Genomic DNA, 55,195 nt, shown 5'->3' on the forward strand with positions numbered 1-55,195 from the left:
ACCAGCACTTCCTCAGGTGAGGACGCAGTTCCGTTTTTTTAACACCCGCCCGATGGTGGAGTGGTCCAGATCCGGGATGTCCTCGATGAGCGCGACGTGTTTTTCCAGCAGCCGCAACGACCACCGCCCGTATCCCGGCGGAGGGGCCGAGCAGGCCAGCGCGATCAACCGGGCCTCGACCTCACCGGTCACCGGGGACGGCACCGGCGGCAGTGCGCGCTTTTTACGCGAGATCGTGGCGTGCACATCGCCGCCGGTGTCGGCGAACCGCTTGGCGACCAGCCGCAGCGTCTCGCCCGAGACCCCCAGTCGGGCCGCGATCACCTCCTTCGCATCGACCTCACCCGCCGAGGTGTCCAACGCCAGCAATACCCGCGCACGCATGATCATCGAAGCCGGGTGCACACCCGTCTTGGTCAACCGGACCAACCCGGCACGATCCGCCTCGGTCAGCACGACCGGACGCTTCTTCTGCGAAGGCACCACAACCATCCTCGTCCGGCAGGTGCACGGACCTGCCGGATGCCACTCTCCCACCCGAATATGCCAGAACTAAGCAGCGACACACTACTAGGTGAGTCACGGTGTGGTTGTCCTCGGTGACCGCGTCTGCGGCTACTACTCGCGCGGCGCGTCGGCCGAACCGCGGCCCCGGCGCGGCCGATCATCGACACATGACCCTGGAGCAGGCCGAACCGCGTTGTGCCACTTCGCCCCGCCGTGCTGAGGCCGAGCCGTCGACCGGCGTCGTGGAGGTGTTGGCGGCGGTGACCGGCGTCCGCGACGACATGGGCGACGTGATCACGCCGGGCGCGTTCGCGCGCACGTTGCGGGAGCGGCGGCCGAAGGTGGTGTTGGGGCACGACTGGAACCGGCCGATCGGGCGGGTGCTCGACGTGAAGGAGCTGCTGCCCGGCGACCCCCGGCTGCCCGCCACGACCTACGACGGCAGGCCGTGGCCGAAGCAGGCCGGGGCGTTGTGGGCGCGGGCGCTGATCAACACCGAGACTCCGGACGGCCGGGCGGCGCTGCTCAACGCGAAGTTCTACGGGCCGTCGGAGTCGACGTGGTCGATCGGCTACAACGCCCGCCGGGCGCGGCAGGCCGGGGGCACCCGGCACATCGACGAGGTGGACCTGTTCGAGTTCGGCCCGGTGCTGCACCCGGCGAACCGCCACGCGCGCTTGATCGCGGTGAAGGGCGGCCCGCGGAGCCTGCTGGAGGTCAAGGTCGTGGGCCTGCGGGCCATGGTGCCGTCAACACGGCCGGGGCGGGCCCGGCTCACACGCGCCGAGCTGGCGGAGGCGCGGGAGCTGCGCGAGTCGGTGGAGGACGTGTTCGCCGAGGCGCTGGAGCGGGACGTGGTGCACGTGATGGAAGCGAACGGCCGCGTGCGCCCGGCGGCGTGCGCGGTGTGCGGCGGGCGGGTGCTGGCGCGCGACGGCGGCCGGGCCGGGGGCTCGATGTACTGCGGCGCGCACGGGTGGGGGCGGGCGACGTGAGCGGGGACGTGCGGGGAGCTGGCGGCAGGGACGCTGCGGTGGACGCGTAACGGCGGCGGTGTGGCCTGCGACGAGCGGTTATGGACGATGCGCAAGCGGCGGACGGGGTAGCGCCGGCGGACGAGGGGAACGTGCAGGACGGCCCTGAGCGGTCGGCTTGGCGTAACCGCGTCCCGGTGGTGGTAGCGGTCGTGGCCGCGTTGGTCGCGGGCGGCGCGTTGGGCTGGTTGATCAGCTCTGTCCCTGGGGAGTCGGCCTCCGTCGGAGGGGCGTCGGCTCCGGTTCCGACGAGCACGACCAGCTCCCGCGTGTTCAGTGAGAGCGAACTCCGGGCGGCCTACGACATCGGGTACGACCGAGGGTTTGAGGACGGTCGCGCCGAGGGGGAAGCGGAGGCCGAGGCGAACGCGCCCCACGAGCCCGACCCCTGCCTGACGAATCCGCGTGCACGCGACAACGGGCCGGGTGCGCCGTGCTTCTGGTGGTTGAGCGTGAAGCGGAACCCGACGCCGACTCCAACGCGATGACGACGGGCGGCGGACTGCGGCGCGGCCTGGACCATGCGCGCGGACGTGGCAGGGTCTCCCCATGACGACGGACGACGCGCAGGGGTGGGGCTACCAACTCGACCAGCCGTGGCCGCCACCGGACACGCCCGGAATCGTCACCGTCGGCGGCCGGACCTTTCACCGTGACGAGGGGTGCTCCGGCTACCAACGGGGTGTGCGCAACTCGATCAAGTACGGCCGCAAGCTCAACCCGGTGGAGCAGGTGACCGCCCGGCAGGCCAAGGAGCGCGGCAAGGGGCGGTGCAGCGTGTGCTGGCGCGAGTACCTGTAGCGGGTCGGCGTGCGCCGACGTCGGAGGATCAGCGCCGCCAGAGGTGCCGCAGGATCTCCTCCTTGAGCCGCACCTTCAGCTTGTTCGCGTCGCGCACGTCCTCGACCGCGATGCGGACCACCTGCACGCGGCACCGCGACCACTGGAGGTCCCGGTTGCGGTCGTCCACGTAACGCCGACCGGCGCGGTGGTGCGGCCCGTCGATCTCGAAGATCAGGGCACGGCCGTTGCCGATCACCACGCAGTCGGGTGACCAGGTGTGCCCGGCCCGAAGTCGGGCTGCGGGGAGCGGCATGATCGCGATCGTGTTGTCCTCCTGTGCCTCCTGCTGGAGCGTCTTCAACACGTGGTAGACCGCAAGTTCCTCGCGGCTGCTGAAGGTCAGGCCGTCCTCGGTCGGGTGCTGTGGTGCATTGCGTTCGCGGCGGGCATGGTTGGAGGACCGGTCGGACTCGCTTCTACCCTTGACAAGAGCGCGCCAATCGGGACCGACTTGAGGCAGAGCAGGTTCGGCCCGTACCTCATCGACACCATGTTCACCGTGACGTCCGGCGACGTACTCCAACGTCGTGGCGATCCGCTGCCGGATCTCGTCGGTGAAGCGAGCGACCATGTGGTCTTCCACTTCGAGAACGGCGGCGCGAGTCTCCACACGCCAGGACTCGTAGTAGTAGCTCTCGCCCGTGTACTCGAACGAGATGTCCTGCACGTCGGCAAGGAGTTGCACCGCTTCGGTGTCGCCGCGGGACTCCAACAGCAAGGCCGTCTGCGCAAGGATTCGCTCTTTGGTGCTCATGTCGTTCACGGCTTCGGCGTCCGTCACATTGGCAGCATCGCAAGATGGTCCGACAGTGTTCCAGCGGGTGCCCCATATCGTCCTGACTCACGATAAGGTCTCATATCGTGACTCAGAATCCGGCCCCGGCGACTCCCTCCGCCACCCTCCCCGCCGTGCCCGCCGTGCGGTTGAAGGTGCTCGACGCGATGGCTGAGGAGTACGTCCGCGACCAGCGCCCGGCGAACACGACGCGCGCCTACGCGGCGGACTGGAAGGTGTGGGTCCGGTACGTCACCGACTTGGGTATCCCGGAGGACTCTGCGACCGCCGGCGCGCTTGTCGGGTTCGTGGTGTGGCTGGAGAAGCAGGACGCCGCCCCGTCGACCATCGACCGCAGGCTCACCGGGGCCGTGGTCGGGCTGCGGCAGCGCGGCGCGGAGCCGGCCAAGGCCGTGACCTCCGCCGCCCGCGCCGCGCTCAACGGGTACCGGCGTCGGCTCGCGGAGGCAGGGGAGAAGCGTGGCCGGGGCGAGGCCGCCGCGATGACGATCAAGGACCTGCGCGCGATGTCCGCCGCCTGCCCGGACACCCTGTCCGGCGTCCGCGACCGGGCCGTGATGCTGCTGGCGTTCTCGATCGCGGGCCGCCGCTCGGAGGTCGCCGCGCTGTTGGTGTCCGACATCGTGGAGGCACCGGAGGGCTTGGTGGTCACCGTGCGGACAGGCAAGACCGGCGGCCGGACCGTCGCCGTCCCCTACGGCTCCCACGAGGGCACGTGCCCGGTGCGGGCGTGGCGCGCGTGGCTGGCCGCGTCCGGGATCACCGGCGGCCCGGCGCTGCGGCGGATCGACCGGCACGGCCGCGTGCTCGGCGGACTCACGGGGCAGTCGGTCGGCACGATCATCACGAAGGCTGGCGAGCGGGCCGGGGTCGCGGCGCACCTCACCGGGCACTCGGCGCGTGCCGGGTTGGCGACCGAGGCACGGCGGGCCGGGCACGACGTGAAGACGATCAGCGCCCATACGGGGCACGCGCCGAACTCGGCGGTGCTGTTCAGGTACATGCGCACCGTGGACCAGTGGAGCGACAACGCGGCGGCTGGGATCGGCCTGTAGCTGCGGGCGGTGGCTGGAAGCCACTCGATCGCGCGGCGGACGCACCGGATCAGGGGATGTCCGCGAACGGTGGGCCGGGCCACGGTCGATACATGCTCGATGTGGCGCGGTACGACGACCAAGACGACCAGCACGATGCGCAGTACGTGAACGACGCCTTGGACGAGGCGATGGAAGCGCGGTTGCACGTCCAGACGCTGATCCGTGAGGAGCGGGAGGTTGGGCAGGCGGCGGAGCGGATTGTGGAGCAGGGGGCGGCGACGATGCACGCGGCCCTCGCCACAGCGGTGCAGGTGAGCCTCAACGGTAGGCGGCAGGAGCGCCTGTCCGAGGAGCAGCGCGCCGCGATGGACCTCCTGACGGAGAAGCTGAACCGGCACGCCGGCTCCCTCGACAGGTACGCGGGCGCGTTGGACCGGCACGCCGCCGTGATGGGCCGCCTTGTCGAGGCGCTTGACCACCATGCCTCCGAGTTGAAGGCGGCACGGCTGGCCACTCTCGGCGAGCTGTAAGCCGCCCCGTCGCCCGACTGATGCGCCGACTTGACCCGGCTACCCTTGTGGGTGACCGGGGAGGTGCGCGTGGACGTCGACGACAACCACATCGGCCGCCGCCTGCGGGAGGTCCGCTCGTGGCGGCGTCTCCCGCTGACCGCCGTCGCCGGGCTCGCCGGGATCACCCCGGCCTACCTCAGCATGATCGAACGGGGTCTGCGGCCGGTCACCAAGCGTGCCGTGCTCGAAGCCCTCGCGAACGCCCTCCAGGTCGCACCCACCGAGCTGACCGGCTCCCCGTTCCCGCCGACCGACGCGAACGGGGCGGAAGCGCACGCCGCGATCCGCGAGGTGGAGACCGTGCTGTCCGCCGTCGACCTGGGCGTGGACCCGGGCGTCAAGCCCGCACCGTGGCCGGAGCTGCGCGACCGGGTCATCCACCTGAACACCGTGCTGCGACCGGAGGCCGACTACGCCGCGCAGGGACGTGTGGTGCCGGGCCTGCTGCTCGGACTCCACGCCGCCTACGTGCATCACCCCTCGCACCGCCGTGACGTGCTGGTCGGCCTGCTGCACGCCTACCACGCCGCCGCTGTGCTCACGAAGAACCTGGGGGTGCGTGGGCTGCCCGTGGTCGCGGCCCGCCTGGCGCAGCAGTGCGCGGAGGAGTTGGGCGAGGCGGAGTGGCTGGCGTTCGCCGTGTGGCTGCGCGGGCACGCCGCCGGGTCGCAGGGCCGCGCCCACCAGCTCGCCGCGTCCGTTCGTGGCATCGACCGCCTGACCGGCGCCGACGGGCCGAACGTCCTCCAGGCGCGCGGGATGCTGCACCTCAACGCCGCCCTGGCCGCCGCGTCGATGCGCGACGGCGACACCGCCCGCACGCACCTGGACGAGGCCGCCGCCCTCGCGGAGCGTCTGCCGGACGAGCGGGAGAACTTCGCCTTCCTGCACTTCGGCCGGCCCAACGTCGGTGTGTGGCGGGTGTCCCTGGCGACCGAGCTGGGCGAGGGAGGGAAGGTCGTCGAGCTGGCCCGCCACGTCGACCCCGCCGAGCTTCCGGCGAAGGCCCGGCGCGCGATGTACTGGACCGACCTGGGGCGGTCGCTGCTCACCGAACGCGCCACCGTCGACAAGGGCGTCCAGGCGTTGGTCACCGCGGAATCCATCGCGCCGCAACGCGTCCGCAACAACGTGTTCGTCCGTGAGGCCGTCGCCGACCTGCTGCGCCGCGCGCAGCGCGACGCGGCCGACCGGGAGCTGCGCGGCCTCGCGTGGCGCATGGGCGTCGCGCCGACCGGGTGAACCTCGCGGCCCGTTAACAGGCAGTTAACCGCTAGCTGTTGATCACTCCTACCGTTCCGGACCACCAGTGCTGGTCGGGTGAACGGCAGGGAGTCGGTCATGGTGTGGGTGCTCGCCGTGGTGGGAGCCGTAGCGGTCGGGGTCGTGTGGTGGCTCGCCCTCCACGTCCGCCGTGAAGTCCTGCGCCGCCGCCAGGTCGCCCGCATGCGCGCCACCCTCGAAGCCCGCACGACCGTGGCCGAGCTGCGCGAGCGCTGCGGCGCGGACAAGCTGCCGCGCTACCCGACTCCGACCGTGGCGGCCGGTGGCCCCGGCCCGGCCGTCACGGTCGGCCCGACCGCGCACGGTACGGGGGCGTGATGACGGGCCTGATCATCCCCGGTGCGGCCGAGGCGGCGATCGTCGCGCTGTACCCGCCGCTGCGCCACCTGCTCGACCTGGTGGACGGCGGGTGGCGCTTCCTGCCCCTCCAGCCGGGCCGGGACGAGATCGACGGGTTCCGCATGTGGCAGGGCGGGTGGCGCGACGGCATCCGGTTCCGCGACGCGGGCGACGCGTTGGGCCTGCGCCTTGACCGTGACCACGCGATCACGTGGGAGTACACGGGCTCGCTCGCCGAGGTCGTGCAGGAGCTGCTGTTGCTGCCGCACCCCAGTTCCCGGCTCGCGCCGCGCTTGGCGAAGGGCCACGGCCCGGCACAGCGGTGATGGTCACAGCGGTGGCGGGTCCGTCCGCCCGCGCGGTGGGGCGTTCCGTCGACTCGCGCATCCGTCGATGCCGACGCCCGCACGCTCGACTTCCGGAGCGCGCGGCTGCACGCGGCGCGATGTGCGCGGTGGTCCGCGTCCCGGTCCCGGCGCGACCGGTTCGCCCGACCGGGTGGTGTTCCGACTGCACTTCTGCCCCGCCGGGACGGGGCGCGGGGCAGCCGTAGACGTCGGCGCGTCGCGACCACCCCAGGCCGGAGCCGCTCCACCCTGTCCCGCGCCCCGCGTGATCAACGGGCTACCGGGATAATCGCCGTCCGACAAGGGCTCGCGCGGTCGTCGGTTCGCGGGGCACGCTGTGTGCGTGCCTGCTCGACGACTGGAAGTACTGCTACCCGACGACGTCACCACCCGTGAGTACGCGGCCGTTGCGTGCGGAATCTGGGCGCTGCTGAACGCAGCCGGAATGGGGGCGGACAGCTCGCTGCGCACCGACGACGGAATCGACGACGCGGAGCTGAACGCTGCGTTCGACGAGGATGTGCAGGGCTACCCGTGGGGACCATGAGCCGCTACTTGATCAAGTCATAGACGAAATTGACTAGTAGTCCAAGTGGGATACTGGCGAGGAGTCCGGCTAGGAAGAATAGCCACTGCTGCCACCGGTTTCTTTTTGCGTTCAAGCGACTGGCTAATTCCTGTCTTTCGGTAATCTCCCCTTGAACTCTGCGAACCGTCGTCTCCACGAGCTTGTCCATTGCTTCGGCAGCTTCTTCATGGGCTGCTGCGAGACTTTTGTGGTGCTCGGCTTCGGCCCTTGCTTCCGCTATCTTTGCTGCCTGTGCAGTAAGTTCGATCGAGATTTCATCCATCAGAGAACGAGATTCTTGCAGGTTCTCGCTCAAAATCTTGATACGTTCCTCAAGCGGTAGATGGTTGGCGGGGCGGCTTGTCGTGCTGGGTTTTTCTTCGGTTGAGTCCGCCGCTCCTCCCTTTCGGGAGTTTATGGGACGGACTCTGCCTTGCGCATCGGTGAAGAAGGGTGTACCCTTTTTGGGTCCGCGTCGAGTGATTCTGGCTCCGATTTGCGCCAAAATCAATGAGCCGGCGCTGGCAAGTACGCCTATTAGTGTCGGGAGGAATTCGAGCAGGGGCAACTCTATTCGCTCCTTTGGGGGTATTCGGAATTTGCGCAGTTTTACCGGTGTTGCTCGGGGAATCTCTAGTCGGTGCGCAGACTGTGCCAGACAGGCAGTCGCGAGGCACCGTTGACATCACGCCACGCGGGTACGAGGCAGCGCAGGCACGACAGTTCCGTCATGCGGCCGGACGAGCCCCCCAGCGGGGCCGCCACAGTTCGCCGGAGTCCATGCGCTGCGCCGACTGATGGGTGATGCCCTTCACGCCGAACCACGAAGGTTGGCAGTCGGCTTGCTCAACCTTCTCCAGGATGTGCGGCATCGCGGCGGTGATGCTCGCGACCCAAGCCGTCACGAGTTGGAGGCCGCGCGCGGAGGGCTCTTTCACGCCGATCCAGTGGATACCGCGTTCGTGCAAGGCGCGGCGCTCGTCGTCGTTGCGCCCCACCTGTCCGGTGTCTTTCGTGATGATCGCCCCGAACTCTCGGGTGCGCAGGATTTCGAACAAGGGGATGTCGAGCGTGCCACTCAGGCCCTCATGGAGGCACGACCGGAACTCGTGGCCCCGGAAGATCACGTCCAAGGGGTCCGTCAGGCGCGGGGGGAGGTTCTCGTCGATGAAGAACTTCACGCGGCGGCGCTCCTGGCGAGTACCACGTCCTCGGCGAAGCTGACGGCGTCGGCCACCGCCTCCACTGCCACGGACGGGTAGTAGTAGTGCACGTCGTCGGCGGTCAGCGAGCCATCCTCCATCAAGTTGGCGACCGTGTCGAAGCCGACCCGTGTGCCCTCGATCGTCGGCCAACCGCCCATGCGCTCACTGTCGACCTGTAGGCGCTTGCGAGGGCGCATGAAGTCGACGACCTTCCGGCCACTCTGTGTGGTGAACGGAGCGAAGACTTCCGCGAGGGTGAACAGGTGCGGTTGCCCAGGTTGCCGCACCAGGTCGGTCCACTGCCGGTCGTCCAGGTCCATCACAGCGATGGTGTCGCCGTCGGTGCCGAACCGGTACTCGCCTGGGTGGTGGGTGAAGTTATATGCGGGGAGGTTGCCGAACGCCTTGCGAACCTTCTGGAGACTGAGATCCGTGCGAAGTTTCATCACGATCCGCAACGCCACGAGGTCGCGGAAGGAGTAGCGCACCGGATGCGTCGAATACTCGGGGACCAACAGTTCGGTCCTGCGCCAGTGATCCAACTGCCGCACGGAAGCGCCACTGAGCACCGACGCAACGTCAACGGGGAACAACGTCCACCTCCCTTCCCGTGTTCGCCACGCTCACGCCGTCAGCATGGCAGAACAATGCCCTGGTCACAGCCTCATCGGTTCGTTGATCAGTGGCGTTACCCCGTTCGGTGACGTGTCACGCGAACGGGCTAGGCGACGGTGCGGGTGTAGCGACCTTCGGTATGCCGACCCGGCGGCCGTGCCGACCCGGTCGGAACAAGGCCCGGAATCGGGCCTGTGAGCGTCTGTGAGGGCGATCCGCGGTGAGCCTGCGGTGACCTCGGAACAGGACCGTCCGTGCAGCTCACGGGCCTGTGGGGTGGTTGTGCGGGGTCGGAACAGTGGCGTCGGTGGTCGGAACGGGTGTGCCGACCCGTTCCGACTCTCGTTCCGGCCCTCTCAGCCGCCAAGCGCGGCCCGGATCGCGTCCACGTCGACCACCGCGACCGGGTTGGGGTGGCCTTCCACGCGGCGCTTGCCCGCCGACGGCACCCCGGCCGCGCGCAGCTCCTCGCCGAGCCGCTTCGGCGTCCACTCGATGCGCGCCGCCAGCTCGGCGACGGGCACCAGGCCGTGCTCGTCGTCGCCGAGGACGTCGGCCAGCAGCTCCAGGACCTCCGGCAGCAGCTCGGCGTCCACCGGCTCCGGCCCGGTCGCGGTAGCGGTGACCTCGCCGGCCAGGCGCGCGGCCACGGTCGGGTCCAGGTCGGCCAGGTCGTTCTGTCCGGCCGCGTCCCCGGTGAGCGTCCCGGCCTGCTCACGCAGCACCCGGCCGCGCTCGCACGCCGCGCGGATCGCGGCGATGTGCAGCAGGTGCGTGCGCACCGTGACCGCGTCCCCGGCGGACAGCTCGGTCTCGCCGTCCGCGCCGAGCAGCAAGCCCACGCCCTTGTGGGAGGTGAGCAGCTTGCTCGCGTCCATCCCGGCCCGGTACGTGCCCGCGCCGAGGATGGTCTCCGACGCCTGGTAGGTCATGACCTTGAGCGCGAACCGGGTGCCGAGCTGCCCGCGCAACCCGTCGGGGATGACCTGGGCGTCCGGCTTCTGCGTGGCCAGGACCAGCGAGTACCCGGCCGCCGGGCCGGTCTTGGCGATGAACGTCAGCAGCTCACAGATCCGCTGCCCGACCTTCTTGCCCTTCGGGTTGTCCTCGTCCAACGGCACGTCCATCCCGAGGAAGTTCTGCACCTCGTCGATGCCGATCACGGTCAGCGGCATCCCGTGGGCCGGGTCGCGGGTGATCTCCGGCGTCACCTTCGACTCGGGGCACAGCTCGTCGTCCATCTCCGACAGCCGGTCGAACCGGTCGGCGACGTCCGCCGCGCACTCCTCCAGCACGCGGATCAGGCGGCGCGCGTCGGCCTCGCGCGATCCCCGGATGGACCGGTGCGCCACCTGTTCGAACGGGCGGAAGTCCTTGCCGCCCTTGCCGTCGGCGATGATCAGCCGCACGTGCGGGTCCAGGGCGGCGGCCGTCAGCGGGAGCCTGGCGACGAACGTCTTTCCCTGGCGCGGGATCGCGCCGATCAGCAGCGACGTCCACACCACGGGCAGGCTCACGTCCGCGCCCCGTGCGGTGGCGCCGAACGGCACCGGCCGCCACAGGTCCCACGACGCGGCCGACGCCAGCGGGCTGGGCACCGGGTCTGCGGCGTACGGGTCGGAGTGGCCGATCCACAGCGCCACCCTGCCCGCGTGGCCCCTGTCGCCCCGGACGCGTTCCAAGATCAGCCGGACCTCGTCCACCGCCAGCGCGGAGGCCAGCGCCTCGCGCTTGGCGATCACGTCGGAGGCGCGGCGGCTGGGCGGCAGGTCCAGCACCATCGACCAGCCGGTGCTGTCCTGTCGGGGCCGCTCCACGAAGTACAGCGGGTCACCCTTGCCGATCGCGCCGGCCGCCCGGAACGCCTCGATCAAGTTGTCGCCGTCCAGCAGCATCGCCAGCGACCGGGAGCCGCCCAGCACCGCCTGACGGCCCGGGGAGCCGTCCTTGCGGCGACCGGCGGCGGCCAGCACCAGGGACACCGCGCCCCCGGCGACCAGCAGCGGCACGGACCCGACGGTCAGCTCGGTGACCAGCCCGGCCAACCCGGTGGTGCCTGCGCCCGCCACCGTGACCACGCCCCGGCGGCGGCGCACCACGGCGATCTCCTGCCACCGCGAGGCCAGGCTGTCGCTCGACTTCGCCGCGTCGTAGAAGTCCGCGACCCGCACCCACGACCACCAGGCGCGGGCCGACACGACCGCGCCGCGCCCGACGGCGGCCGGGTAGCGGAACGGCAATGCGGCGGCGCGGCCCGCCAGCGCCGCTCCGGCCTGCTTCGCGCTCTCGGCGCTCTGCCACTTCGCCGGGAGCTTGGAGACGGCCTGCTCCGCGAGCTTCCGCGCCTTGCTCCGCTGGTACTCGGCGTCGGTGATCAGCTCCCCGGTCAACACCTCCGGCGCGGGCTGCACCGGCCCGGCGGCCGGGGGCGGCGTGACCGGCCCCGGCTCGTCGGCGGGCGCGGCAGCCGCGCCGGGGAACACGACCAGCTCGCCCATCTCGTCCAGCTCCTCCCGCTGCTTGTGTGCACGTTCAGCCACGGCTCGCCACCTCCCCGGCGACGGCCGCCAGGCGCGGCCTGGTGGCGTCGGCGAGCACCCGGCGGGCCTGGTGCTCGGTGATCCCCAACTCCTTCGCCAACCGGGTGCGGCCGACCTGGCGGCCCTCCTGGCGGGCGGTCGCCAGCACGGCGCGGGCGCGCTCCACCAGGTCCGCCGGGTCGACCTCCGCCGGCCGGCGCGTGGCCTGGCGCGGCACGCTCACCGGGTGCTCGCCAACCTGGCGAACCGGCTCGGCGCTCACCTGGTGGGCCTGATGAACGGGCTCCTGGTGGACCTGGTGGGCGTCGTCGCCGGGCTCCACCAGGTGGGCCGGTTCGGGCTGGTCACCAGCCTGGTGGGCGGTCTCACCGGGTGACTGGTGCGGCGTGCCCACCAGGTTCTCGGCGGCCTGGTGCGCCGGGTGCTCCAGCTGGTGAACCGGGTCGCCCGCCGGGTGGATCGGGGCCGGCGTCGCCAGGTCGGCGGGTGCCTCACCAGGTGCGCCAGCCTCCTCTCCGGCATGGCGCGCCAGGTCCGCCGCCAGCCCGGCGAACGCCCGCTGGTACGCGCCGGCCGCCTCGGTGGCGACCCACAGCAGCACCGGGCCGACCGCGTGCAGCGCGATGCCCACGCCGTCGCCCTTCAAGGCGCTGGGCGCGACGTTCAGGCCCAGGGTCACCAGGCCGGTGACGGCACGCAGCGTGACGCCCCACCCGGTGGCGCGGCCGTGCTGGGCGAGCACCCGGTCACCGACCAGTGCCAGCACCAGGGCGGCGTCCACGGCCGGAGGCAGCATCCAGGCGGAAAACGCCGGGATGCCCTGCGCGATCAGCCACGGCGTCACCGTCAACACGCCGTAGACCATCACCACACCCGCGATCACCCACGTGGCCCCGGCGATGACGCGACCTGTGCGCTCCAGGCGCTGTGCGTCCGCGTTCACCGAGCAACCCCGCTCCGGGCCGGGGCACAACGCGGACACGGCGTCGACCGGGTGCGGTCCTCGTCCAGCCACACCAGCCGAGCGGAGACCGGGTCGGAGTCGCGGGCGTCGCAGTGCCCGCAGACCGGCGTCCCCGCCGAGCGCCCGTCGGGCGCGCTCGGCGCGGGACGGTTCTTTGGATGGTTAAAGGACGGTTCGGGTGCAAGCTCTGCACCCCGTCGCGTCGCTGCTTGCACCCCGTGGGGCCTTGTTTGCACCCCGTGCCGGTCAGCGGGGCGCAAACTCTGCACCCCATCCGCCGAGTTGTCCACAGCCTCCTCGGAGCGGTGCACCGCGAGATCCCAGCCGCGCGGCCGGCGGTCGGAGCGCTTCACGTAGGCGGCGACGATCGTCGGGTCGGACGGGCCGATCAGCGCCAACTCCTCCAGCGCCCGCAGCGCGTACTGGACGGAGCGCTCGGACAGGCGGGTGTACCTGACCAGCGTGGAGACGGCGGGGAAGGCGTTGCGCCCGAACGGATCGGCGTGGTTCGCGAGACCGAGCAGCACGACGGTCAGGGAGGACGCGTCGCGGCGGTCGCGAGGGATCGGCGCGTGGTTGAGCACCCACGAGACGGACTCGATGCTCACGGCGTCACCGCCGCGTGATGTGCACGCCACCCGACAGCGGGTGCGCTGATGGTGCGAGAATCCGTGATCACGGCCTCATGCCTCCTGGCAGGTGAGAGGTCACAGGCCCCGTTCACTGCGTCCACAGTGGACGGGGCTGCCTTCATCTGCCACGAGAACTACGGGCACAACGTTCGGCAGCGACGTGCGCGAACGACCCGCCTTACAGCGCCTACCTGGCGGAGAACCAGTAGTTCTCCTCGGCGATCCCGGGCACGGTGCGCTCACCGGTGAGGGGCAGCGGCTCGACGGTCACCCGGCCAGCGTAGTTGCTCGTTACTCGCGGGTAGGCATCGCCCGTCCGTTAGAGCGTCACTTTTTCGTGTGAACTTCCCGGCACTCGTTCGCGGGCAATTTGTTGCTGTGCGCATTGTCAATGCACCGTTTGATTCCAGTGGAATGACTCTATCGGGTGACCTATGCCTGATTTGCGGCGATCTTCCCTGATGGTGTTTCGCCTGCAAGCGGGGTGCTTCGATCGCGTCGTACCAGGGTAGTCGTGGGTGGTCATGTGCCGGTTGGGTGCCTTACGCTCGGTACCCTCGGCCAATCTTCGAACGAGCGGGGCCGCCATGGGTGCGAAAGAGCCGGACATTGTTCCGCTGCACGCGGGTTTCGACGTGGTCTACCGGGGTTTCCACCGCCGTCAGGTGATCGAGCACCTCGAGAACCTGGACGAACAGCTCAAGTACACGACCCTGGACCGGGCCGAGGCCTTGGCGCAGGCGGCCGATCTGCGCAAGCTGCTCGAAATGACCCGGAGCGACCTGGACGCGGCCCGCGCCCGCATCGAACGGCTGGAGATGTCGCCGAACACGACCTCCGGCGCGTCCGAGCGCCTGCACCGGATGTTGACGCTCGCCGAGGACGAGGCGAACGACCTGCGGGTGCGCGCCGAGCACGACGTCGCGGCGCTGCGCGAGCGCACCGAGGCCGAGGTGGCCGAGCGGCGGCGCCAGGTCGAGGAGGAGTTGGCCGCGCAACGGGCCGAGGCCGACGCGCACGCGCGCGACCAGCGTGAGGCGGCCAACCAGCGCGCCGCCGAGTTGGACCAGCGCGAGGTCGACCTGGAACGCCGTCAGGCCGAGGTCGAGGCGCACCTCAGGGCCCGTGCCGAGCAGGTGGAAGCCGAGTGCGCCGCCGCGATGGCCAAGGCCGAGCAGGACGGCGACCAGTTGCTGCGCGAGGCCGCCGAGCGGTGCGCGCAGCTGGAGGCCGAGTCGGACGCCAAGCGCGCCAAGGCGCAGAACTTCTTCGAGCTGACCGTGAACCGGCGGCGCAAGGAGGCCGAGCAGCACTTCGCCGAGCAGGAGGAGCTGGCGAAGGCGCGGGCCGCGTTCCTGATCAAGCTCGCGGCGCGGGAGGCGCACCGGCGGATCGACGAGATCCAGCGGCAGGCGGACGACCTCCGCGAACTGCGCCACACGGTGGCCGCGCAGCTGGCGGCGGCGCGCGTCGCGCTGGACGAGGCGTCCGACCGCGTGCCCAACCTGATCCCGGAGCAGACGACCGTCGAGCAGGCGAGTGCCGAGGAGGCGAACGCCGAGCCCATCAGCGCCGGACCTGTCGACGCGGGAGCTGTCGACGCGGAGCCGGTCGGTGTCGGACCGGTCAAGGCGGGACCGACGATGGCGGGGGCGACGAAGGCGGGGCCGATCAGCGCCGGCCAGGCGGGCGACGGACAGGCGGACACCGACGACCAGCGGGTCGGTGCTTGATGGCGGTGCGACCGGCGGCCCGTCGGTCGAGTGAGGATGCGTGATGTCCGGGGTGGCGTTCGTGTTCGGGTTGTGCGCCTTGTCGTTCGCGGCGGGCTGCGTGCTGACGGCGGTCATGCTGCGCCGGGAACAACCACCCGAACCGGTCCCGGAACCCGTGCCCGCCGCGCCGGTGCCCGTGTTCGAACCGCGGTTCCCGCCGGGTGACTACGCGACCAGGCCGATCCACCGCAACCCGGTGATGGGCATCCCGACCGCGCTGCCCGCGCCGGACCGCCCGAACCCGCGGCCGAACCTGGTCGTCGTGCCGGATCCCGTGCCCGGCACGGAGAAACCCGCGCGGCAGGACGAGGTGCGCCGGATGCACGTGGTCCGGACCGAGCCGGACACCGAGCCCGAGTCCAAGCCTGAAGCTGAACCCGAGCGAGAGTCGGAAGCCGCGCCCGTGTCGGGAGCCGCGCCGAAGCCCGAGCCCAAGTTGGAAGTTGAGCTCAAGCCGGAGTCGGAAGCTGAGCCCATGTCCGAGCCCGAGTCGGAAGCCGAGCCCAAGCCCAAGTCCGGGGCGGAAACCGAGCCGGTCGCGCCGGTCGCCGAGAGCGCGGAAGCGTCCGGACCGGCCGCCGGGTCCGGCGACACGGGCGAGGCCGCCGAGGCTGGTGTCGAGGCCGCGGTCATCCAGGTGGTGGCGCAGCCCGAGCCCGTCCGGCGCGCGTTCGAAGCGGCCCGCCGCGAGTCCAACCGGTAGCGGGCCGCTCGAACGTCAGCGCGCGGTCAGCGCTTGCGGAGCTTGCGCAGCAGTTGCTGTGCCTTGGCCTTGTTGCGGGGGTCGCGCGCCACGTGCTTGACCTGCTCGGTGACCCGGCGGCCCTGCGGACTGCGGGCGAACGCGGCGAGTTTGCTGAACAGAGATGCCATGTCCACCTCCTTCCCTGCCCGTACAACGCTCAAACCCCGCAGGGAGTTCCTAAACCGGCGAAACGGTCACGCCCACCGCGCCCGGCCCGACGTGCGCGCCGATCGCCGAGCTGACCTGGGTCACCAGGAACCGCCGCACGTTCGGCAGCTTCGCGCGCAGCTGGTCGAGCACGGTCTTGGCGCGGTCGGCCGCGTCGAAGTGCTCGACCGCGATGTCGACGGCTTCCTTGCCCGCCCGCTTGACCGCGATGTCGATCAGCTTGCGCAGCGCCCGCTCAGCGCCGAGCACCTTGTCCAGCGGTGCGATCTGCCCGTCGATCACGGTCAGCAGGGGCTTCATCGACAGCGCCGAGCCGAGCAGGGCGGCGGCCTTGCCGATCCGCCCACCCCGTTGCAGGTACTCCAGCGTGTCGACGTAGATCAGCTCGGTGCTCCGCCGGACGCTGTGCTGGGCGGCGGACAGCACGCGGTTCGCGTCACCGCCCGCGGCGGCCACGGTGGCGGCGGCCACCACCGCGTACCCGAGGCTCATGCCGCACGTCTGCGTGTCCACGACGTGCACCGGCACCTGCACCTGCGCGGCGGCCTGCCGGGCCGCCTCGACGGTCCGCGAGAGGCCGGTCGACACGTGCAGCGACACGATCGCCTCGGCGCCGGAGGCCGCCGCGTCGGCGTAGGACCAGAAGAACGCGCCGGGGTCGGGTGGCGAGGTGGCCACGTCGAGCTGACCGCGCAGGGCGTCCACGAGCTTCGGCACGGGGACGCGGGCCTCGTCGTCCACCCAGTCCCCGATGCGCACCTGGATCTGCGCGACGGTCACGCCGAGCTTCTCGGTCAACTGAGGCGGCAGGCAGGCGGTGGAGTCGGTGACTATCGCTACTCGCCGGGACATGCGTTCGAACCTAGCCGAGTAGGGGGAGGGTCTGTAACGCCGTCGTGCGGAGTGACGACATTGTCCGAATGGCCCGGAACGGGCCAGTGAGCATCATCACCCGCCGTGGGTGCTTGCTGCCGTTTGCACCTCTGCTACCGGTGGGTAACATCCAGGTGGCCGACACCACCATGCCAATGCGGCGTTGACATGGCAGGGTCACGAACATTCCCGGCGGCCGCAGGCAACTACCGTCGCCGACCCACGTCGCCGCCCGTCCGCAGGAGGTCGAAGAGGACCCATGAACATTGTCGTCCTGGTCAAGCAGGTGCCCGACACCTGGTCCGAGCGCAAGCTCGCCGACGCCGACCACACCCTCGACCGCGAGTCCGCGGACGCTGTGCTCGACGAGATCAACGAGCGCGCCGTGGAAGAGGCGCTGCTGCTCCAGGAGGCGCACGGCGGCGAGGTGACCGTCGTCGCGATGGGTCCCGACCGCGCGACCGACGCGATCCGCAAGGCGCTCTCCATGGGCGCGGACAAGGCCGTGCACGTCTCCGACGAGGCCCTGCACGGTTCCGACGCGCTCACCACCGCCAAGGTGCTGGCCAAGGCCATCGGCACGATCGAGGGCTTCGACCTGGTCATCGCGGGCAACGAGGCCACCGACGGCCGCGCGGGCGCGGTGCCCGCGATGCTGGCGGAGCTGCTGGGCGTGCCGCAGGTCACGCAGGTGCGCAAGCTCACCGTCGAAGGCGGCACGGTCAAGGCCGAGCGGGAGACCGACGAGGGCGTCGCGCACCTCGAAGCGAGCCTGCCCGCCGTGGTCAGCGTGAACGAGAAGATCAACGAGCCGCGGTACCCGTCGTTCAAGGGCATCATGGCGGCGAAGAAGAAGCCGGTCAGCACGCTCACGGTCGCCGACCTGGGGCTGGACGCGGGCGAGGTGGGCCTCGGCGCCGCCTGGTCGCAGGTGCTGGAGTCGGCCCCGAAGCCGCCGCGCGGCGCCGGTCAGCGTGTCGAGGACTCGGGTGACGGCGGCGCGAAGATCGCCGCGTACCTGGTCGACCAGAAGCTCATCTGAAGGCGAGGAATCCAATGTCTGAGGTACTCGTCCTCGTCGACCACGTCGACGGCGAGGTCAAGAAGGTCACCTATGAGCTTCTATCCGCCGCGCGCCGTCTCGGCGAGCCGGCCGCGGTGGTGGTCGGATCGCCCGGGACCGCGGGCAAGGTGAGGGAGTCGCTGGGCCGCTACGGCGCGGTGAAGGTGTACGCGGTGGAGTCCGACGACGCCGCGAACCACCTGGTCACGCCGAAGGTGGACGCGCTCGCCGCGATCGCGGCCACCGCGTCGCCCGCCGCCGTGCTGGTGTCGGCGACGCTGGAGGGCAAGGAGGTCGCGGGCCGGCTGGCCGTGCGCCTCGACTCCGGCCTGCTCTACGACGCCGTCGACCTCGACGGCGAGGGCGTCGCCACGCAGTCGATCTTCGGTGGCGCGTACGTGGTGAAGTCCAAGGTCACCAAGGGCGTGCCGGTCATCGCGGTGCGCCCCGGCGGCGTCGAGGCGTCCGAGTCGCCCGCCGACGCGGTCGAGCAGGCCGTCGAGGCGCCCGCCGCGAACCCGGCGCTGGTCACCAGGGTGACCGGGCGCGAGCCCGTCGCCGGCGGTGACCGGCCCGAGCTGACCGAGGCGTCGGTCGTCGTGTCCGGTGGACGTGGCGTGGGCAGCGCGGAGAGCTTCGCGGTCGTGGAGAAGCTGGCCGACAGCCTCGGCGCGGCGGTCGGCGCGTCCCGGGCCGCGGTGGACTCCGGCTACTACCCGCACCAGTTCCAGGTGGGCCAGACCGGCAAGACGGTCTCGCCGCAGCTGTACATCGCGCTGGGCATCTCCGGCGCGATCCAGCACCGGGCGGGCATGCAGACGTCCAAGACGATCGTCGCGGTCAACAAGGACCCGGAGGCGCCGATCTTCGAGATCGCCGACTTCGGCGTGGTCGGCGACCTGTTCGCGGTCGCACCGCAGCTGACCGACGAGGTCGGCAAGCGCAAGGGCTGACCTGCCCGTTCGTCCACCAGGGCCGTCCCGCCGCACGCGGGGCGGCCCTGGTGCCGTTCCGAGCCTCACCGTGCCTTAACCGACCTGCCACTGAGGCGTCATCGGAACGACCTGCTCCCGGTCGCCAACCGGTCGGTAGACCAGACCCATGACGCAGCCGCAACTGCTTGTCAGCACCGGTGACGCCGCTTCCGACGCGCCGCGCTACTCCCTGTTGGTCGCGCGCGACAGCGACGAGGTCGTCGCCGCGCAGCGGCTGCGGCACCAGGTGTTCGCCACCGAGATGGGCGCCGTGCTGCACAGCTCTGTGCCGGGGCACGACGTCGACTACTTCGACCAGTACTGCGACCACCTCGTGGTGCGCGACGACCGGACCGGCGACATCGTCGGCACCTACCGGATGCTGCCGCCCGAGCGCGCCGCCGAGGCGGGCCGGCTGTACTCCGACGGCGAGTTCGACCTGTCCGCCCTCGACGCCCTGCGGCCGTCGCTGGTGGAGACCGGCCGCTCGTGCGTGCACCCCGACCACCGCAACGGCGCCGTGGTGTCGCTGGTGTGGGCCGGCATCGCCCGCTACATGCTGCTGTCCGGGCACTCGTGGCTGATCGGCTGCGCGTCCGTGCCGCTGCACGACGGCGGCTCGTTCGCGGCGGGCGTGTGGGACATCGTGCGGGCGAAGCACCACGCGCCCGAGGAGTACCGGGTCGAGCCGCTGACGCCGTGGGACGTCGACTCGGTGGCGCGGCCGGACAAGACCGTGCTGCCGCCGTTGCTGAAGGGGTACCTGCGGCTGGGCGCGTGGGTGTGCGGGCGGCCCGCGCTGGACGCCGACTTCGGCGTGGTCGACCTGCCCGTGCTGCTCGGCATGGACCGGGTGGACCAGCGCTACCTGAAGTTCTTCCTCGGGGAGACGGCGTGAACAAGCACGCGTGGATGCCCGTGTCGCCGTGCGGCGACGGGTGCGTCGACCACTCGACGGCCTCCGTCGGCCGGGTGCGGGTGGCGTGGCGGGTGGCGGCGGCGTCGGCCGTGATGCTGTCCGGGGTGCTCGTGGTCCTCGCCGTCCTGTGCGTGCGCGGGCAGGCGCGTTCGGCGTTGCTGCGGCGCTGGTTCCGGGCCCTGCTCGGCGCGTTCGGCGTGCGGCTGCGGGTGATCGGGCCGGTGTTCCAGGACAACCCGGGCCGTGGCGTGCTGGTCGTGTCGAACCACGTGTCGTGGCTGGACGAGCTGGCGATCGACGCCGTGCAGCCCATCCGGATGGTGGCCAAGCGGGACATCCGGGACTGGCCGGTGCTCGGCAGGCTGATCACCGCCGCGCGCACCGTGTACCTGGACCGGGAGCGGCTGTCGCTGCTGCCGGGGACGGTGGCCGAGCTGGCGGCGGCGCTGAGGGACGGCGCGGCGGTCGGCATCCACGCGGAGGGCACGACGTGGTGCGGCGTGGCGTCCGGTCGTTACCGGCCGGCGCTGTTCCAGGCCGCGCTGGACGCCGGTGTGCCCGTGCGGCCGGTGGTGCTGCGGTACTCGCAGGACTCGGCGACGTCCACCCAGGCCGCGTTCGTCGGCTCCGACACGTTGGTCGACTCGATGCGGCGGGTGCTGCGGTCGCGCGGGCTGGTCGTGGAGGTGCACGTGCTGGACGAGGTCGCGCCCGGCCGTGCGGCGACGCGGCGTGAGCTGGCGGCGCTCGTGCAGCAGGAAGCCGAACGGGTCGCGCACGGGTCGGTGGAGGTGCCCGCGCAGCGGGTGCACGCCCCCGCGACGATCGCTCGGGCGGCCTGAGGGGCGGTCAGCCCCGGCGGATCAGCACGATCACCGCGACGGCCACCGCGATCGCGACCGCGGCCTGGGGGAAGCCGGTGAGCACGCTGATCAGCGACCCCACGCAGCCCGCCACCTCCACGGCCACGCCCAGCGTCCGCGCCCACGGGCGGGTGAGCAGGAACGCCGCGGCGACGGCGGCGAGCACGGCGATCACCGGGTTGACGACCGCCACCAGCCACACCGACCCCGGCACGACCTGGTTGTGGTCGAGCCGGCCGGCGATCGTGAGCACCTGCACGACCCAGATCCCGAGCGAGGCCACCGCCTGCGCGAACATGACCGCCCGGGCGATCCGGAGCCCGCTCTTCAGCCGCACGTCCACCGCACATCCCCCTGCCACCGCCCATCCCGACGACGGCAACGTAAGGCGGCAGCGGCCTCGCCGACCCGCGCCGGCCGCAACCGGCCAAGCCGCTCCGTTCGGCGTGCGCCGTCGCGAGGATGAGGGCGACAGCGGAGGGGGAGACGTGGACGTGGATGCGGTTCGGCACGGTGCGGGTGGGGTGACCGGGAAGGTCTCCCGGTGGCGACTGGCCGTCGTTATCGCCTTGGTGGCCACCGGGTGCTCCAGCCCTCCGCCGACGGTGTGCCAGGACGGTCTCTGCACCGGTCCCGCCTACGCGCCGTCCACGGGACAGCGGATCGAGAACGGCGTGGTGGCCGTGTTCACCACGATCGGCCTGGTTCCCGTCGTGCCCCGCAGCGCGGGCGGACCGGCACGCCGGACCGTGGGCCGGTAGCCGCCGAGACCGCGCCGCGGGGTCGGGCCGCCGTCGAGGGGTGCGGCCCGCCGACCGGTGTCAGCAGGCCTTGACCGCGACGCTGTGCACCCGGCCGGAGATGTTGTAGATGGTCACGGTGTCCCAGCCGCCGTTCGCGGTCACGTTGTACTTGTAGCCCGACTGGACCCGCTGGCTGCGCTTCGCCCCGGCCGCGACGTTGCTCTGCTGCACGACCAGGGTGCCCGACTTCGTCCCGCTGGCGTAGATGATCGAGTAGAGCTTGGGGCCGGAGCAGTTGTTGGTCCAGTTGATGTAGCCGTAGCTGGCGGCCGACGCCGGACCGGCCGTGACGGCGAGTCCGCCGAGGGCCAGGCCGAGGGAAGCGAGCAGGACGGTCAAGCGCTGACGCACGGGTTCTCCTTCGGGCACGAATGGATCACGTGCAGCCAACACCACACCGCCGACCACGCTGCCGGTCGTTCGCACCACAAACCGGCCCTGATCCGCCGCGGACCGGTTCGGGCAGGGCCCGTTCGACCCGGGCGCCCGCGCTGCGCCCGCAACGCGCCTGAACTGCGTCATATTGCCTTGACCTCCACCCCGGTAGAGGTTGAACCATTGACCCGTGACGACGACGACCGACACCCCCGCCAAGAGCAACCTGTGGACACCTGAACGGCGGGGCCCGACGCTCGGGATCATCCTGCTCGTCACCCTGCTCGCGTTCGAGAACATGGGCGTCAGCACGGCGATGCCGCGCATGGTCGCCGACCTCGACGGCAACGACCTGTACGCGTGGCCGTTCCTGGCGTTCCTCGCCGCGAGCGTCGTCGCCACCGTCCTGTCCGGGCGGCTCAGCGACCTGCGCGGACCGCGGCCGTCGCTGCTGATCGGCCCCGCGCTGTTCCTCGTCGGCCTGATCGTCGCCGGACTCGCCCAGGACATGCCGGTGCTGCTCCTCGGCCGCGTGCTGCAGGGCATCGGCGGCGGCGCGCAGGTGGTCGCGGTCTACGTGCTGATCGGCCTGGTCTACCCGGAACGGGACCGGCCCGCCGTGTTCGGGATGCTCGCGTCGGCGTGGGTCGTGCCGTCGCTGGTCGGACCGGCCCTGTCCGGGTGGCTGACCGAGACGCTGAGCTGGCGGTGGGTGTTCCTCGGGCTGGCGCCGTTCGTGCTGCTCGGCGTGCTGCTGCTGGTGCCCGTGCTGCGGAACCTGCCCCCGCACACCCCCGACCAGAACACCCGCCGCGGGCTTCCCCTGGCCGCGCTCGGCGCCGGTTTCGGCGTCGCGGCGCTGAGCTGGGCCGCCCAGCACCCGACCGGTCTCAACCTGGTGATCGGCCTGGCCGGGCTGGCCGTGCTGGCGCCCGCGCTGCGCGTGCTGCTGCCCAAGGGCACGCTCACCGCGCGTCGCGGCCTGCCGGTGACGATCCTGGCCCGCGCGCTCCTGGCGGGCTCGTTCTTCGCCGCCGAGGCGTTCATCCCGCTGACGCTCACCGCCGTGCACGGCTACTCGGCCATCGCCGCCGGCATCCCGCTCACGCTGAGTGCCCTGGGCTGGTCCAGCGCCGCCTGGTGGCAGTCCCGCAAGCCCGACATCCCGCGCGAGAAGCTCGTGCGTTGGGGATTCGTGCTCAATGCGACGGGTATCTCGGGAGTGACGCTCATCGCACCGACGTGGGGCCCGGCGTGGGCCACCCCGGTGCTGTGGGCGATCGCCGGAGCGGGGATGGGGTTGGCCATGTCGAGCCTGAGCGTGCTCACGCTGGGCGCGTCGTCCGAGGTCGACCGGGGGTTCAACTCCTCGGCCCTGCAGATCAGCGACATGCTCGGCTCGGCGCTGCTGGTCGGCCTCGGCGGTGTGCTCGTCACCACCTTCGCCTCGGCCGCCGCGCCGACGGCCGCCGTGGTGCCGTTCGACCTGCTGATGGTGGGCGTGGCCGTGCTCGGTGCGGTGCTCGCGGGCCGTCTGGGCCGGGCTACCCTGGAAAGCTGATGGCCTACTTCGACCACGCCGCCACGACCCCCATGCTCCCCGAGGCGATCGAGGCGATGACTCGGGCGTTGTCCACGACGGGCAACGCCTCGTCGTTGCACACCTCGGGACGGCGGGCGCGACGGCTGGTCGAGGAAGCGCGGGAGGACATCGCGGACGCCCTGGGCGCGCGGCCCTCCGAGGTGATCTTCACCAGCGGCGGCACGGAGAGCGACAACCTCGCGGTCAAGGGCGTCTACTGGTCCCGCCGCACGTCCCGCCGCCGTCGCGTGGTCGCGACGTCGGTCGAGCACCACGCCGTGCTGGACGCCGTGCAGTGGCTGGTCGAGCACGAAGGCGCCGAGGTCACCTGGCTGGAGCCCGACGGCCTCGGCCGGATCAGGCCCGAGGCGCTGCGCGACGCGTTGGACGACGACGTCGCCCTCGTCACCGCGATGTGGGCGAACAACGAGGTCGGCACGATCAACCCGGTGCGCGAACTGGCCGCCCTGGCCGCCGAACGCGCGGTGCCGTTCCACACCGACGCCGTGCAGGCCGTCGGCGCGGTGCCCGTCGACTTCACCGACTCGGGCGCCTCCGCGCTGACCCTCACCGGGCACAAGCTCGGCGGCCCGTACGGCGTCGGCGTGCTGCTGCTGGGACGTGACGTGGCGACGACGCCCGTGCTGCACGGCGGCGGGCAGGAGCGGGAAGTCCGGTCCGGCACACTGGACGTGCCGTCGATCGTGGCCCTCGCCGCGGCGGTGCGGCACGCGGTGTCCCACCAGGCCGAGACCGCCGCCGAGCTCGCCGCCCTGCGCGACGAGCTGGTGGCGTCGGTGCGGCGCGTGGTCCCCGATGTCGGCGTGAACGGCGACCCGGTGCACCGGCTGCCCGGCAACGCCCACCTGACGTTCCCCGGCTGCGAGGGCGACAGCCTGCTCATGCTGCTGGACGCCAAGGGCATCGAGTGCTCCACCGGCTCCGCCTGCACGGCCGGAGTGGCGCAACCCAGCCACGTGCTGCTGGCCATGGGCGTCGACCCGGTGCTGGCCCGCGGCTCGCTGCGGTTCTCGCTCGGCCACACGTCCACGGCGGCCGACGTGCGCGAACTGGCCGAGGTGATCGGCCCGGTGGTCGAACGCGCCCGCACGGCGGGCATCGCGGGGTTGAAGAGGCTTGCGGGCAAGGCGACGGCGGAGGTGTGACGGGCATGCGGGTGCTGGCGGCGATGAGCGGCGGGGTGGATTCCGCCGTGGCTGCGGCGCGGGCGGTGGCGGCGGGACACGAGGTGACCGGCGTGCACCTGGCGTTGTCGGCGAAGCCCGGCACGCTGCGCACCGGCGCGCGCGGCTGCTGCACCATCGAGGACGCCCGGGACGCGCGGCGCGCGGCGGACGTGCTCGGCATCCCGTTCTACGTCTGGGACTTCGCGGAGCGGTTCACCGAGGAAGTCGTCGACGAGTTCGTGGCCGAGTACGCGGCCGGCCGCACGCCCAACCCGTGCCTGCGGTGCAACGAGAAGATCAAGTTCGAGGCGTTGCTGGACAAGGCCATCGCGCTCGGCTTCGACGCCGTCGCCACCGGGCACTACGCCCGACTGGCCACTGTGGATGGTGTGCTGGAACTGCGCCGTTCGGCCGACGACGGCAAGGACCAGTCGTACGTGCTGGCGTCGTTGACGCACGAGCAGTTGGCCCACGCGATGTTCCCGCTCGGCGACTCGACCAAGGCGCAGGTGCGCGTCGAAGCCGCCGAACGCGGGCTCCAGGTCGCCGACAAGCCCGACAGCCACGACATCTGCTTCATCCCCGACGGCGACACGCAGGCGTTCCTGACCCGGCGATTGGGCGAGCAGCCCGGCGTCCTGGTGGACGACGAGACCGGCGCGGTGCTCGGGCGGCACGTGGGCGTGCACGAGTTCACCGTCGGCCAGCGGAAGGGCCTCGGGATCGACGCGCCCGCGCCCGACGGGCGGCCCCGGTACGTGCTGTCCCTGGAGCCCGTGACCGGCACCGTGCGGGTCGGCGCGGCCGAGAAGCTCCAGGTCACCGAGATCACCGCGCGGCGGCCCGTGACGCGGATCACGTTCGACGGTCCGGTGGAGTGCGTGGCGCAGGTGCGGGCGCACGGCGGTCTCGCCCCTGCGGTGGCCGAAGTTGTCGACGGAGAGTTGCTGGTGCGGCTGCGCGAGCCGTTGAGCGGCGTCGCCCCAGGTCAGGCGGTCGCGGTGTACCGGGAAGACGCGGCGGCGGGCGACTTGGTGCTCGCCAGCGCCACCATCAGTTCGACGCGTTGAGGTGCGGCTTGTTGTTTTGTCGGTGTCGCCTGCGACACTGCGTGCGTGCCGTATGACAACGCACGACGCCGGAGGTCGCTGGTGGACATCGGGATCCGGGTGAGGGTGCTCTCGAGCAAGCTCGATCACCCGTCCGCGCAACGTCTCGACGCGGAGCAGTACGAACGGCTGCGCGCGGAAGTGCGTACGCTGCGCTGGGTGGTCCGGGAGCGCCTGCACCGGCCTGAGTGGGCCGACCTGATCGCCGAGGTGGAGGGCATGGTGGAGCGGGTGGAACGGCTCGACCCGGCGCTCTCGGTGGAGGTCGAGGTGCCGCCGCAGGCCGGTGTTTCGCAGGGGGGCGTGGGGCAGGGGCGTGTTGCGGCGGACGTCGGGTCGGTGGAGCGGGTGACCGAGTGCCGTTGAGTGGTTGGGCTGGGGGTTGTAGGCGCTGACTCGGTGGTTGCCGGTTGGGGTCCGGTGCGGGTCGGTGGTTGAGTCCGGCTCGATTTGACATGGGGCCCTTACGGGTACCCCAGGCAGGCCAAAGCCGGGCAGGCCTGGCGGGAAGAGCGTCCGCCAAGGCGTCCGCCAAGCCTGCCCGGCTTCGACCAGCCTAAGGCACCCGAACCCATGTCAAATCGGGCCTCTGCGGGGGTGTGGCGGGTCCGATGTGCGGCGGCTGGGGCGGGTGACCTCGGTGCGCCGGTTTCGGGTCCGTTGTGCGGCCGTTGGGTGCCTCAGCGGGCGGGTTCGTTGGGCCGTTGTGAGGCCGTTTGGCGAGGGCCCGGTGGAGTGGTTGCGGATCCGGCGTTGTGCGGCGGTGGGGCCGGTGGCCGTGCTTGGTCGGTGGCCGGTCCGTTGAGGGGCGGTATCCGGTTGGGCGTCACACGGCTGGGCGAAGAGTGCAACCTGGGACAACCCGAATCGCATTACTCACGTTAGCCGGATAAAACGGCCGGCCCCGGCGGCGGGTGCGGTGTGCGGCGGGTTCGGTGGCTGTGTGGGCGGTGGTGTCAGGGCGTCCAGTCGGTGTTCGCGCCGCACAGCACGACGCAGGCCAGTTCACCTGGCACCTGCCCGGCCAGCCACGCGGCGAACGGCACGGCGGCGGCAGGTTCCACGGCCAGCCGGAACTCCTCCCACAGCCGGTCGCGTGCGGACAGGGTCTCGGGGTCCGGCACCAGCACCGAGGCGACCGGGTGGGTGCTCAGGATCTCGAACGGGACCTCGCCGACCCTCGTGGCGCCCAGTGCCGAGGAGGCGACCGAGACCACCTCGGAGTCCACCGGTTTGCCCGCGGCCAGCGCGTGGTGGAGGGCGCAGCACCGGTCCGGTTCCACGGCGACCGTGAGGCGGCCCGAGGAGGCCAGTGCGGTGCCGGCGGCCAGCCCGCCGCCGCCGACGGCGACCGCGATCGCGTCCACGTCCGGCGCGTCCTCGACCACCTCGGCGGCCACGGTGCCCTGGCCCGCGACGACGGTCGGGTCGTTGTAGGCCTCGACGTAGAAGCCCGGGGTCTCGCGGGCCGCCAAGACGGCCTCGGCGTACGTGTCGCCGTGCCGGATCAGCTTGGCGCCGGCGGCCTCGATTCGGCGCACCTTGCCCTCCGGCGCGCTCACCGGCACGAAGACGGTGGCGTGCAGGCCGAGCAGTTGCGCGGCCTTCGTCACGCCGAGGCCGTGGTTGCCGCCCGAGGCCGTGACCACACGATCCGGTGAACCGGAGGCGATGAGGGTGTTGAGCGCGCCGCGCAGCTTGAACGAGCCGGTGAGCTGGAGGTGTTCGAGCTTGAACACGATCGGCCTGCCGTCGACCTCGGTGCGCCACAACGGGGTGCGGCGGGCGTGTGGGCGGATGCGGTCAGCGGCGGCGGCGACGTCGGGGGTCATGACTCCAATATGCGCTCATCCGGCGAACCACCTGTAGGCCCACATGACCAGCGTCACCGCGCCGACCACGAAGCACAGCAGCACGATCACGAGCCCTACCAGCACCAACACGTTCGTGCGCCACGACGAATCCCGGTCGTCGGCCACCGACAACTCGGCGCGCAGCTGGTCGTTGGCCGCGTTCTGGAGGGCCACCAGGCGGTCCCGGGCGGTCGCGGTCGGGGTGCCCGTCTCGCCGCTGGTCCAGTTCATCGCCTCCAGCCTGGCCAGCGGCGTGCGGTAGGCGCGTTCGAACGCGGCCACCTCCGCCTCGTCGCGCACCTCGGACAGGTAGCTCCACCGCCCGGCCTGCGCCGCGTCGCCGAGCAGCCGGTACACGTCGGCGAGGCGCTCGCGCAGGTCCAGCCGGTCGGGGTAGCTGGTGACCAGGCCGACCAGCCGTTGTCGCGCCCGCAGGACACTGGCCAAGTCGCCGCGTTCGACCTCTTCGGCGGCCTTGCGGAGCGTCAGCTCGAGCGGCATGGGCCACATCGTCCCAGCCCACGCAACCGTAGGATCTCCGGGTGATCGCGGTGTCGGTGGTGACGTTCGGCCTCGCCTGGTGGCTCGGGCTCTACCTGCTCGTGCGCGATCCCCGCAAACACCTGCTCCAGCGTGCCTCGATCGGGTTGCTCGCCTACGCGCTGGTGATCGTCCTCCCGTTGCCGACGATGGCGATGGCGGTGCCCGCGGTGGCGTGGACCGGGGTTGTCGTGTGCTGGCTGCCGGTGCGCTACGACCGCTGGTGGCGGTACAGCGCGCTGCCGTTGCTGGTGGCGGCCTACTTCGCGCCCGTCGTGGTGCTGATCCCGTTGGCGGCGGCCCTGGTGCTGTGCCTGCGGGTGCGGCGGGCCTTGTTGGGCGCGGCGACGATCCTGTTCGGGCTGAGCTGCGCGTTGCTGCTGGTGGACGTGCTGCCCGCGCCGCTGGTGATCGCGTCGGCCGGGTTCGACCTGCTGGTGTTCGGCGTGATCGTGGCGGTGGCGGACGCGTTCGACGAGGGCGAGGCGATCCGGGCGGACATGGTGCGCTCGCTGCTCACGTCGGCCGGGTTGGCGGCGGTGTTCGGCGGGCAGGTGGCGTTGTTCCTGGACGACCGGCTGGTGCCGCTGCTGTACGGCACGGTCGCCGCCGCGATCGCCGTGCAGGTGCTGGCGAACCCGCTGGCGCTGCTCGTCGACCGGGTCGCGGTGCCGGGCGTGGCCTCCGAACGGGCCGAGCTGCGTGACGCGGCCGAGGCGTTGCCGCGCCGGGCGCCGCTGGACCCGACCGAATTCGTGAAGCTGACCCGGCGCGCGTTGAGCAATTACGGCGACCTCGGGAAGTTGGTCGCCAGCCCGTTGACGGAATTGCCGGTGATCGACGCCCGACTGGCCGGCCGGGGCGCTTCGGACCAACCGCTGGAACGTGCCGCCGAGTTGAAGTCGTTGTTGTTGGAGAGCATCTGCCGGCTCAAACCGCGGGACGGCGATTTCGGCACCAGCGACGAATGGCGGCACTACAACGCGCTGTACTTCTACTACGTGGTCGGCATCCGGCCGTACAGCAGGCGGACGAAGCGCGAGGACCTCGACCCGGAGGCACGGCGGGCGCTGGCGTGGTTCGTCAACCAGGTGCCGGAGCGGACGCTGCACAACTGGCAGAACGCGGGGGCACGACTGGTGGCCGAGGACTTGTTCTCGCAGGTCGCGTCGGAGTGACTGGCAGGCGTTGGCAGTGTTCGGTGTACCGCCGGCAGTACGGCCGGCCCTAACTTTCGAGCCATGACGACAACTCAGGTTCGCAACGACGGCTTGCTCCGCTTCGCCCTCAAGCTCGACGGCGTCGGCTCGGGCGGACTGGGCCTGCTGGCCCTCCTCTTCGACCTGCCGACGGGATTGCCGCGTGGTCTGGTGATCGGGCTCGGCGTGTTCCTCCTCGCTTATGGCGTCGGTGTTTTCGCGCTCGGTCTCCGACCGGTTCGCGCACTGGTCGCGGTGGTGATCATCGGCAATTCGGTGTGGGTGCTGGACAGCTTCCTCACCGCGTTCGCCGGGTGGTTCCCGGTGACCGGGCTCGGTGTTTTCCTGATCGTCGCCCAAGCCGTCGGCGTGATGGGTTTCATCACCCTTCAGGTGCTGGGTCTGCGCCGTTCGGCCTGAGGGTCCGGCTCCGGCCGCGGAACTCGGCCACCACCTGGTCGCCACGGCGCACGGTGATGTCGTAGATCCCGCTGCGCCCGAACCGCGCCCGTTCCACCGCCTCGGCCACCAGCTCGTCCCCCGCGTGCACGGGGGCGATGAAGTCGATCTCCGCCTGCGCCGCCACGGTCACCGAGCCGTGGCGGTTGCACGCGCAGGCGAAGGCGGTGTCGGCGAGCAGGAACACGTAGCCGCCGTGCGCGATGCCGTGCCCGTTGACCATCCGGTCGGTGACCGTCATGGCCAGCCGGGCCGTGCCCTCGCCGAGGTCGAGCGCCCGGATCCCGAGCGCGGTCGACGCGGCGTCGTTGGCGAGCATCTCCGCGGGTCCGTTCATCCCTGCACCTTAAGGTTCACGGGTGCGGGACATCATCCGCGCGGCGGTGGCAGGGGGCTGGATGTTCGGGTCGAAGCGGGAAGCCGAGGAACTGCGGGCGAGGGTGGCCGACCTGGAACGCCAGGTGGCCGTCCTGACCGGTCGACTGGCCGCCACCGGGCCGTTGCTGGACGACGCGACAAGGGTCGAATCGCTGGCCCGCCAAGCGGAGGCGGCCGTGCGCTCGCTGGAGGCGCGCGCCACCCCGTTGGGTGTGGGAGGGCCGCGGACCAGGCCGAAGCTCGACACCCTCTACCGAGCCGACGTGCTCGGTTACGTGGCGGTCTACTTCGTCACGGGCTACATCGCGACCGTCAAGCTGACCGTCGGCGCGGAGAACCCGCCCACGACCGTGGTCGGCATCGCGCACGGCGGCGGTGAGTCCAACTCGTTCGCGGGCGCCATCGTGCGGCCGGGGGAGTACTGGATCGCGGCCACCAGCGGGGAACGGGCGGACTACGGGTTCGAACTCCACTTCACGCCGCTGTACTGAGCCGGTGGTGGCGGCGTCAGGCTTCGAGCGCCCAGCGCGCGAACCGGATCTGCCGAGTGAATCCGGCGTTCTCGAAGATCCCGAAGGCCCCGGACGGGTTCGCGGAGTCCACGGTGACGCTGGCGCGGTCGTAGCCCTGGTCGGCGGCGGCCCGCAGCGCGTGCCCGATCAAAGCGCCGGCGGCACCCCGCCTCCGGTGGTTCCGCAGCGTCCCGACGAGCGTGAAGACGGCGTCGCGGACGCCGGTGGCCTCGGTGTCGGCGTCCCAGCACGAGGTCGTCAGCATGCCCGCGGGAGCCCCGTTCGCGGCGTCCCGGAGCAGGAAGCTGACCTCGGGCCGGAACGTGTGGTTCGTGATCTTGTTCCGCCACGAGTCCGCGGGCATCGGCGCCGAGCCCCAGTGGTCCTCGAACGCCTCGTTCCGGACCAGCCGGAAGTCCTCGTCGTTGCGCTCCGACCACGGCTCGACCCGCAGCCCGGCGGGGACGGCGGCGTCGGGGATCGCGTCGCCGAGCGGGTGCTTCAGGTGCTGGAAGTAGCGGACCGGCGCGAAACCACGGCCGCCCAGGAGCTCGGCCAGCCCGGCGATGTGCTCACCCTTCTGCACGTCGACCACGAGCTTCCTCGTCGGGTGACGCAGCCCGTGCACCACCTTTGCCGCCGCCACACCGGCCTCGACGAGCACGGCGCCGAGACCCCGACGGCGGTAGCCGGGGTGGACCCCACCGTCCAGGAAGACCCGGTGCACCCCCTCCACGCCCGGCTTGAAGCGGATCTTCATGAAGCCGACCATCAAGTCACCGTCGAACACCGCCGAACTCGCCCGCTCCAGGTCCGCGTAGGGGTCGATCAACTCCTCAAGCGTGTCCTGCTCGGTGTAGTACTCCCCGATCCCGTCCACGGCCTCGATGGCGTTGAGGAGCTCGGCCGACGCCTTGGCGTCCTCGACCACCAGTGGCCGCCACGTGAGCGAGGCCGTGTCTGCGCGCATGCGACCGCACGCTAATCCCGCCTGTGCGGCCTGTCGCTCCATTTCCCGCCGCGGGTGACGGCGTCAGGCGGTGAAGGCTTTGAAGATGTTCGTGAACTCGTACTGGGTCTGGCTGATGCTGCTGCACGTCGGCGAGATGCCGCCGCCCGGGCAGTTGCCGTTGTCCCGGCCCACCGACCAGAAGCCCAGCAGGCCGATGCGGTTCGTGTTGGCCCACGCCACGAGTTTGCGCGCGTGCGCCTGGGTGAAGACCTTGCCGTTGAAGTTGCGGCCGATCATCGGTGTCACGCCGAGCAGCCGCTTCAGCTCCGCGTCCGACTTGGCGGGCCAGATCGTCCTCAGCTGCCGCAGGCTGCTCTCGGCCGCCGCGATGACGGCGTCGCCCCAGTCGGGGCGGGAGGAGCCGAACTCCATGGTCATGGGGTTCACCAGGACGGTCAGGTCCTTGGCGGCGGCGTTCTGCAGGACCTGCACCGAGTACGGGTCCATGCCGTAGTCGTCGCCCTGGACGCGCATCGTGTAGCTGATCGACGTGCCGCGTTCGGTCTGCAGGCGCTTCAACGCCGTGTTCACCATGTCGTGCGGGATGGCCGCCTCGACGTCCACGTCCAAGTGGTTGCTGCCGACGGCGTCGAGCACCTTTTTGTACGCCGCCAGCAACGCGTCCGCGGTGGAGCACGTGTGCTCCAGGTACGGCCCGGCGGCGCCGCCGGTCGCCACGATCACGTCGCCGCCCAACGCCTTCAGCGCGCGCACGTCGTTGATGATCCGGCTGTCGTGCAACGGGATCGTGCCGCCCCACGACGGGTTGCAGCCGGTGCTGTCGGCGAGCGCGAAGGCGAGCGTGAACACCTGCTGGCCGGTGGCGCGGGCGACCGACTCCAGTGACGGCGTCGGCATGGTGATGTCCACGTACGGCGCGGACTTCAGGCTGCCCGGCAGAGGCGGCTGGTCCGAAGTCGTAGTGGTAGTGGTGGTCGTCGTGCCGCCGGTGCAGGGTTGGCCGTTGAGCTTGCAGTTGGCGGGCAGGCCCGTGCCGTTCACCAGGAACCCGAACGACGTGGACGCGCCCGCCGCGAGGCTGCCGTTGTACTCACGGTTGGTGAACGCGTGGTGCGAGCCGCTGCTGGTCAGCGTGGCGTCCCAGTACGAGCCGGGCGTGCTGCCCGCCGGCAGGTCGAACTCGACCTTCCACCCGGACACCGCGCCGGACCCGGCGGTGACGGTGAACCTGCCCTGGTAGCCCGAACTCCACGTCGAGTCCTGGCTGAAGACCGCCGTCGGGGTCGGCGCGGCGCCCGCGGGGGCGGCCAGCAGCAGACCGGCGGTCAGGACAGCCGTGACGCCTGCCGCCAGTGCGGCCAGGCTCGTGCGCTTGAACGACATCGGTACCTCCCGTGCGGAGGGAAGTGGTGCGGGAGCGCGGGGCGCGGCACGCCCCCACACCACGTCGTGGCGGTGCCCTCGACCACTGTCGGCACCGACAAGGTGACGGTAGGTGGTCTGGACCATGGCGTCAATGGGTCTAGACCTTTTCGCGCCTGAACGGCCGGGCGCCCGTGGTGGGAGACTGTCCGCGTGGATGCCCTCCCTTGGTCCGCCGGCGCCGCAACCGGCATCGGCTCGCTACCCGGAACCGACCCGCTGGAGGCCGCCAGGATCGTCCTCGGCGAACTCCCCGACCTCCCTCACCTGCCCGAACTCCCCGCTCGGGGAGTCGGCGGGGACATGATCGGCCGCACCGCCGCGCTCCTGGTCGACCTGCCGGTCGAGGTGGTCCCGTCCGGCTGGCGGACCACCGCGCACCCCGGCAAGGACCACCGGCGCGCGGTCGACCTGCTGCGCCGCGACCTGGACGCGTTCGAAGAGGCCGCCGAGCCCGCTCCGCCGCGGGTCGTCAAGGTGCAGTCCGCCGGGCCGTGGACGCTCACCGCGAGCGTCGAGCTGCTCCGCGGCCACCGCGTGCTGACCGACAAGGGCGCGCTGCGCGAGTACACCCAGTCCCTGGTCGAAGGGCTCAACCGGCACGTCGCCGAGGTCGCCAAGCGCACCGGCGCGAAGGTCGTCGTGCAGCTGGACGAACCGGCGCTGCCCGCCGTGCTCAAGGGCCTGCTGCCCACGCCGTCCAAGCTCGGCACGGTCGCCGCCGTCCCCGAGCCGGACGCGCGGGCGCTGCTTGAGACCGTGATCGACGGCGTCGACGCGGACGTGATCGTGCACTGCTGCGCCTCGAAGCCGCCGATCACGCTGATCCGCCAGGCGGGCGCGCGGGCCGTCTCGTTCGACGTCACGGTCCTGGACGACACGATGTGGGACGAGATCGGCGAGGCGTGGGAGGAGAAGACCCAGCTGTTCCTGGGCCTCGCCCCGAGCACGGACCCGACCACGCCGCAGACGCTGAAGTCGCTGGCCCAGCCCGCGTTGGACCTGGTGGACCGGCTCGGCTTCCCGCGGTCGATCCTCGGCACGCACGCGGTGCCGACGCCGACGTGCGGCATGGCGGGCGCGAGCGAGAAGTGGGTGCGGCGGGCGTTGGCGTTGACGCGCGACGTGGGCAAGGCGTTCGTGGAACCGCCCGAGAACTGGTGACCCCGGCTACAGGTCGCCGAACGGCGCGGCGTAGGCGAAGGGGCCGGTGAGGTCGGGCGTGTAGGCGGTGAGGGTGCGGACCTGGAAGTACGGCGTCCAGTCCGGGTCGGGTGGCGTGATGCCGCGGGTCGACGCGGGCCGGAAGCCGAAGCGCGAGTAGTAGGCCGGGTCGCCGAGGAGGATCACCAGGGGCTCACCGAGGGCGTCGGCAGCGCCCAGCACGGTGTGCATCAGGGCCTTGCCGACGCCGGAGCGTTGGTGGGCGGGCAGCACGCTGAGCGGGCCCAGGCCGAGAGCGGGGGCGTCGCCGACGGAGCCACGCGTGCACACGACGTGCCCGACGACGACGCCGTCCACCTCGGCGACCAGCGACAGGGCCGGGATCCACCCCGGATCCGCCCGGAGCGCGTCGACCAGCCCCGCCTCACCGCCCGGTCGGGCCGCGAACGCGGCCTCCGTCACGTCGTGGATGGCCCGGATGTCGGCGGCGGTCTCGCGTCGGATCAGCACGACACAGCACCCTACGACCCCACCAGGTGAACCCCCGAGGACATTTCCGCCCCGCGCAGGAACGCCAGCAGCACGCTCTGGAACGCCCGCCCGGCCGACGTCGGCGCCACGTCCGTCCGGTGCGCCAACGCCACCGTCCGAGTGGTGCTGGGCGCCAACGGCGTCCCGTGCAACGACCGCGTGGCCAGCACCGTGCTCGGCACGATCGCCACCCCCAACCCCACCTCCACGAACCGCAGCACGGCGTCCATCTCGCCGCCCTCCACCGCGAACCGCGGCTCGAACCCCGCCTGACGGCACGCCGCCAACGTCGTCTCCCGCAGGTCGTACCCCGGCCGGAACATCACCAGCGGGTGCTCGCGCAGGTCCGTCAAGCGCAGCCGGGTCACCCCCAACGGCGCCGCGGACGCCACCACCAGCTCCTCCCGCAGCACCGGCACCACCGTCAACGCCCGGTCCGCGTCCGCCGGCGACACGATCACCAGCGCCAGGTCGAGCTGCCCCGCCTCCAACGCCGCCACGAGGTCGCGCGACCCGCCCTCCGTCACCGACACCTGGATGCCGGGGTACTCGTCGTGGTACCGCTTGATCACGTCCGCGAACAGGCTGCCGCACAGGCTCGGCGTCGCGCCCACCCGCACCCGGCCCCGCCGCAGCCCCACCAGCTCGGCCACCTCCAGCCGCGCCGTGTCCACATCGGACAGGATCCGGGCAGCCACCGGCAGCAGCGCCTCACCCGCCGGCGTCAGCGTGACGTTCCCGCGCGCCCGGCTGAACAGCTCCGCGCCCAGCTCCTTCTCCAACGCGTGGATCTGCTTGGACAGTGAGGGCTGCGCCACACGCGCCTCCGCCGCCGCCCGCGTGAAGTGCCGTGTCCGGGCCACTGCCAGGAAGTACACGAGCTGCTGGAGCGTCATAGTCCCAGGCTATCTTCAGGCAGCTCACGATGTATTGGACGACTCGTCACACCGGTTCCTAGCGTCAGCGACGTGGACACGATCGGGCTCTACCGCACCACCGTCGGCAAGAAAGTCGTCATGGCGGTCACCGGCGCCGGAATGCTGCTGTACGTCGTCGTGCACATGCTCGGCAACCTGACCGTCTTCTCCGGCCCCGACGCGATCAACGGCTACGGCCACTGGCTGCGCGACATCGGCGTGGTCTGGCCGACGCGGGTGGCGCTGCTCGCCTGCGTGGCGCTGCACTTCGTCGCCGCCTACCAACTGACCGCGAAGGCGCGCAGGGCGAGAGGCCGGTACGAGCACCGCCGACGCGTCCAGGGCAGCTACGCGGCCCGCACCATGCGCTGGGGCGGCGTGATCATCGCCCTGTTCGTCGTCTACCACCTGCTCGACCTCACCGTCGGGTGGCTCAACCCCAACGGCGTGCCCGGCGAGATCCACGCGAACGTGGTCGCCGACTTCCGGCACTGGTACGTGGTGCTGGCGTACACCGTCGCCGTGCTGGCCCTGGGCTTCCACATCCGCCACGGCGTGTGGAGCGCCACCCAGACCCTCGGCGTCACCACCTCGCGCGTGATCGGCCTCGGCGTCGCCGTGACCATCTGCGCCGGGTTCCTCTCCGTTCCCTTCGCCGTCTTCACCGGATTGGTGAGCTGACATGCCCTACACCGAAGGCGCCCCGATCGCCGACCAGCGCGTGCCGGCCGGTCCGATCGAGACCCGCTGGGACCGCCGCCGCTTCTCCGCCCGGCTGGTCAACCCCGCGAACCGGCGCAACCGCAGCGTGATCGTGGTCGGCACCGGCCTCGCGGGCGGCTCGGCCGCGGCGACGCTGGCCGAGCTGGGCTACCAGGTCAAGTCGTTCTGCTACCAGGACAGCCCGCGCCGCGCGCACAGCATCGCCGCGCAGGGCGGCATCAACGCGGCCAAGAACTACCGCAACGACGGCGACAGCGTGCACCGGCTGTTCTACGACACGGTCAAGGGCGGCGACTTCCGCTCCCGCGAGTCGAACGTGCACCGGTTGGCGCAGATCAGCGTCGAGATCATCGACCAGTGCGTGGCGCAGGGCGTGCCGTTCGCCCGCGAGTACGGCGGCCTGCTGGACACCCGGTCGTTCGGCGGCGCGCAGGTCTCCCGCACGTTCTACGCCCGCGGTCAGACCGGGCAGCAGCTCCTGCTCGGCGCCTACCAGGCGTTGGAGCGCCAGATCGCCGCCGGACGCGTCGAGATGCACCCGCGCACCGAGATGCTGGACCTGATCGTGGTGGACGGCCGGGCGCGCGGGATCGTCGTGCGCGACCTCGTCAGCGGCGCGGTGTCCACCCACTTCGCGGACGCCGTGGTGCTCGCGACCGGCGGCTACGGCAACGTGTTCCACCTCTCCACCAACGCCAAGGGCTGCAACACCACCGCGATCTGGCGGGCGCACCGGCGCGGCGCGCTGTTCGCGAACCCGTGCTTCACCCAGATCCACCCGACGTGCATCCCGATCAGCGGCGACCACCAGTCGAAGCTCACCCTGATGAGTGAATCCCTGCGCAACGACGGCCGCGTGTGGGTGCCGCGCGACCCGCACGACACCCGTGCGCCGAACGACATCCCCGAGGCCGACCGGGACTACTTCCTGGAGCGCATGTACCCCGCGTTCGGCAACCTCGTGCCGCGCGACATCGCGTCACGGGCGGCGAAGAACATCTCCGACGAGAAGCGCGGCGTGTACCTGGACTTCGCCGACGCCATCGCACGCCTCGGCGCGCTCGCCGTCGAACAGCGCTACGGGAACCTGTTCGAGATGTACCAGCGCATCACCGGCGACGACCCCTACAAGACGCCGATGCGCATCTACCCGGCCGTGCACTACACGATGGGTGGACTGTGGGTGGACTACGACCTGCGTTCCACGATCCCCGGCCTGTACGTGATCGGCGAGGCGAACTTCTCCGATCACGGCGCGAACCGGCTGGGCGCGTCGGCGCTGATGCAGGGCCTGGCGGACGGCTACTTCGTGCTGCCCGGCGTGATCGGCGACTACCTGGCCGACGCGCCGTTCGACGCGGTCGACGACAGCCACCCGGTGGTCGCCGACACGATGTCCGAGGTGCGCGGCCGGGTGAAGACGCTGCTGGCCGTGAACGGCGACCGCACGGTCGAGTCGTTCCACCGCGAGCTGGGTCGCCTGATGTGGGACGAGTGCGGCATGGAGCGCGACGAAGCCGGGCTGCGCAAGGCGTTGGAGCGCATCCCGGAGCTGCGCGACGAGTTCTGGCAGCGGGTGAAGGTGCCCGGCACGGGCGAGGCGCTCAACCAGGAGCTGGAGAAGGCCGGCCGGGTCGCGGACTTCTTCGAGCTGGCCGAACTGATGTGCGTCGACGCCCTGCACCGCGCCGAGTCGTGCGGCGGCCACTTCCGGTCGGAGAGCCAGACACCGGACGGCGAGGCGCTGCGGGACGACGCCAACTTCTCGTACGTGGCCGCGTGGGAGTACACGGGCGTGGGCCGGCCGCCCGTGCTGCACAAGGAAGAGCTGGTCTTCGAGCACGTAACCCCGAGCACGCGGAGCTACTCATGAAGCTGACCCTGCGGATCTGGCGGCAGAGCGGCGCCACCGGGCGGCTGGTGGAGTACCCGATGGACGACCTGTCGCCGGACATGTCGTTCCTGGAAGCGCTGGACGTGCTCAACGAGCGGTTGATCACGTCCGGGCAGGAGCCCGTGGCGTTCGATCACGACTGCCGCGAGGGCATCTGCGGCATGTGCGGGATGATGATCAACGGGATGGCGCACGGGCCGGAGAAGGCCACCACGGCGTGTCAGTTGCACCTGCGGCACTTCCGCGACGGCGACGTGGTGACCGTGGAGCCGTGGCGCGCCGAGCCGTTCCCGGTGGTGCGCGACCTGGTGGTGGACCGGTCGGCGTTCGACCGGATCGTGGCGGCCGGTGGGTACATCAGCGTGCCGACCGGGTCCGCGCCGGACGCGCACGCCACCCCCGTGCCCAAGCCCGACGCCGACACGGCGTTCGAAGCGGCGGCGTGCATCGGCTGCGGCGCGTGCGTGGCGGCGTGCCCCAACGGTTCCGCGATGCTGTTCACCGCCGCCAAGGCCACGCACCTCGGCGTGCTGCCGCAAGGGCAGCCGGAGCGGTACTCGCGGGCGCGGGACATGGTCGCCGAGCACGACGCGTCCGGTTTCGGCGGCTGCACGAACACCGGCGAGTGCACGTCGGCGTGCCCCAAGGGCATCCCGCTGACCACCATCGCCCGGCTGAACGCCGACCTGCTGCGCGCTCACACCACCCGCAGCGACAGGTAACCCGTCCCGCACACCAGGAGCGTCGAGAGCAGCCCCAGGAGGAGCGCCCTGGGGCTGGTCCGCACGAGGCTCTTGAGGCGCACCGACGTGCCCAAGCCGAACAGCGCGGCGGCCAGCACGACCGTCGTCACGGTGCCGGCCACGTCCAGCACGGCCCGCGGCACCAGCGGGCTGACCAGCATCAACGCCAGGAAACCGAGCAGGAAACCCGGCACCAGCGGCGCGCCCCGCCCGCCGACACCGGCCACGATCGGCGCCAGCAGCGCCACCCGACCCAACTTCACCGCCATGGCCGTCGCCAGACCCCCGGCGGGCGCGGCGGCGGCCACCTGCGCCACCTCGTGCACGCTCAGCCCGATCCACTGCGGTGAGGCGTTCAGCAGCGGCAGCGCGACCATCGCCAGCGTGCCGTAGAGCGTGACGAGCGCGACGCTGGTCGCCACGTGCTCGTCCTCCCGCTCCACCCGGCCCTCGACGGCGGCGATGGCCGACGCGCCGCAGATCGAGAAACCGCTGGCCACGAGGAGGTACAGGCCGCGCGGCAGACGCAGCCAGCGGCCGAGCGCCACGGTGCCGAAGAACGTCACCGAGACCGTGGCGACGATCGCCACCAGAACGCCCGGTCCCAGATCGAGAAGTTGCACAACGGACAGTTGCAGACCGAGCAGCACCACCCCGGTGCGCAGCAGCTTGCGCGTCACGCCCGTCAGCTCAGGCAGGCGTCCACCCACCAGCACACCCAGGACCAACGCGGCGATCAGCACACCACCCAGCCTCCGTCCACGCGCGCGTTCCCGGTAGGCGGCCGTCGACTCTGGGGTCATACCCTGTGGCTATGACCCCGGACCTCGAATCGCTGCGCCTGCTGGTGCTCGTCGGGGAGCTGGGCAGCCTCGGGCGGGCCGCCGAGCAACTGGGCATCGCGCAGCCGTCGGCGAGCAAGCGGCTGTCCACACTGGAACGACGACTCGGCCTCGTGCTGGTCGACCGGGGACGGCGCGGCTCCGTGCTCACGCCCGCCGGCGTCGTGGTGACCGAACGGGCACGGCGCGTGCTGGACGAGGTCGCCGGCCTGGTGGAAGGCGCGCGGGCACTGCGGTCGGCACAGGAGGCCGAGTTGCGCGTCGCCGCGAGCATGACCGTGGCCGAACACCTCGCGCCGAGCTGGATCGGCGAACTCCGCCGCGCCCGACCCGACCTGCGCGTCGGCCTGCGGGTGACGAACTCGGAGACGGTCGGCGCTCTCGTCCGCGACGGCGTGGTCGACCTGGGCTTCGTCGAAGCGCCAGGCCCGCTACCAGGGCTTTCGTCGCGGAAGGTGGCCGTGGACCGGCTCGCCGTGGTCGTCGCGCCCGGCCACCCGTGGTCCCGCCGGCGCCGGCCCCTCACCCCGCCGGAACTGGCCGCGACGCCCCTCGTGATGCGCGAACGCGGCTCCGGCACCCGCGACACCCTCGACCGGGCGTTGCCCGACGCGTGCCCGCCCGCGTTGGAACTCGGCTCCACCACGGCCGTGCGCGGCGCGGTGGTCGCCGGCGTCGCGCCCGCCGCCCTGAGCGTGCTCGCGGTGGCCGTCGACCTCGCCGAAGGCAGGCTGGTCGAAGTGCCCGTCGACCTCGACCTGCGCCGCGTGCTGCGCGCCGTGTGGCCCGGCGGGCGACGGCTGGTGGGACCCGCCGCGGAACTCCTCGCGGTGGCCGCACGTCGTGGTCCGGCACAGCCACAATCCGCAACGGCCGCGGTCCGGTCGTAGTTCAATGAACGCATGAGCTGGTTCCGCCGACGCACCGAACCCGAGCCCGAGCCCGTCCACCTGCCCAACCCGGCCGAGGCAGCGGTCGCGTTCTGGCGGGAGTGGTTCGAGCTGCTGCCGACCGTGAGCGCGGCCCTGGGCGACGGCGAGCCGTACCGGGTGGAGGGCGACCTGGGCGCGATGGTCGCCGCCATGCACCCCGACCTGGAGTTCTCCCTCGAACGCGGGCACCGCGCCATCTACGCCCTGGTGATCACCAGCCGGGAAGACCCGAAGCTGCGGCCCTACACCGACGCGTGGATCGAGGCCGCGCCGTCCGAGGACATGATCTGGGAGTACCACGACTCGGTGCCCGCCGTGCCCGACCCGACCCTCGTCACCATCAACCTCGGGCCGCGCCGCATGCGCCTCGCCGACGTGCGGGTCGTCGCGCAGGTCTCGGACGGCCTGGTCGACGTCGCCGTCTACCACCCCGAGTTCGCCGCCCTCGACGACAAGGCCAGGCAGACCATGACGTTCCTGCCACTGGACGTCACGCTCGGTGAGCGGCTGGCGGGCGAACGGCTCGGCCGCGTGGAAACCGCGTCCGTCGAACCGGAGGGCACGATCGGCCTCCTGGAATTCCGCGACCTGGTCCGCTCGATGGTCGGGGATCCCTCCTGAAATTGTCAGACCCCCTGGTTACCCTCATGCCGTGACCAGCGACGACTCGTTGAACCCGGCCCAGGCCCCCGCCGAGGGCGTCGAGGACGTGCCCGCCGCCGTGCGCGAGGAGCACGCCGCCCTGGCCGAGGTGGTGCGCGGCCACCAGTTCCGCTACTACGTCCTCGACTCGCCGACGGTCAGTGACGGCGAGTTCGACGCGTTGCTGCGCGAGCTGGAGGCGCTGGAGCGGGCGCACCCCGGGCTCGCCACCCCCGACTCGCCCACTCAGCTCGTCGGCGGCACGTTCTCGACCGAGTTCAAGGCCGTCGACCACCTGGAGCGGATGCTCAGCCTCGACAACGTGTTCTCCGCCGACGAGCTGCACGGCTGGTACGAGCGGGTGCGCAAGGAGGTCGGGGCCGACGCCCACTTCCTGTGCGAGCTGAAGATCGACGGGCTGGCCATCAACCTGCTCTACGAGCACGGGCGCCTGGTGAGAGCCCTGACCCGCGGCGACGGGCGGACCGGCGAGGACGTCACGCTCAACGTGCGCACGCTGGAGAACGTGCCGGAGACGCTGACCGGCACCGACGCCTACCCCGTGCCCGCGCTGGTCGAGGTGCGCGGCGAGGTGTTCTTCGCCGTGGAGGACTTCCTGGACCTCAACGCCCGGCTCGTGGAAGCCGGCAAACCGCCGTTCGCGAACCCGCGCAACACCGCCGCCGGGTCGTTGCGGCAGAAGGACCCGAAGGTCACCGCGTCGCGCCGGCTGCGGATGATCTGCCACGGGCTGGGCAAGCGCGAGGGGTTCGAGCTGACCAGGCAGTCCGAGGCGTACGAGGCGCTGCGGGCGTGGGGGCTGCCCGTGTCGTCCCACACCGTCGTGCTGAGCACGTTCGAGGAGATCGGCGCGCACGTCGCGCACTGGGGCGAGCACCGGCACGACGCCGTGCACGAGATCGACGGCGTCGTCATCAAGGTCGACGAGGTGTCGTTGCAGCGGCGGCTCGGCAGCACGTCCCGCGCGCCGCGGTGGGCGATCGCGTTCAAGTACCCGCCGGAGGAGGCCACGACCACCCTGCTGGACATCAAGGTGCAGGTCGGGCGCACGGGCCGCGTCACGCCGTTCGCCGTGATGGAGCCGGTGAAGGTGGCGGGCTCGACGGTCGCCCGCGCCACCCTGCACAACGCGAGCGAGGTCAAGCGCAAGGGCGTGCTGATCGGCGACCGCATCGTGATCCGCAAGGCGGGCGACGTGATCCCCGAGGTGCTGGGGCCGGTGATCGACGCCCGGCCCGCTGACGCTTACGCGTTCGAGATGCCCCTGACGTGCCCCGAGTGCGGCCACGCGTTGCGCCCGATGAAGGAGGCCGACGTCGACATCCGGTGCCCCAACGCGGCGGGGTGCCCGGGTCAGCTGCGCGAGCGCCTGGCGTACCTGGCGTCGCGGTCGGCGTTGGACATCGAGGTGCTGGGCTTCGAGGCGGCGGCGGCCCTGGTCGACTCCCCGGTGTACGGGGACGAGGGCGACCTGTTCGACCTGGACGCGGACAAGCTGGCGCGGGTCGACCTGTTCCGGACCAAGGACGGTGAGCTGACCGCGAACGCGGTGAAGCTGCTGGACAACCTGGAGACGGTGAAGCAACGTCCACTGTGGAGAGTCCTGGTGGCGCTGTCCATCCGCCACGTCGGTCCTACGGCGGCCCGTGCGTTGGCCCAGGAGTTCGGCTCCCTGGACCGCATCGTCACCGCGACGGAGGAGGAACTGGCGTCGGCCGAGGGCGTGGGCCCGACCATCGCCACGGCCGTGCGCGAGTGGGTCGAGACGCCGTGGCGGCAGACGATCGTGTCGAAGTGGCAGGCCGCGGGCGTTCGCACGGCGGAGGAGCGGGACACGTCGATCCCTCGCAACCTGGAGGGGCTGTCGATCGTGGTGACGGGTTCGCTGGAGACGTTCTCCCGCGACGAGGCCAAGGAGGCAATCCTGTCGCGCGGCGGCAAGGCGGCGGGCTCGGTGTCGAAGAAGACGGCTTTCGTCGTGGTGGGCGAGTCTCCGGGCTCCAAGGCGGAGAAGGCGGAACAGCTGAAGGTCCCGATCCTGGACGAAGCAGGCTTCCGCATCCTGCTGACCGAAGGCCCCGAAGCCGCCACCGAGGTCGCCACCATCACCGACCCCCCAACCCCCACCGAGGAGCCCTCATCCCCAGCCTCCTAACCACCCCCACAACCCACTGACCAGCCCTTTCCCCAGTCACCCCACCCACGACCGAGTGATCACGATAGGAGTACCAACCGAAAACACCGTTATCCCCAACCTGAAACGTCGGTTGAAACAACGAGGCCGCCAACCAACCCCACCCCCAACCCACCCCGGCCCCAGACCGCTCCTCTGCCCACCGACCCACACACCGCCCAGCGCCCCGGCCCGCCATCAAGCCGCCACCCACGTCGCTGAGCGGCACCCCGCTCCGCCAGCCGTGGGCCCCGCGACGCCACGCGTGGCACGCGCACCGGGCCGTGCCTCGCCCTCCGCAGCCGCCCTCCGCAGCCGCCCGCCGCCCGCAGCCCTGCCCCGCCGCCCCGCCCCGCAGCCCTGCCCCGCAGCCCTGCGCCGTGACCCGCAAACCCCGAGCGCCACGCCGGGCCTGCGTCGCTCTGGCGTGGCGTCAGCTCACGCCGCCCAGCGCCCTCCGTTGGCCATCGTCGTGCCAGGCACCCCGCGCACGTGACGCCGGTCCGCCGCGTCTGACATCGGTCCGCCCGACACCGCCGCCGCATGCCACCTCGGCCTGTTCACCCGCCACGACCCGCGCATGCAGGTCCCGAAACAACCTCGCGGCGTGCTCCGCCGACCGGGGTAGCCGGAAGTCCGGCTACCTCACCCGTTCGTGTGGTCAGTCGAGTCCGTGCTTGCGTCGCATCCGCTCGGAACCCAGGTCCAGCCAGGTGCAGGCAGGTACAGGCTGTAGCCAGGTGCCCTCTCGGGCGTGGGGTTCCGCAACCCGGACGGCTGGCGAAGGCGATGTCGGGCAGTTCGACGCATCCGGGAAGTGTCATCACGCCGCCCCAGTTCGCCAAGGTGGGTTACCCCAGACGGGTCACCACGGTGAGGCCGCCGCCGGGACGGGCGTGAGTCTCCAACGCCCCACCGTGTGCCGCGACGACAGACGCCACGATGGACAGGCCGAGGCCGACGCCCTGGTCCGACGCCGTGCGGTCGACCGCGACCCGGCGGAACGGCTCGGTCAGCGAAGCCAGTGCCTCCTCCGGCACGACGGCGCCGGTGTTCTCGACCGTGAGGGACGACGTCGCGTCGACCCGCAACCAGACCTCACCGCCGCGGTGGTTGTGCCTGATGGCGTTCTGCACGAGGTTGGCGACCATCTGCTCCAGCAGCAGGACGTCTCCCGACACGACGGCGGGTTCGAGGTCGGCGTGGAGCGCCACGCCGGCGTGGTCGGCGTCCGCCCGGTGTGCCTGGACCACCTGTCGGACGACGTCGTCCAGCCGCACCGGTCGCTCCGCCGACAGGCCGCGGTCGCTCATCGCGAGTACCAGCAGCCCTTCGATGAGCCGTTCGCTGCGGGCGTTCATGGCCAGCAGCCGCTGCCCGAGGTCGGTGAACTCGGCGCTCATCCCCGGCCGCGTGAGGGCGACCTCGATCATCGTGTGCTGGATGGCGAGAGGGGTGCGCAGCTCGTGCGAGGCGTTCGCGACGAAGCGCCGCTGGCTGTCGAACGCGTCGGACAGGCGGTCGAGCATGTCGTCGAAGGTGTCCGCCAGTTCGGTCAGCTCGTCGCGCTTGCCGGACATCGCCAACCGGTGCCGTTCGAGGTTGTCGATGCTCAGCCGGCGCGCCGCCGCCGTGATCTGCTTGACCGGGCGCAACACCCGACCGGCCACCACCCGGCCGAGCAGCACCGCCAGCGCGGCCGCCAGGGCCAGTGCGGCGGACGACTGCACGAGCAGCGTGGTCAGCGTCGCGTCCCGGTAGTCCTGCAACGGCTGGAGGACCGTCACGCGGACCGACCCGTCCGCGCTCGTCCGCTCGCCCGCGAAGGAGATCGGCGTGGGCAGGTTGGCCTGCACGAGCAGGTAGTTGGCGGCCAACAGGATGGCGCCGCTCAGCAGGAACAGCGCGCCGACGAGCACGCTCAGCCTCGTCTTGACCGACCAGTCACTCGCTCCGCGCACCCCGTCACGGCCCGATCCGGTAGCCGACGCCCTGGATCGTCTCGATCAACGGCGGCGTGCCGAGCTTGCGGCGCAGCGTCCCCATCGTCACCCGCACCGCGTTGGTGAACGGATCGATGTGCGAGTCCCACGCCTTCTCCAGCAACTCCTCCGCGCTGACGACCGAGCCCTGTGCCCGCAGCAGCACCTCCAGCACCGCGAACTCCTTGCGCGACAACGCGATGAAGCTGCCGTCCCTGGTGACCTGGTGCCGGCCGACGTCGAGTTCGACGTCCGCCGCGCGCAGGACCGGCGGCAGCGCCGGACCCGCTCGGCGGGCCAGGGCCTGCACCCTGGCGACCAGCTCGGCGAAGGCGAAGGGCTTGGTCAGGTAGTCGTCGGCGCCGAGGCCGAGGCCCCGCACGCGCTCGGTGATCTCGCGCGCCGCCGTCAGCATGAGGATCCGCGCACTGTGCGTGGACGCCACTGCCCGGCACACGTCGTCACCGTGGACCTTCGGCAGGTCCCGGTCCAGCACCACGACGTCGTAGGGGTGTTCGGCGAGCATGTGCAACGCGTGCGCTCCGTCCAGGCTGATGTCCACCGCCATCGACTGCCGTCTCAGACCTTCGGCGATCGCGTCGGCCATCATCACTTCGTCTTCGACCACCAGCACCCGCACCGGTCGTCCCTCCGTCACGGACCAGTTCAGCACCACCGATTTCATCATACGGATGAAAATGCGCACGGGAAATGCATGAGCCGCAGGGTCGACGCGTGTTCGCGTCGACCCTGCGGTAGGTCGGTCGATCAATGGTGGGACGAACGTCAGCCGCGCGTCTGGAAATCGATGCCGGTCCAGCTGGAGCCGGAGCAGTTGCCGTACACGAACCACGGCGCCGGGCGCGCCTGGATCCAGGCGCCGACCGTGGAAGTGCCGTTCGCGCAGTAGGTGATGGTGCGCAGTTCCCCGGAGTAGCCCTGGCAGCTGCCTTCCCAGCGCCAGCCGTAGTCCGCGGTGATGACGCAGTCCCAGCTGGCCTCGGTCGAGGACACCGGCGCGGACTGCACGCCGGAGAACGCCTGGTCGGCGCCCGCCGCCGAGGCGGGCGCCAGGGTGAGCAACAGCAGGCCCGCCAGGGCGGCGACCGTCACTCCGATCTTGGTGAGGATGCCGGTGATCCCGTTCTTGGGCATGGAGGAACTCCTTTACGACCGCTGGGTTGTGGTGCGCCGATGTCGAATGGGAAAGGCGCAGCAGTAAGCACGTGTTCGCTTGCGGGATTGGACTCGGCCCTTTGTCGAGCCTTTGTCTCGCACTGGGAACACTGCCAGCGATCCGGTCTCCTCGAAAGCAATGGAAGCGATCGCTTCCCGATGAACCGACCACTCCGGACGAGCGCTCTCAGCCGGCGGTCAGCGCCTCGGTCGGGGTGAGGCGCGACGCCCGGATCGCCGGGTACGCCCCGGCGAGCGACCCGAGGACCAGAGCGCTCAACGGTCCACCGACGACGGCGTACCACGGCAGCACCGCGGGCCAGCCCTGGCTGGTGGCGTACCACGTGGTGATGCCCGAACCGAGCAGCACACCCAGTCCGCCGCCGAGCCCGGCCAGCACCACCGACTCGGCCAGGAACTGGCCCCTGATCTGCCGCCGCGTCGCCCCGAGCGCACGGCGGAGCCCGATCTCGCGGCGGCGTTCCATCACCGACACGATCATCGTGTTGGCGACCCCGACCCCGCCCACCAGCAGGGCGACCCCGGCGAGGCCCAGGTAGAGCGCCGAGTAGGCCTGCTCGGTGAGCTGCTGCGCGGCGAGCGCGTCGGACGGCTTGGTGACCAGCACCTCGCCGGGCGACTCCGGGTTGATGCTGCGGCCGAGCACTTGGCGGACCTGGCCGACGGCGTCGTCGTCCGACCGGACGTACACGGTGCTCGGGTGGCCGTCGAAACCGAGGTAGGTCCGGGCCGCCGTCCAGCCCACCAACGCCGACGTGTCCAGCAAGGGGTGCAGCGGCAACGGGGCCAGCACACCGACGACGGTGAACCAGTGGTCGTCGACCCGCACCACCGGGTTCGGCGTCTCGTCGGTCAGGGCGATGCCGAGCCTGGCCGCGGCGCCCGCGCCGAGGACCGTGGTGGGGAACCGCTCGGTGGCTTCGTTCAGGAAGACCCCTTCGCGCACCGAGCCGCGCAGCACGGCCAACAGGTCGAGCCTCGTCGCCCGCACCGCGAGACCGCCGGTCCGCTCCGGTGGCAGCCGGTCGTTGCGCCGGATCGCGGCATCGGTGTTTCCCGTGGCGCTCGCCGCCTGCACCGGTGCGATGCGCGCGGCCCGGTCCGCGGCGTCGTCCGGGAGCTTCGCCGGTCGATCACCACCGAAACCCGCGCTGCCGGCTTCCGCCTGCAACAGGTTGGGGCCGAGCGCCTCGAACCTGGCGCGCAGCGCGCTCTGGTTGGACGCGGGCACCCCGATGACGGCGACGAGCGCGGCGATGCCGATCGCGACGCCGACGCTCGCGAGGACCGTGCGCAACGGCCGCGTGTGCACGCCCACGAGGCCGAGCCTCAGCACGTCAGCCGGGCGCAGTCGTTGAGGTCGTGGCAGCGGAGGTCTTGCCCGGGGCGGAGACCCGGTCATGCGCCCACCTCCGCGGTGTCGGCGCGCACCGAACCGTCCACCATGTCGATGCGGCGACGTGCCCGGTCGGCGACCGACATGTCGTGCGTGATGATCACCAGCGTCGTCCCCTCGGCCGCGTTCAGGTCCACCAGCAGGTCGAGCACACCGGCGCCGGAGCGGGTGTCGAGGTTCCCGGTGGGTTCGTCGGCCAGCAGGATCGGCGGCCGGTTCGCCAGCGCACGGGCGATCGCGACGCGCTGGCGTTCGCCGCCGGACAGCTCGCCGGGCAGGTGGTCCACGCGGTGACCGAGCCCGACGCGGCGCAACGACTCCAGCGCCGCGGCACGCCGCTGCCGGCTGGGCACTCCGGCGTACGTCGAGGCCGTGGACACGTTCTCCGCCGCCGTCATGCCCTCGGTGAGGTGGAACTGCTGGAACACGAAGCCGATCCACCGCGACCGCAACGCCGCCAGCCGCCGATCCGACAGCGCGGCCACGTCGTGCCCGTTGACCTCGACGCGGCCGCTCGTCGGGTGGTCCAGCGCGCCCAGCAGTTGCAGCAGGCTGGACTTGCCGGAGCCGGACGGCCCGACGATCGCTACGGTCTCGCCGCTCCCCACCCGGAGCGACACCCCGCGCACGGCGCGTACTCCGCCCGGGTAGGTCTTGCTCACGTCGATCAACTCCAGCGCGGGTGTCACGACGCCGTCACCACCGCCATGCCTTCGGCGATCTCCGGCCCGGTCACCTCGACCAGGCCGTCCGCGAAGACACCGACCTCGACCGCGACGAGGTCGCGGACGCCGTCCCGGATCACCTCGAGGCCGTAGCTGCCCTCGCGGAGGGCGAGCAGCGCCTGCACCGGGACCGCCAGCACCCCGTCGCGCCGCGCCGTCTCGAACGCGATGGTGACGGCGGTCGGGTCGGCCGGGCCGACCGCCGCCGGATCGTCGATGCCGAAGGTGACGGGCACGGCCTGCTCGCCGGCGGCGTCGGGATCCTGTTGGGCGCCACCGCGCCCGGTCGCCGTCGGGGGGTGGATCGCGCTCACCGTGCCGGGCGTGGTCCGCCCGCCGAGAAGCTCGATCTGCACCTTCATGCCGACGGAGACGAGCCCGCGCAGCTCCAGCGGAAGCCTCATGGCGACCTGCCTCCCGACGCCGCTCAGCGTCATCAGCTCGCCGGTCGCCGGGTCGCCCAGCGCCGCGGTGACCGACTGGACCTGCTGTGCCTGCGGCGCGACCACGACCTCGCCGACGGCGACGCGCCCCGTCTGCTCCACCTCCCGCTCCCGCTGCCAGCGGCGCACCGCGGCCTCGGTCGGCTTGCCGAAGATCCCGTCCACCGGCCCCGGCCGGTGGCCCAGCGCGGCGAGGTTCTCCTGCAGCACGCGGACATCGGGCCCTTCGGGCACGCCCTCGTGCAGCTCGCGGTACATGGGCACGGTCCCGAAGAACAACGGCACCCCGACGGCGTCGACGGAGTACACCGGTTGCCCGCGGTCGATCACGGCTCCCGGCGCGGGCAGGGCCGTGACGGTGCCCGCGCGCCGGCCGGTCAGCACCGCCTCGCCGACCGGCGTGATCGTCGCGTCCACCCGTTCCCTGGTCACCAGGTCGGTCCTGCGGATCTCGGCGGTCTTCGGCGCGGGGGCCGGCGCCGAGGCTTCCGCCACGCCCGACCCCGCGTCCCGCTGGGCGAGCCACACCACCGCACCCGTCAGGACCACGGTGGCCGCGGCCGCGAGGACGAGGAACACCCGTCGTCCGCGGCGGCGAGCGGTCGCCGGGCTGTCGTGCCCGGTCATGAGGTGGTCGTCACCTCGGCGCCGCGGCGCACCTGCTCGTCGCACTTGTCGAGCGCCTGCTTGATCCGCGGGTCGTCCTGGGCGTTGCCGGGCAGGGAGAGCACGCCGCCGTCCTCGGGCTTGGGATCCGGCACCTCCACCCCTTCGCCCCGCAGGCACTCGGCCAGCGCCAACTGCTGCGCGATCCGCTCCGGGTCCACCGGCTCGGGTTGCCCGCCTCCGGGGGCGTACTGCTTGCACTTCCCGTACGCCTCCTCGTTCTTGCGCCGCTGCGGCTCGGCCTGCGGGGTGATGCGCACCGAGCCGTTCTCGCCGTCCCCGGAGTTGAAGGACGGCAGGGTGCCGCCGTTGTCCTTCATGCACTGGGCGAACTTCTCCTGGTCCGCCGCTGTGCCGTTGTCGTTCCCCGACGTCTGCCCCGGCTGGTCGAGGGACGCGACCTCACGGCCCGGTGCGTCCGTGCCGCAAGCCGTGATCAGCGCGAACCCCAGAACGGTCAGCACCATCGCGACTCGATGTGCCATGACGGCCCCCTCACTGTTCGGTGCGATTGGTCATTTGTAGCGTTGTGGCGATCTCGTCGGCGTCAGCGAATTCGCTTATGCCTCCTTTATGCGGTTTACCGAGGGGCGCCCGCGGAGCGGGCACAGCGGTCGCGATGGACAGCAGCGAAGCCCGGTACGCCTCGACCGCGATCGTGACCAACTCCTCGTGCGGCAGGTCCGGCCAGGCCGCCAGGGCCGCGCGGAGTTCGTCCAACGTCCGCGAGGCACGGCGCGACTCGCGTTTCGTCAACTCGGCGAGAACTTCGAGCGCGGTGGCGTCCGGCACACCCGACCGGCGCAACCCCATGGCCGCGAACACGGCACGCGGGGCTCTGACGACCAGCTCGCCGACCCGGTGGCCCAACACGCCGCCCTGCTCGAGCGATCGCGACAACGACGGCCGCGCGCGCAGCAGGCCGCGGAGCCGATCGGCCGGGAGCAGCACCTCCCCGACCACGCTGTCCGGGTCGAGCAGCGCGCGGACCGCGTCCAGCGACTGCCCGGCCCGCTGGAGACGGGTGATCAGGCCGAGCCGCGCGACGTGCCGGGCGTCGTAGTAGGGGGTTCGCCCGTGACGCCGTGGTTCCGGCAGCAGGCCGCGGTTCTGGTAGGTGCGGATGGTGCGGGTGGTGACGCGCACCATCCGCGCCAGCTCGTCGATCTTCATCAGGTGGCGCGTCTCGGCGGCGTTCTCCCGAGCCGCGCCGCCGTCGTCGGTCCGGGATCTTCGGCGCTCCCCGGCGTCATCCACGACGTCGTCCGACTGGTCGATTCACCTGGACATGGCGGTGGCGCGTCGTCAACACATCTGCTCCCCGGGCTGTGCGTCCGCCATTCCCGGCCCACGGAAGTGAGCCGGTGTCGGATTCGGCGGAATGTCGGCGGAGTCGCTCGACATCGGATTCGGTGCTTCCGGTGAATGCCGCGCGATCGACTTCTCGTGGTGATCGCACGACGATCAACCGTAAGGGCCCGCCTGGGTCATGACGAGTGTTGATGTGTTGATTCTTCGAGTGCACACCGGTGCGCCACGAATGCCGCCGAGGCGCGACTGGTCCATTCGGCAGACCCGCAGTGGTGTTTCAGGTCCGGTGTCGAGCGTGCTCCAGCGCGAAAAGCCGCATGAGGTCGTCCACGGCGTACCGGTCGCGCGCCGTCCGCTGGAGGATGTTCTCCCCGGTCAGCCCGTCGAGCAGCCCGCGCGCCTCCGCGGCGGAGACGTGCCCGAGCGTCGCGGCGGTCGCCACGTCGACCTCGGGTTCGGGGTGTCGTGCGAGCAGTTCCAGCATTCGGGTGGCGTCGGCGCCGAGATCGCGACAGGACCACCGGAGAACCGACCGCAGCGCGAGCGAGGGATCCTGCGACAGCATGTCTAGCCGGCGGGACTCTTCCGACAGCAGGGCGACGGCCTCCTCGACCGACAGGTAGGCGTGGGTGGCGACGAGTTCGGCCGCGATGCGCAGGGCCAGCGGCACGTTGGCGCACAGGCGTGCCAGCGCGTCGATCGACCGCTCCGAACCGGCGGCGGCGCCGACGGTCGTGCGGAGCAACGCCGCCGACTCGGCCGGGTCGAGGGCTCCCAGGCTGATCCGCACGGCGTGCGTCCGCACCGCCAAGCCGAACATGCGGTTGCGGCTGGTGATCACGACCGCGCATCCCGCCGCACCGGGGAGCAGCGGTTCGACCTGTTCCGCGCGAGCCGCGTTGTCCAGCACGATCAGCACTCCACGCGACGCCACCACGGACCGGTAGAGCGTCGCCTTGCGGTCTGGTTCCGCCGGGATGCGGTGTGCCGGAACGCCGAGCGCGACGAGGAAGTCGTCCAGCACGTCCGCCGGTTCGACCGCCGGCCCGTCGGCGTAGCCCCGCAAGTCGGCGTGCAACCGCCCGCCGGTGAAGCGATCCGCGACGTCGTGCGACCACCTCAGGGCCAACGCCGTCTTCCCGACACCGGGCGGTCCCTCCACGAGCACGACCCCCGGCGTGCCGGGCACGCCCAACCCGGCCAGGACCTCGTCCATGCGGGCGAGTTCGGCCTGCCTGCCCACGAAACCGGAGGTCGCCGCCGGCAGCTGCGCCGGCGGCAACCGGTCAGGTCCGTTGTCCGCCAACGCCAGCAAGCCTCCGCCGGCACCCAGCACCTCGTCACAACGCCGGGCCAGGCTCGGCGACGGCGACACCCCGTTCTTGACCTTGCTCAACCAACTCGGGCTGTACCCGACCAACTTCGACAACTGCCGCCACGACACGCCACGCGCGACGCGCAGCCGTTCGAGCTCGACGCTGAACGGCGTCCCGCCCGGCGCCCCGACGCCGTCCGGTCTGCCGGGTCTGCCATCCGTGTCGGCACACGCGCCGTTCGTCGCTTCCACTACAACGAGCCCCCTCGTCGACAGCCATCTGCGAAGTAGCGTTCCGCAGTCAATCGGTCACGCTGCGGCTCTGGCAAGCTCTCGTCGGCGGACTTCACCGCCGCACCCCCGCGTTCCGCGCCTTGATCGAGCCCTGCGAGCGCAGTTGGCTGGACGACAATCGGTGGTCCAGTGAGGTGGAGGGGAACGCAGATGGCCGACATCGTGGTGAGGCCCGCCAGGGAAGACGAGTGGGCGGCGGCGGGGGCGATCACCGTGGCCGCGTACCAGGCCGACCGCCACATCGACAGCCACACCGGCGGGTACGCCGACACGCTGGTCGACACGCGCACCCGGGCCCGCGAGGCGGAGCTGCTGGTCGCGGTGGACGTCGGGAACACCGTGCTCGGCACCGTCACGGTGGTCCGCCCCGGCACCCCGTACGCCGAGGTCAGCCGGGACGGCGAAGTGGAGTTCCGGATGCTGGCGGTGAGCCCGGCGGCACGCGGGCGCGGGGTCGGCGAGGCGTTGGTGCGCGCGGTGATCGTGCGGGCACGTGAGCTCGGCGCGCGGCGGTTGGTGATGAGCAGTTCCCAGCACATGACCACGGCCCACCGGCTCTACCAGCGGCTCGGGTTCCAGCGGCGGCCCGATCGCGACTGGCGGCCGGTGCCCGGCGTCGACGTGACCGCGCTCGGCTTCAGCCTCGAACTCGCATGATCTCGTCGCGCAGCGCACGGTCCCGCGCGGCCCGGTCGTAGAGCAGTTCCACCAGCGTCGCGTGGTCGAGTTCGGCGAGGCGGACGCGCAGCTCCTCGTCCGCCGCGTCCTGCGGCGGCACGGTCAGGCCACGCTCCAGCAGCACCAGCCCGACCGCGACGCAGTGCTTGCAGAAGAAGCCCTGCGACCCGTACGGGCACGTGCACGCCCCGTCGAGGCGGGTGTCGTCCCACTGGAGCGTCACCCGGTACTCGGCCGCGCCGACCACGACACCTTCCACGTGCCGCGAGCGGACGGCCAGCTCGACCACGGCGTCCCGGTAGGTCAGCCCGCGCCAGTACGACTTGGCGCCCGCGTGGTGGCGCAGCAGGGCTGAGGTCAGCGTCGGCATGGCGGTATCCAACACCTTGTGGTTCGGTGGGTTTCGTGCTCCAGGCTTGTCTGAACGGCGCCCGGGAGCCGGGCAGCCACCCTAGTGTGCCGATCACGCCGCAGCAGCTGGCGGCCGACGCCGCGGAGTGCGCCGAGCTGGGGGTGACGTCGTTCCACCTGCACCCGCGTGACGTGGTGGGCCTGGAGGTGCTCGCGGGTCCGGAGGTCGCGACTTCGGTGTCCGTGGTGCGATCCGTGGTGCCGCACGCGGAGATCGGCGTGACGACCGGCGCGTGGATCGTGCCGGACACCGTGCGGCGGGCTGAGCTGGTGCGCGGGTGGGCGGGGCTGGCCGCGGGCCGTCCCGACTTCGCGTCGGTCAACGTGCACGAGGACGGTTGGCTCGCCGTCGCCGACGCGGTGCACGACGCCGGGATCGGCATCGAGCTGGGCGTGTTCCACGTCGAGGCGGCGCGGGCGTTGCTGGACGTCGGTGTGCCTCCGGGGACGGTCCGCGTGTTGGCGGAGGTGCGGCCGGGGGAGACGGCGGACCACGCGGCACGGCTGCTCGACCTGCTCAGGCCGCTCGGGGTGCCGGTCCTGCTGCACGGTGAGGACGACAGCGCGTGGCCGGTGCTGGACTACGCGTTGTCGCTCGGTCTGGACACCCGCATCGGGCTCGAGGACACGCTCACCTCCCGTGACGGCACGCCGGCGGCGGACAACGCGCACCTGGTGCGGCTGGCGCTCTAGCCGCGCGCTAAAAGCACTGGTAGCACGGTCGCGTGCCGTGGTTTCGTTGCGTTTATGGTGTCCACTGACCGGCTCCTCGCCTTCGCGGCCATGTCGTTCCTGCTGATCGTGATCCCGGGGCCGAGCGTCCTGTTCGTGGTCGGGCGGGCGTTGGCGCAGGGTCGTCGGGCCGCGTTGATCACGGTCCTGGGGAACACGCTCGGCGCTTACGCCCTGGTCGTGGCCGTCGCGTTCGGCGTCGGGGCGGTCGTGGAGCGGTCGGCGGTCGTGTTCACGACGTTGAAGCTGGTCGGCGCCGCGTACCTGGTGTACCTCGGGGTGAAGGCGGTGCGGCAGCGCGGGTCGCTGCACGCGACGTTCACGGCGGGCGGTCCGGCGCACGGCGGGCTGCGGACGTTGTGGGAGGGCTTCGCGGTCGGCGTGGCGAACCCCAAGACGATCGTGTTC

At 71.5% G+C, this 55,195-nt stretch carries 62 protein-coding genes (1 of these 62 cut by a window edge); 32 read left to right on the forward strand and 30 right to left on the reverse strand.

What is annotated here, in order from left to right:
• Positions 1-12: 12 nt before the first annotated feature.
• Positions 13-483: a helix-turn-helix domain-containing protein gene (locus ADK67_RS46300; RefSeq protein ID WP_442974260.1), complete on the reverse strand. Its 471-nt coding sequence runs from the start codon at positions 481-483 to the stop codon at positions 13-15.
• A gap of 191 nt (positions 484-674) precedes the next feature.
• Here ADK67_RS46300 and ADK67_RS46305 point away from each other — a divergent pair, with 191 nt between their 5' ends.
• Positions 675-1,502, forward strand: coding sequence for an HK97 family phage prohead protease (locus ADK67_RS46305; protein WP_157621626.1), 828 nt, complete (start codon positions 675-677; stop codon positions 1,500-1,502).
• Between the two features lie 588 nt (positions 1,503-2,090).
• The gene (locus ADK67_RS46315) at positions 2,091-2,342 is read left to right on the forward strand and encodes a hypothetical protein (protein WP_053723011.1); all 252 of its coding nucleotides are present in this window, start codon (positions 2,091-2,093) and stop codon (positions 2,340-2,342) included.
• A gap of 28 nt (positions 2,343-2,370) precedes the next feature.
• Here the strand turns inward: ADK67_RS46315 and ADK67_RS46320 are convergent, their stop codons facing one another.
• Positions 2,371-3,165 (reverse strand): hypothetical protein, encoded by a 795-nt coding sequence (locus ADK67_RS46320; RefSeq protein ID WP_053723012.1) that lies wholly within the window; start codon positions 3,163-3,165, stop codon positions 2,371-2,373.
• Between the two features lie 80 nt (positions 3,166-3,245).
• On the opposite strand from ADK67_RS46320, the gene ADK67_RS46325 reads away from it, so the two are divergent.
• The 6 genes from ADK67_RS46325 (at position 3,246) to ADK67_RS51945 (ending at position 7,306) form a co-directional block, all read left to right on the forward strand.
• Positions 3,246-4,235, forward strand: coding sequence for a site-specific integrase (locus ADK67_RS46325; RefSeq protein WP_231648700.1), 990 nt, complete (start codon positions 3,246-3,248; stop codon positions 4,233-4,235).
• A 92-nt stretch (positions 4,236-4,327) separates the two neighbouring features.
• On the forward strand, positions 4,328-4,747 hold the full coding sequence (locus tag ADK67_RS46330; RefSeq protein ID WP_053723014.1) for a hypothetical protein: 420 nt from the start codon (positions 4,328-4,330) through the stop codon (positions 4,745-4,747).
• Positions 4,748-4,798: 51 nt separating this feature from the next.
• The gene (locus ADK67_RS46335) at positions 4,799-6,031 is read left to right on the forward strand and encodes a helix-turn-helix domain-containing protein (protein ID WP_231648701.1); all 1,233 of its coding nucleotides are present in this window, start codon (positions 4,799-4,801) and stop codon (positions 6,029-6,031) included.
• A gap of 99 nt (positions 6,032-6,130) precedes the next feature.
• Positions 6,131-6,391, forward strand: a complete 261-nt coding sequence (locus tag ADK67_RS46340; protein ID WP_157621627.1) for a hypothetical protein — start codon at positions 6,131-6,133, stop codon at positions 6,389-6,391.
• Positions 6,391-6,738 (forward strand): hypothetical protein, encoded by a 348-nt coding sequence (locus ADK67_RS46345; protein ID WP_053723016.1) that lies wholly within the window; start codon positions 6,391-6,393, stop codon positions 6,736-6,738. Before ADK67_RS46340 ends, ADK67_RS46345 begins: the two co-directional genes overlap by 1 nt.
• A 364-nt stretch (positions 6,739-7,102) precedes the next feature.
• Positions 7,103-7,306, forward strand: a complete 204-nt coding sequence (locus ADK67_RS51945; RefSeq protein WP_157621628.1) for a hypothetical protein — start codon at positions 7,103-7,105, stop codon at positions 7,304-7,306.
• Positions 7,307-7,310: 4 nt separating this feature from the next.
• Here ADK67_RS51945 and ADK67_RS51950 read toward each other — a convergent pair whose 3' ends face one another.
• From ADK67_RS51950 to ADK67_RS46370, 6 genes are all read right to left on the reverse strand, one after another.
• A complete protein-coding gene (locus tag ADK67_RS51950; protein ID WP_157621629.1) occupies positions 7,311-7,895 on the reverse strand; it encodes a hypothetical protein in 585 nt (194 codons plus the stop codon).
• Positions 7,896-8,055: 160 nt separating this feature from the next.
• Positions 8,056-8,508: a hypothetical protein gene (locus tag ADK67_RS46350; protein ID WP_053723017.1), complete on the reverse strand. Its 453-nt coding sequence runs from the start codon at positions 8,506-8,508 to the stop codon at positions 8,056-8,058.
• Positions 8,505-9,125, reverse strand: coding sequence for a DUF433 domain-containing protein (locus ADK67_RS46355; protein WP_053723018.1), 621 nt, complete (start codon positions 9,123-9,125; stop codon positions 8,505-8,507). The genes ADK67_RS46350 and ADK67_RS46355 overlap by 4 nt, the downstream gene beginning before the upstream one ends.
• 378 nt (positions 9,126-9,503) lie before the next feature.
• Complete coding sequence (locus ADK67_RS46360; RefSeq protein WP_053723019.1) at positions 9,504-11,687, reverse strand: hypothetical protein; 2,184 nt, start codon at positions 11,685-11,687, stop codon at positions 9,504-9,506.
• A complete protein-coding gene (locus ADK67_RS46365) occupies positions 11,680-12,630 on the reverse strand; it encodes a hypothetical protein (RefSeq protein ID WP_157621630.1) in 951 nt (316 codons plus the stop codon). Before ADK67_RS46365 ends, ADK67_RS46360 begins: the two co-directional genes overlap by 8 nt.
• Entirely contained in the window at positions 12,627-13,259 is a 633-nt protein-coding gene (locus tag ADK67_RS46370; RefSeq protein ID WP_053723021.1) for a helix-turn-helix domain-containing protein, read from the reverse strand. Before ADK67_RS46370 ends, ADK67_RS46365 begins: the two co-directional genes overlap by 4 nt.
• 611 nt (positions 13,260-13,870) lie before the next feature.
• Between ADK67_RS46370 and ADK67_RS46375 the strand changes: the two genes are divergently transcribed.
• Positions 13,871-15,016 (forward strand): hypothetical protein, encoded by a 1,146-nt coding sequence (locus ADK67_RS46375; RefSeq protein ID WP_053723022.1) that lies wholly within the window; start codon positions 13,871-13,873, stop codon positions 15,014-15,016.
• Between the two features lie 43 nt (positions 15,017-15,059).
• Complete coding sequence (locus ADK67_RS46380) at positions 15,060-15,761, forward strand: hypothetical protein (protein WP_053723023.1); 702 nt, start codon at positions 15,060-15,062, stop codon at positions 15,759-15,761.
• 26 nt (positions 15,762-15,787) lie between these two features.
• Here the strand turns inward: ADK67_RS46380 and ADK67_RS53195 are convergent, their stop codons facing one another.
• Together ADK67_RS53195 and ADK67_RS46385 are read right to left on the reverse strand one after the other, a co-directional pair.
• The gene (locus ADK67_RS53195; protein ID WP_197289936.1) at positions 15,788-15,931 is read right to left on the reverse strand and encodes a hypothetical protein; all 144 of its coding nucleotides are present in this window, start codon (positions 15,929-15,931) and stop codon (positions 15,788-15,790) included.
• Positions 15,932-15,980: 49 nt separating this feature from the next.
• Positions 15,981-16,823 carry a DegV family protein gene (locus tag ADK67_RS46385; protein WP_053723024.1) on the reverse strand — a complete coding sequence of 281 codons (843 nt, stop codon included), beginning with the start codon at positions 16,821-16,823 and terminating at the stop codon, positions 15,981-15,983.
• Between the two features lie 280 nt (positions 16,824-17,103).
• On the opposite strand from ADK67_RS46385, the gene ADK67_RS46390 reads away from it, so the two are divergent.
• The 4 genes from ADK67_RS46390 to ADK67_RS46405 all read left to right on the forward strand — a co-directional run bounded on the left by ADK67_RS46390 (position 17,104) and on the right by ADK67_RS46405 (position 20,642).
• Positions 17,104-17,886 carry an electron transfer flavoprotein subunit beta/FixA family protein gene (locus ADK67_RS46390; protein WP_053723025.1) on the forward strand — a complete coding sequence of 261 codons (783 nt, stop codon included), beginning with the start codon at positions 17,104-17,106 and terminating at the stop codon, positions 17,884-17,886.
• A 14-nt stretch (positions 17,887-17,900) separates the two neighbouring features.
• Positions 17,901-18,860: an electron transfer flavoprotein subunit alpha/FixB family protein gene (locus ADK67_RS46395; protein WP_053723026.1), complete on the forward strand. Its 960-nt coding sequence runs from the start codon at positions 17,901-17,903 to the stop codon at positions 18,858-18,860.
• Positions 18,861-19,008: 148 nt separating this feature from the next.
• On the forward strand, positions 19,009-19,779 hold the full coding sequence (locus ADK67_RS46400) for a GNAT family N-acetyltransferase (protein WP_053723027.1): 771 nt from the start codon (positions 19,009-19,011) through the stop codon (positions 19,777-19,779).
• Positions 19,776-20,642, forward strand: a complete 867-nt coding sequence (locus ADK67_RS46405) for a lysophospholipid acyltransferase family protein (protein WP_231648702.1) — start codon at positions 19,776-19,778, stop codon at positions 20,640-20,642. The genes ADK67_RS46400 and ADK67_RS46405 overlap by 4 nt, the downstream gene beginning before the upstream one ends.
• Positions 20,643-20,649: 7 nt before the next feature.
• On the opposite strand, the gene ADK67_RS46410 is transcribed toward ADK67_RS46405, so the two are convergent.
• Entirely contained in the window at positions 20,650-21,006 is a 357-nt protein-coding gene (locus ADK67_RS46410; protein ID WP_053723028.1) for a hypothetical protein, read from the reverse strand.
• Between the two features lie 181 nt (positions 21,007-21,187).
• On the opposite strand from ADK67_RS46410, the gene ADK67_RS46415 reads away from it, so the two are divergent.
• On the forward strand, positions 21,188-21,424 hold the full coding sequence (locus ADK67_RS46415; RefSeq protein ID WP_053723029.1) for a hypothetical protein: 237 nt from the start codon (positions 21,188-21,190) through the stop codon (positions 21,422-21,424).
• A 60-nt stretch (positions 21,425-21,484) separates the two neighbouring features.
• Here ADK67_RS46415 and ADK67_RS46420 read toward each other — a convergent pair whose 3' ends face one another.
• The gene (locus ADK67_RS46420; RefSeq protein ID WP_053723030.1) at positions 21,485-21,817 is read right to left on the reverse strand and encodes a hypothetical protein; all 333 of its coding nucleotides are present in this window, start codon (positions 21,815-21,817) and stop codon (positions 21,485-21,487) included.
• 214 nt (positions 21,818-22,031) lie between these two features.
• Between ADK67_RS46420 and ADK67_RS46425 the strand changes: the two genes are divergently transcribed.
• From ADK67_RS46425 to ADK67_RS46440, 4 genes are all read left to right on the forward strand, one after another.
• Entirely contained in the window at positions 22,032-23,402 is a 1,371-nt protein-coding gene (locus tag ADK67_RS46425) for an MFS transporter (RefSeq protein ID WP_053723031.1), read from the forward strand.
• Positions 23,402-24,589 (forward strand): cysteine desulfurase family protein, encoded by a 1,188-nt coding sequence (locus ADK67_RS46430; RefSeq protein WP_053723032.1) that lies wholly within the window; start codon positions 23,402-23,404, stop codon positions 24,587-24,589. The genes ADK67_RS46425 and ADK67_RS46430 overlap by 1 nt, the downstream gene beginning before the upstream one ends.
• A gap of 5 nt (positions 24,590-24,594) precedes the next feature.
• Entirely contained in the window at positions 24,595-25,680 is a 1,086-nt protein-coding gene (gene mnmA, locus ADK67_RS46435) for a tRNA 2-thiouridine(34) synthase MnmA (RefSeq protein WP_053723033.1), read from the forward strand.
• An 81-nt stretch (positions 25,681-25,761) separates the two neighbouring features.
• Positions 25,762-26,085 carry a hypothetical protein gene (locus ADK67_RS46440; protein WP_053723034.1) on the forward strand — a complete coding sequence of 108 codons (324 nt, stop codon included), beginning with the start codon at positions 25,762-25,764 and terminating at the stop codon, positions 26,083-26,085.
• Between the two features lie 590 nt (positions 26,086-26,675).
• On the opposite strand, the gene ADK67_RS46445 is transcribed toward ADK67_RS46440, so the two are convergent.
• Both ADK67_RS46445 and ADK67_RS46450 read right to left on the reverse strand, forming a co-directional pair.
• Positions 26,676-27,551: a serine/threonine dehydratase gene (locus ADK67_RS46445; protein WP_053723035.1), complete on the reverse strand. Its 876-nt coding sequence runs from the start codon at positions 27,549-27,551 to the stop codon at positions 26,676-26,678.
• A gap of 15 nt (positions 27,552-27,566) precedes the next feature.
• A complete protein-coding gene (locus ADK67_RS46450; RefSeq protein WP_053723036.1) occupies positions 27,567-28,073 on the reverse strand; it encodes a DUF6584 family protein in 507 nt (168 codons plus the stop codon).
• A 41-nt stretch (positions 28,074-28,114) separates the two neighbouring features.
• Here ADK67_RS46450 and ADK67_RS46455 point away from each other — a divergent pair, with 41 nt between their 5' ends.
• Together ADK67_RS46455 and ADK67_RS46460 are read left to right on the forward strand one after the other, a co-directional pair.
• Complete coding sequence (locus ADK67_RS46455) at positions 28,115-29,290, forward strand: hypothetical protein (RefSeq protein ID WP_053723037.1); 1,176 nt, start codon at positions 28,115-28,117, stop codon at positions 29,288-29,290.
• A gap of 63 nt (positions 29,291-29,353) precedes the next feature.
• A complete protein-coding gene (locus tag ADK67_RS46460) occupies positions 29,354-29,731 on the forward strand; it encodes a hypothetical protein (protein WP_063797946.1) in 378 nt (125 codons plus the stop codon).
• On the opposite strand, the gene paaI is transcribed toward ADK67_RS46460, so the two are convergent.
• Positions 29,694-30,107 carry a hydroxyphenylacetyl-CoA thioesterase PaaI gene (paaI, locus tag ADK67_RS46465; protein ID WP_053723039.1) on the reverse strand — a complete coding sequence of 138 codons (414 nt, stop codon included), beginning with the start codon at positions 30,105-30,107 and terminating at the stop codon, positions 29,694-29,696. The two genes, ADK67_RS46460 and paaI, sit on opposite strands and share 38 nt — an antisense overlap.
• Positions 30,108-30,129: 22 nt before the next feature.
• On the opposite strand from paaI, the gene ADK67_RS46470 reads away from it, so the two are divergent.
• Positions 30,130-30,639 (forward strand): hypothetical protein, encoded by a 510-nt coding sequence (locus ADK67_RS46470; protein WP_053723040.1) that lies wholly within the window; start codon positions 30,130-30,132, stop codon positions 30,637-30,639.
• A 16-nt stretch (positions 30,640-30,655) separates the two neighbouring features.
• On the opposite strand, the gene ADK67_RS46475 is transcribed toward ADK67_RS46470, so the two are convergent.
• The gene (locus ADK67_RS46475; RefSeq protein ID WP_053723041.1) at positions 30,656-31,630 is read right to left on the reverse strand and encodes a GNAT family N-acetyltransferase; all 975 of its coding nucleotides are present in this window, start codon (positions 31,628-31,630) and stop codon (positions 30,656-30,658) included.
• A gap of 63 nt (positions 31,631-31,693) precedes the next feature.
• The gene (locus ADK67_RS46480; protein ID WP_053723042.1) at positions 31,694-33,016 is read right to left on the reverse strand and encodes a cellulose binding domain-containing protein; all 1,323 of its coding nucleotides are present in this window, start codon (positions 33,014-33,016) and stop codon (positions 31,694-31,696) included.
• A gap of 192 nt (positions 33,017-33,208) precedes the next feature.
• Here ADK67_RS46480 and ADK67_RS46485 point away from each other — a divergent pair, with 192 nt between their 5' ends.
• Positions 33,209-34,219, forward strand: coding sequence for a methionine synthase (locus tag ADK67_RS46485; RefSeq protein ID WP_053723043.1), 1,011 nt, complete (start codon positions 33,209-33,211; stop codon positions 34,217-34,219).
• 6 nt (positions 34,220-34,225) lie between these two features.
• On the opposite strand, the gene ADK67_RS46490 is transcribed toward ADK67_RS46485, so the two are convergent.
• Both ADK67_RS46490 and ADK67_RS46495 read right to left on the reverse strand, forming a co-directional pair.
• Positions 34,226-34,729 (reverse strand): GNAT family N-acetyltransferase, encoded by a 504-nt coding sequence (locus tag ADK67_RS46490; RefSeq protein ID WP_053723044.1) that lies wholly within the window; start codon positions 34,727-34,729, stop codon positions 34,226-34,228.
• 11 nt (positions 34,730-34,740) lie between these two features.
• Positions 34,741-35,646, reverse strand: a complete 906-nt coding sequence (locus tag ADK67_RS46495) for a LysR family transcriptional regulator (protein WP_053723045.1) — start codon at positions 35,644-35,646, stop codon at positions 34,741-34,743.
• A gap of 72 nt (positions 35,647-35,718) precedes the next feature.
• Here ADK67_RS46495 and ADK67_RS46500 point away from each other — a divergent pair, with 72 nt between their 5' ends.
• The 3 genes from ADK67_RS46500 to ADK67_RS46510 are packed head-to-tail and all read left to right on the forward strand — an operon-like array spanning position 35,719 to position 39,006.
• On the forward strand, positions 35,719-36,348 hold the full coding sequence (locus ADK67_RS46500) for a succinate dehydrogenase cytochrome b subunit (RefSeq protein WP_269436186.1): 630 nt from the start codon (positions 35,719-35,721) through the stop codon (positions 36,346-36,348).
• Position 36,349: 1 nt separating this feature from the next.
• Positions 36,350-38,263 (forward strand): fumarate reductase/succinate dehydrogenase flavoprotein subunit, encoded by a 1,914-nt coding sequence (locus ADK67_RS46505; RefSeq protein ID WP_053723046.1) that lies wholly within the window; start codon positions 36,350-36,352, stop codon positions 38,261-38,263.
• Entirely contained in the window at positions 38,260-39,006 is a 747-nt protein-coding gene (locus ADK67_RS46510; protein WP_053723047.1) for a succinate dehydrogenase/fumarate reductase iron-sulfur subunit, read from the forward strand. The genes ADK67_RS46505 and ADK67_RS46510 overlap by 4 nt, the downstream gene beginning before the upstream one ends.
• Here ADK67_RS46510 and ADK67_RS46515 read toward each other — a convergent pair.
• Positions 38,982-39,830 (reverse strand): YeiH family protein, encoded by an 849-nt coding sequence (locus tag ADK67_RS46515; RefSeq protein ID WP_082404864.1) that lies wholly within the window; start codon positions 39,828-39,830, stop codon positions 38,982-38,984. The two genes, ADK67_RS46510 and ADK67_RS46515, sit on opposite strands and share 25 nt — an antisense overlap.
• An 11-nt stretch (positions 39,831-39,841) precedes the next feature.
• Between ADK67_RS46515 and ADK67_RS46520 the strand changes: the two genes are divergently transcribed.
• Genes ADK67_RS46520 through ligA form a run of 3 tightly spaced genes read left to right on the forward strand, consistent with a single transcriptional unit; the run spans position 39,842 to position 43,619 of the window.
• Positions 39,842-40,759: a LysR substrate-binding domain-containing protein gene (locus tag ADK67_RS46520; RefSeq protein WP_053723048.1), complete on the forward strand. Its 918-nt coding sequence runs from the start codon at positions 39,842-39,844 to the stop codon at positions 40,757-40,759.
• 12 nt (positions 40,760-40,771) lie between these two features.
• Complete coding sequence (locus tag ADK67_RS46525) at positions 40,772-41,422, forward strand: hypothetical protein (protein ID WP_053723049.1); 651 nt, start codon at positions 40,772-40,774, stop codon at positions 41,420-41,422.
• 31 nt (positions 41,423-41,453) lie between these two features.
• Positions 41,454-43,619: an NAD-dependent DNA ligase LigA gene (ligA, locus tag ADK67_RS46530; RefSeq protein ID WP_082404865.1), complete on the forward strand. Its 2,166-nt coding sequence runs from the start codon at positions 41,454-41,456 to the stop codon at positions 43,617-43,619.
• 869 nt (positions 43,620-44,488) lie between these two features.
• Here ligA and ADK67_RS46535 read toward each other — a convergent pair.
• The 9 genes from ADK67_RS46535 to ADK67_RS46575 form a co-directional block, all read right to left on the reverse strand.
• Positions 44,489-45,598 (reverse strand): sensor histidine kinase, encoded by a 1,110-nt coding sequence (locus ADK67_RS46535; protein WP_053723050.1) that lies wholly within the window; start codon positions 45,596-45,598, stop codon positions 44,489-44,491.
• Between the two features lie 4 nt (positions 45,599-45,602).
• On the reverse strand, positions 45,603-46,259 hold the full coding sequence (locus tag ADK67_RS46540) for a response regulator transcription factor (RefSeq protein WP_053723108.1): 657 nt from the start codon (positions 46,257-46,259) through the stop codon (positions 45,603-45,605).
• Between the two features lie 146 nt (positions 46,260-46,405).
• Positions 46,406-46,774 (reverse strand): hypothetical protein, encoded by a 369-nt coding sequence (locus tag ADK67_RS46545; RefSeq protein WP_053723051.1) that lies wholly within the window; start codon positions 46,772-46,774, stop codon positions 46,406-46,408.
• A 208-nt stretch (positions 46,775-46,982) separates the two neighbouring features.
• Positions 46,983-48,218 (reverse strand): ABC transporter permease, encoded by a 1,236-nt coding sequence (locus ADK67_RS46550; RefSeq protein WP_053723052.1) that lies wholly within the window; start codon positions 48,216-48,218, stop codon positions 46,983-46,985.
• Entirely contained in the window at positions 48,215-48,901 is a 687-nt protein-coding gene (locus tag ADK67_RS46555) for an ABC transporter ATP-binding protein (protein WP_053723053.1), read from the reverse strand. The genes ADK67_RS46550 and ADK67_RS46555 overlap by 4 nt, the downstream gene beginning before the upstream one ends.
• A complete protein-coding gene (locus ADK67_RS46560; RefSeq protein ID WP_053723054.1) occupies positions 48,898-50,007 on the reverse strand; it encodes a peptidoglycan-binding protein in 1,110 nt (369 codons plus the stop codon). The genes ADK67_RS46555 and ADK67_RS46560 overlap by 4 nt, the downstream gene beginning before the upstream one ends.
• Positions 50,004-50,531: a hypothetical protein gene (locus ADK67_RS46565; RefSeq protein WP_157621631.1), complete on the reverse strand. Its 528-nt coding sequence runs from the start codon at positions 50,529-50,531 to the stop codon at positions 50,004-50,006. The genes ADK67_RS46560 and ADK67_RS46565 overlap by 4 nt, the downstream gene beginning before the upstream one ends.
• A 10-nt stretch (positions 50,532-50,541) precedes the next feature.
• Complete coding sequence (locus ADK67_RS46570) at positions 50,542-51,303, reverse strand: MerR family transcriptional regulator (protein ID WP_053723056.1); 762 nt, start codon at positions 51,301-51,303, stop codon at positions 50,542-50,544.
• 331 nt (positions 51,304-51,634) lie between these two features.
• Complete coding sequence (locus ADK67_RS46575) at positions 51,635-52,924, reverse strand: helix-turn-helix domain-containing protein (protein ID WP_053723057.1); 1,290 nt, start codon at positions 52,922-52,924, stop codon at positions 51,635-51,637.
• A gap of 192 nt (positions 52,925-53,116) precedes the next feature.
• Between ADK67_RS46575 and ADK67_RS46580 the strand changes: the two genes are divergently transcribed.
• On the forward strand, positions 53,117-53,623 hold the full coding sequence (locus ADK67_RS46580) for a GNAT family N-acetyltransferase (RefSeq protein ID WP_053723058.1): 507 nt from the start codon (positions 53,117-53,119) through the stop codon (positions 53,621-53,623).
• On the opposite strand, the gene ADK67_RS46585 is transcribed toward ADK67_RS46580, so the two are convergent.
• On the reverse strand, positions 53,604-54,014 hold the full coding sequence (locus ADK67_RS46585) for an SWIM zinc finger family protein (protein WP_053723059.1): 411 nt from the start codon (positions 54,012-54,014) through the stop codon (positions 53,604-53,606). The genes ADK67_RS46580 and ADK67_RS46585 overlap by 20 nt on opposite strands.
• Before the next feature lie 26 nt (positions 54,015-54,040).
• On the opposite strand from ADK67_RS46585, the gene ADK67_RS46590 reads away from it, so the two are divergent.
• Positions 54,041-54,748, forward strand: a complete 708-nt coding sequence (locus tag ADK67_RS46590) for a 3-keto-5-aminohexanoate cleavage protein (protein WP_197289937.1) — start codon at positions 54,041-54,043, stop codon at positions 54,746-54,748.
• Between the two features lie 54 nt (positions 54,749-54,802).
• Positions 54,803-55,195, forward strand: the 5' portion of a protein-coding gene (locus ADK67_RS46595) for a LysE family translocator (RefSeq protein WP_053723060.1). Its footprint extends 246 nt past the window's final position; 393 of the gene's 639 nt are visible here — the first part of the coding sequence; the start codon lies at positions 54,803-54,805; the stop codon falls past the right edge of the window.

Origin of the sequence: Saccharothrix sp. NRRL B-16348 (assembly GCF_001280085.1) — a bacterium.
In the GTDB taxonomy this organism is placed as follows: Bacteria; Actinomycetota; Actinomycetes; order Mycobacteriales; family Pseudonocardiaceae; genus Actinosynnema.

Excerpts from the sequence above, each read along its gene's own strand:
- ADK67_RS46550 (WP_053723052.1), bottom strand. The coding sequence starts at position 48,218 with ATGACCGGGTCTCCGCCCCGGGCAAGACCTCCGCTGCCACGACCTCAA.
- ADK67_RS46580 (WP_053723058.1), top strand. The coding sequence starts at position 53,117 with ATGGCCGACATCGTGGTGAGGCCCGCCAGGGAAGACGAGTGGGCGGCG.
- ADK67_RS46505 (WP_053723046.1), top strand. The coding sequence starts at position 36,350 with ATGCCCTACACCGAAGGCGCCCCGATCGCCGACCAGCGCGTGCCGGCC.
- ADK67_RS53195 (WP_197289936.1), bottom strand. The coding sequence starts at position 15,931 with ATGGCATCTCTGTTCAGCAAACTCGCCGCGTTCGCCCGCAGTCCGCAG.
- ADK67_RS46510 (WP_053723047.1), top strand. The coding sequence starts at position 38,260 with ATGAAGCTGACCCTGCGGATCTGGCGGCAGAGCGGCGCCACCGGGCGG.
- ADK67_RS46475 (WP_053723041.1), bottom strand. The coding sequence starts at position 31,630 with ATGCGCGCAGACACGGCCTCGCTCACGTGGCGGCCACTGGTGGTCGAG.
- ADK67_RS46340 (WP_157621627.1), top strand. The coding sequence starts at position 6,131 with ATGGTGTGGGTGCTCGCCGTGGTGGGAGCCGTAGCGGTCGGGGTCGTG.
- ADK67_RS46305 (WP_157621626.1), top strand. The coding sequence starts at position 675 with ATGACCCTGGAGCAGGCCGAACCGCGTTGTGCCACTTCGCCCCGCCGT.
- ADK67_RS46450 (WP_053723036.1), bottom strand. The coding sequence starts at position 28,073 with ATGCCGCTCGAGCTGACGCTCCGCAAGGCCGCCGAAGAGGTCGAACGC.
- ADK67_RS46395 (WP_053723026.1), top strand. The coding sequence starts at position 17,901 with ATGTCTGAGGTACTCGTCCTCGTCGACCACGTCGACGGCGAGGTCAAG.
- ADK67_RS46400 (WP_053723027.1), top strand. The coding sequence starts at position 19,009 with ATGACGCAGCCGCAACTGCTTGTCAGCACCGGTGACGCCGCTTCCGAC.
- ADK67_RS46315 (WP_053723011.1), top strand. The coding sequence starts at position 2,091 with ATGACGACGGACGACGCGCAGGGGTGGGGCTACCAACTCGACCAGCCG.
- ADK67_RS46390 (WP_053723025.1), top strand. The coding sequence starts at position 17,104 with ATGAACATTGTCGTCCTGGTCAAGCAGGTGCCCGACACCTGGTCCGAG.
- ADK67_RS46545 (WP_053723051.1), bottom strand. The coding sequence starts at position 46,774 with ATGCCCAAGAACGGGATCACCGGCATCCTCACCAAGATCGGAGTGACG.
- ADK67_RS46525 (WP_053723049.1), top strand. The coding sequence starts at position 40,772 with ATGAGCTGGTTCCGCCGACGCACCGAACCCGAGCCCGAGCCCGTCCAC.
- ADK67_RS46380 (WP_053723023.1), top strand. The coding sequence starts at position 15,060 with ATGTCCGGGGTGGCGTTCGTGTTCGGGTTGTGCGCCTTGTCGTTCGCG.
- ADK67_RS46515 (WP_082404864.1), bottom strand. The coding sequence starts at position 39,830 with ATGACCCCAGAGTCGACGGCCGCCTACCGGGAACGCGCGCGTGGACGG.
- ADK67_RS46495 (WP_053723045.1), bottom strand. The coding sequence starts at position 35,646 with ATGACGCTCCAGCAGCTCGTGTACTTCCTGGCAGTGGCCCGGACACGG.
- ADK67_RS46385 (WP_053723024.1), bottom strand. The coding sequence starts at position 16,823 with ATGTCCCGGCGAGTAGCGATAGTCACCGACTCCACCGCCTGCCTGCCG.
- ADK67_RS46460 (WP_063797946.1), top strand. The coding sequence starts at position 29,354 with ATGACGACAACTCAGGTTCGCAACGACGGCTTGCTCCGCTTCGCCCTC.
- paaI (WP_053723039.1), bottom strand. The coding sequence starts at position 30,107 with ATGAACGGACCCGCGGAGATGCTCGCCAACGACGCCGCGTCGACCGCG.
- ADK67_RS46330 (WP_053723014.1), top strand. The coding sequence starts at position 4,328 with ATGCTCGATGTGGCGCGGTACGACGACCAAGACGACCAGCACGATGCG.
- ADK67_RS46520 (WP_053723048.1), top strand. The coding sequence starts at position 39,842 with ATGACCCCGGACCTCGAATCGCTGCGCCTGCTGGTGCTCGTCGGGGAG.
- ADK67_RS46430 (WP_053723032.1), top strand. The coding sequence starts at position 23,402 with ATGGCCTACTTCGACCACGCCGCCACGACCCCCATGCTCCCCGAGGCG.
- ADK67_RS46560 (WP_053723054.1), bottom strand. The coding sequence starts at position 50,007 with ATGACCGGGCACGACAGCCCGGCGACCGCTCGCCGCCGCGGACGACGG.
- ADK67_RS46480 (WP_053723042.1), bottom strand. The coding sequence starts at position 33,016 with ATGTCGTTCAAGCGCACGAGCCTGGCCGCACTGGCGGCAGGCGTCACG.
- ADK67_RS46345 (WP_053723016.1), top strand. The coding sequence starts at position 6,391 with ATGACGGGCCTGATCATCCCCGGTGCGGCCGAGGCGGCGATCGTCGCG.
- ADK67_RS46585 (WP_053723059.1), bottom strand. The coding sequence starts at position 54,014 with ATGCCGACGCTGACCTCAGCCCTGCTGCGCCACCACGCGGGCGCCAAG.
- ADK67_RS46375 (WP_053723022.1), top strand. The coding sequence starts at position 13,871 with ATGGGTGCGAAAGAGCCGGACATTGTTCCGCTGCACGCGGGTTTCGAC.
- ADK67_RS46565 (WP_157621631.1), bottom strand. The coding sequence starts at position 50,531 with ATGGCACATCGAGTCGCGATGGTGCTGACCGTTCTGGGGTTCGCGCTG.
- ADK67_RS46445 (WP_053723035.1), bottom strand. The coding sequence starts at position 27,551 with ATGACCCCCGACGTCGCCGCCGCCGCTGACCGCATCCGCCCACACGCC.
- mnmA (WP_053723033.1), top strand. The coding sequence starts at position 24,595 with ATGCGGGTGCTGGCGGCGATGAGCGGCGGGGTGGATTCCGCCGTGGCT.